This window comes from Achromobacter veterisilvae (assembly GCF_900496975.1).
Lineage (GTDB): Bacteria > Pseudomonadota > Gammaproteobacteria > Burkholderiales > Burkholderiaceae_B > Achromobacter > Achromobacter veterisilvae.
This window is the reverse complement of sequence record NZ_UFQC01000020.1, coordinates 1-54662: the sequence shown is the minus strand read 5'-3', so window position 1 is coordinate 54662 and position 54662 is coordinate 1. Positions and strand designations below refer to the sequence as shown.

Below are 54662 nucleotides of genomic sequence, written 5' to 3'. Positions count from 1 at the left end.
GCCGCCCCGTGCGGCCCGTGGCGAACGCCAGCGGCGCATACACGGTGACCAGCGTCATCGTCATCGCGACCACGGCGAAGCCGATCTCGCGGGATCCGCGCAGGGCGGCTTCCTTGCGCGGCATGCCGTCCTCGATGTGGCGGAAGATGTTCTCCAGCACCACGATGGCGTCGTCCACCACCAGGCCGATGGCCAGCACCATGGCCAGCAGGGTCAGCGTGTTGATCGAAAATCCGAACAGGTACATCAGCGCGCAGGCGCCCACCAGCGATACCGGGATGGTGACGATGGGGATGATGCTGGCGCGCAGGTTGCGCAGGAAGAAGAAGATCACCAGCACCACCAGCACGATGGCCTCGCCGATGGTGTGGAACACGGAGTCGATGGAGCGCTCGATGAACACCGACGAGTCGTACGCGATGTTCAGCTTCATGCCGGCCGGCAGGTTCTCGTTCAGGCGGGCCACCTCTTCCCGCGCCGCCTTGGACAGTTCCAGCGGGTTGGCGGTGGATTGCCGGGTCACGCCGATGTTGATCGCGGGCTTGCCGTTGAAGCGCGACAGCACGCGGTCGTTGGCGGCCCCGATCTCCACCTTGGACACGTCGCGCAGGCGGACCGGGTAGCCCTTCACGTTGGCGACGATCACGTCCTCGAACTGCGCCGGCGTCTGCAGGTCGGTCGAGGACACGACCGAGAACTCGCGCGCGCGGGACTCGATGCGGCCGGCCGGGATCTCCACGTTCTGGCTGCGCAGCGCGGCTTCCACCTCCTGCACGGTCAGGCCGTAGGCGGCCAGCTTGTCGCGGTCCACGTAGATGCGCATGGACGGCAGGCGCTCGCCGAAGACGCGCACTTCCGCCGCCCCGGGCAGCACCGACAGGCGGGTCTTGATGTAGCGGTTGATGTAGTCGGACGTCTGGATGGCGGAATACGTGCCGGACTCCACCGCGATGTAGATGATGGGCTGGGAATCCGCCTCGACCTTGCCGATGATGGGTTCGTCGATCTCGTCGGGCAGGAAGCGCCGGGCGCGCGACACCTTGTCGCGGACTTCGGCCGCGGCCGCGTCGGGGTCGCGGGACAGGTTGAACTTGATGTTGATCAGGCTGCGTTCGGAGCGGCTGCGCGAGGTCATCACGTCCACGCCCTCGATGCCGGCGAGCTGGTCCTCCAGCGGCTTGGTCACCTGGGATTCGATCACCTCGGGCGAAGCGCCCTTGTAGGTGGTGTCCACCGAGACGATGGGCTCGTCGATCTTCGGATATTCGCGCACGGTCAGGCGCGAATACGAAATCAGGCCGATCAGCACGATGATCAGCGACAGGACCGACGCAAACACCGGCCGCTTGATGCAGGTTTCCGAGATACGCATTGCGCTACCGCCAAAAAGGGAAAAGGGGCGGCGTCACGCGCCGTTGCCCAGCACGGTCACGGGCGCGCCGTCCGTCACGCGCTGCAGGCCGGACACCACCAGGTGGTCGCCCGCCGCCACGCCGGTCAGGATTTCCACGCGGCCTTCGCGGCGCTCGCCGATCGTGACCTCGCGCCGCTCGGCCACGCCGTTCTTGACCCGGTAAACGTACTGCGTTTCTCCCGAGGGCGATAGCGCGGCTTCCGGGGCGACCAGGGCCTTGTCCTGGCTGAACAGCAACTGCACCCGGGCGAACATGCCCGGACGCAGCACGGCGTCCTTGTTGGCGACGGTGGCGCGCAGCAGGATGGAACGGCCGCCGGCGTCGACCAGCGGGCTGACGGCGTACACCACGCCCTGCCGCTCCTGGCCCGGCAGCGCGTCCAGGCGCAGGGTCAGTTGCTGGCCCACCCCCACCTTGCTCAGATACATTTCCGGCACGCGGAAGTCCACCTTGAGCGGATCGATCGCCTCGAGCGGAGCCAGGTCCTGGCCCTGGTTCACGTAGTCGCCCACGGACACGCTGCGCAGGCCCACGATGCCGCCGAACGGCGCCGTGATCGTCATTTTGTCCAGCCGCGCCTGCGCCAGCGTCACGGCGGCCTCCTGCACCTTCAGCGTGCTGGCCGCCTCGTCGCGGGCCTGCTGGCTGACGAAGCCCTTGCCCTGCAGTTCCACGGCGCGCCGGTAATGGCTCTGCGCCAGCGTGAGGTTGGCCCGCGCCTGGGCCAGTTCGGCCCGCGGCACGGAATCGTCCAGGCGGAGCAGGACGTCGCCCCGCTTCACCGGCTGGCCTTCCTTGAACTCGATGGACTGGATGCGGCCGGCGACTTCCGGCCGCAGCACGACGGATTCGTCGGAACGCAGACTGCCCACGGCCGACAGGCCGCGCGCGAACGGGATTTCCTTGACCGCGGCCACTTCGACCCGGACAGGCGCGGCGGGCGTCACGGAAGAATTGGCGGCGCCGGAGGCGGCCTGGGTGGGAGTCGCTCCGGGCGCGAGCCAGCGCGGCACAAAAATACCGAGCGCGGCCCCCGCGGCCAACCCTGCCGCTACGGCGGCCAGCAGTACTGCTTTTTTCATGCGCGAATGTCGCGGTATCGCGGCGCGGGCAGAACTAACCCCGCCCGGACGGCCCCGCAGGAACAGGAATGAGGGTTGGCACTTTAGCACCCGAATTTACATACTGGAACAATCCAGAAGCCGGATGAAAGAACTAAATTTGCCCTGAAAGGCGGATTTGAGGGTATATCCCAATGCCGCCGCCGGCCGCCCGGATGGGATCAGGCCCGCCGGGCCACGTCCACGCCCAGGTTCGCCAACTGGTCGGCCCGTTCGTTGCCGGGATCCCCGGCGTGCCCGCGGACCCAGCGCCACGACACGGTATGGCGGCCCACCTGCTCGTCCAGCAACTGCCACAGTTCGGCGTTCTTGACGGGTTTCTTGTCCGCCGTCATCCAGCCGCGCCGTTTCCAGTTGGCCAGCCACTCCGTCATGCCCTTCATCACGTACTGGGAATCCGTGTGGATGGTGACCGCGCACGGGCGCTTGAGCGCCCGCAGGCCCTGGATGACCGCCAGCAGTTCCATGCGGTTGTTGGTGGTCTGGAGTTCGCCCCCATGCAGCGTCTTCTCGTGGCTGCCGGCGCGCATCAGCACGCCCCAGCCGCCCGGGCCGGGGTTGCCCTTGCAGGCGCCGTCCGTCCACATTTCCACTTTCTGCTCGTTCGCTTTGCTGTCCTGCATGGTGCTGCCTGGTTGTCCTTTTCGTGCTGAATCCATTGCGGCCGGCCGCTCAGCGGCGGTCGAGGCCGTCGTCCGCCTGGCGATTGACCACCACCGATGCCGCCCGCGCGCGCTTGGGCTTGGTCTTCCAGGCGGGGCCAATGATACGCATGCCGGCCACGCGCTTGACGGCGGACACCAGATAGACGGCGCCGCCCACGCTCCACCAGCGGGCGCCCGCCGATTCCAGGAAGGCCCAGCGCTGCAGCCACTTTTCGCTGCGGCAGGCCGGCGCGTAGCAGCCGAAATGGCTTTCCTCGACCTCCAGCGACAGCAGCTTGAACCAGTCCTTCAGGCGCGGCAGCGACACCTGGGACGAGGGCGGCTGGGGCAGCCAGGGCTCCATGCCCGGCATGCGCGTGCGCGCCCCCCACATGCTCCAGGGATTGAAACCCGAGATCACGACGCGCCCTTCCGGCACCAGCACGCGCTCGACCTCGCGCAGCACGTTGTGGGGGTCCTGGGTGCATTCGAAGGCGTGCGGCAGGATCAGCAGGTCCACGCTCTGGGATTCGAACGGCAGGGCCTCGGGCTGGGCGATGACCACCCGGGACTGCCAGCCGGCCGCGCCGTCCGCGGACGGAGCCTCAGTGCCCACGTATCCCTTGAACGGCATGCGGTTGGCGCGCAGCAGATTCATGTCGGCCAGGCCGACCTGCCAGGCGTAATATCCGAATACGTCCGCGACAGCCGCGTCGAACTGCGCCCGCTCCCAGGCCAGGACGTATTGTCCTGGCGGCGTCTGGAACCATTCGGCCAGTTCTACAATCGGCGGAGTATCTTCTGCCACGTTCTATTCCTTCGAATCCCATGCAAGCCTTGACCGCCCCTTCAGGCGGCCGCGAGCCCAACGCCGCGGTCTTGCCGCTACCCGCCTTCACCGACAACTACATCTGGGCGATCGTCCGCGACGGCCAGGCCGCCGTGGTGGATCCCGGCGAGGCCGGCCCGGTGCTGCGGCTGCTCGAGCAGCAAGGCTTGAGACTGCGCGCCATTCTACTCACGCACCATCATGGCGACCACGTCGGCGGCGTTTCCGAATTGTCCCGCATCGAGGGCATCACCGTATACGGCCCGGCGCGGGAGCGCCTGCCGCGCTGCGACGTGCCGCTGGCGCAGGGCGACCGCGTGACGATACCGGAACTCGACCTGGACCTGAGCGTGCTGGACGTGCCGGGCCACACGGCCGGCCACATCGCCTACACGGGCCGGGCGGCCGGCCTGGAACCCGTTCTGTTTTGCGGCGACACGCTGTTTGCGGGGGGCTGTGGCCGGCTTTTCGAGGGAACTCCCGCGCAAATGCATGATTCCTTAGAAAAATTTTCCGTTTTACCGCCAGATACACAGGTTTTTTGCGCACACGAGTACACTCTAGCGAACTTGCGCTGGGCGTCGGCAGTCGAACCGGCCAACCGCAACCTGCAGCAATGGCATCAGCGGGCCCGGCAATTACGAGCAGAAGGTCTTCCCACGCTTCCATCGACCATCGGTCAGGAACGCGCGACCAATCCGTTTTTGCGCACGCAGCAAATCGAGGTCGTCCGCGCGGCAGAACGCCGGGCCGGCCACAGCCACGCTACGCCGGTAGAGGTCTTTGCCTCCCTTCGTGAATGGAAGAACGAATTCAAGTGACAGCCCGATGAATCTATCCCGACTCCTTCTGCCGCTCATGCTGGCAGTCCTCGCCGGTTGCGCAGGAACCAAATCCCCCGACAGCAAGAACCTCACCACCAATTCCCAAGGGCGCTACATCGCCCGCGACACCTCCAGGACGGTCGATCTCACCAATCCGCCCGCCGACGCCTGGGACCGCATCCGCCGCGGTTTCGCCATCCCCAACCTGAACACCGACCTCTCGCAGCAGTGGACCGACTATTACGCGTCCCACCCCGAGTCGGTGCAGCGCATGGCGGAACGGGCCGGCAAGTACCTGTACTTCATCGTCGACGAGATCAACCGCCGCGGCCTGCCGACGGAACTGGCGCTGCTGCCCTTCGTCGAAAGCGCCTACAACCCCACCGCGCTGTCGCGCGCGCAGGCCTCGGGCCTGTGGCAGTTCGTGCCGGCCACCGGCCAGCACTTCAACCTGAAGCAGGACTGGTGGCGCGACGAGCGCCGCGATCCCATCGCCTCGACCAACGCGGCCCTGGACTACCTGGAAAAACTGTTCGAGATGCAGGGCGACTGGTATCTGGCCCTGGCTTCCTACAACTGGGGCGAAGGCTCGGTGCAGCGCGCCATGGCCAAGAACGAAGCGGCGGGCCAGGGCACGGACTACCTGTCCCTGAACATGCCCGACGAGACCCGCAACTACGTTCCCAAGCTGCAGGCCATCAAGAACATCATCGCCGACCCGCAGCGCTACGCGGTGGCCCTGCCCCCGGTCGGCAACACGCCCTATTTCGTGACGGTGCAGAAGAACAGCGACATCGACCTGGAAATCGCCGCCAAGCTGGCCGAAATGCCGCTGGACGAATTCAAGGCGCTGAACCCCTCGTTCAACCGCCCCGTCATCCGCGGCGACCACGGCCCCACCCTGCTGCTGCCGGCCGACCGCGTCGAAATTTTCAACGCCAACCTGACCAACTACAAGGGCGACCTCAGCGCCTGGAAGATCTACCACTCGCGCCGCGGCGAATCCTACGCCTCGATCGCCAAGCGCTTCGGCGTGACCGAAGGCCGGCTGCGAGACATCAACGATATCGGCTCGCGCCAGAAATCCGCCTCCGGCCAATCCCTGCTGGTGCCCGGCGAACCCGGCACCGGCGGCGTGCAACTGGCCTCGCTGGCGCCTCCCGTGGGCGCCCTGGATTCGGCGCCGGCCAGCGACAAGGCCGCCGCGCCGCGTGGCCGCGCCGCGCAGGCGCCGGCCGCCCGCGCCGCCAGCGCCCGTCCGAACGTCCGCACCCACAAGGTCCGCCAGGGCGACACGCTGTTCTCGCTGGCCAAGCAGTACGGCACCTCGGTCGACGCCCTGCGCGCCCTGAACAACATCAAGGGCAGCGCCCTGAAGGTGGGCGCCCAGTTGCGGGTGCCGGGCACCAACGCGCGCGGCTGATCGCGCCGGGAACGACAAGAGGGCGCACCCCGCGACGGGCGCGCCCTCTTACTTTTCATCGCGGGGCCGCCAAATTCCTTAAAATAGGCGGTCTCCAGAAGGAAAAAATCAAAGGATAGATATATGGGCTTTCTCGCCGGCAAGCGCATCCTGGTCACCGGGGTGCTTTCCAACCGATCCATCGCCTACGGCATCGCGCGCGCCTGTCACCAGCAAGGCGCCGAACTGGCGTTCACCTACGTGGGCGACCGCTTCAAGGAACGCGTGGCCGAATTCGCCGCCGAATTCGGCAGCAACATCGTGCTGCCCTGCGACGTGGCCGAAGACAGCCAGATCGAAGCGACCTTCGCCGAGCTTGGCACGCACTGGGACGGCCTGGACGGCCTGGTGCATTCCATCGGGTTCGCGCCGCGCGAAGCCATCGCCGGCGACCTGCTGGACGGCTTGTCGCGCGAAGCCTTCCGCATCGCGCACGACATCTCGGCCTACAGCTTTCCCGCCCTGACCAAGGCCGCGCTGCCGCTGATGGAAGGCCGCAACGCCTCCGTGCTGACGCTGACCTACCTGGGCGCCGAACGCGTGGTCCCGCACTACAACACGATGGGCCTGGCCAAGGCCTCGCTGGAAGCCAGCGTGCGCTACCTGGCCGCGGCCCTCGGCCCGCGCGGCATCCGCGCCAACGGCATTTCCGCCGGCCCCATCAAGACGCTGGCCGCCAGCGGCATCAAGGACTTCACGGCCATCCTGAAGTTCGTGGAGGCCCAGTCGCCCCTGCGCCGCAACATCACCATCGAAGACGTGGGCAACGTCGCCGCCTTCATGCTGTCGGACCTGGCCGCCGGCGTGACGGGCGAAATCACCCACGTGGATGGCGGTTTCTCGACCGTCGTCCCGGGCATGGAAGACTGATCGACGGCGCGGGCGGCGCCCGCGCCGCGCCCGGCCGCTCAGGCCGGCCGCACCACCACGGTGGACACCTGCACGTCCACCGCGGTCATCAGCTTGTGGACCGGGCATTTCTCGGCCACCGCCAGCAGTTCGTCGATCTGCGCATCGGACAGCTCGCCGTGCAGCGTCAGCTTGGCCGTCAGCCGGTAGACGCCCTTGCGTTCTTCGCCGGCATCGCGCACCACCTCCACCCCCACCGACTCCAGCGGCAGGCCCTTGCGCTGCGAATAGACCATCAGGGTCATCGCCTTGCAGCCGCCCAGCGCGGTATCGAAGTAATCATGCGGATCGGGGCCTTCGCCCTGCGGCTGCGGCATCGCCAGCGGAAGTTCATGGCCTTCGGCCACGGCGGTGAACTGCAGGGTGTTGGGCGCATTCTGGCGCACGCGGATGCTCATGGATCGGACCTCCTGGGATTGGCTCTGACGGGATGCCGCGGCGGCGGCCCCAGCCCACGTTGTAGCACCTGGCGGCGGGCGATCCCCAGCCGCGTCCGGCGACAACTGACTATAAGCTGAACTTCCCGGCCCGGCGCCGGTCGGATACCCCTGTCCGCAATACCGCACATCTATGGAGGGCCGCATGAGCGCCAGACAACTTCTCGACCAATTGCTGCAGTCCGGGCAAGGCCTGCTGTCCGACACCACCAACCGCGTGCAGGACGCCGCGGGCGGCAAGGGCGCTTCCTTCCTGACCGGCCTGGGCGGCGGCGCGCTCGGCGCGGGCGCGCTCGGGCTGCTGCTGGGCAGCAAGAAGGCCCGCAAGATCGGCGGCAAGGTCGCCATGTACGGCGGCATGGCGGCGCTGGGCGCCCTGGCCTATCGCGCCTACGGCGACTGGCAGCGCGGCCAGGCCGGCGCGCCCGCAGAACCGCCCCGCACGCTGGACCGCCTGCCCGCGCCGGAAGCCGAACAACACAGTACCGCCGTGCTGGCCGCCATGATCGGCGCGGCCAAGGCCGACGGCCACATCGGCCCGGAAGAACGCGCCCTGCTCGAAACCGAACTGGCGAAGCTGTCCTCGGACGCCCAGGACCGCCGCTGGCTCGAAACCGAGCTGTCGCGCCCGCTGGATCCGGCCGCGGTGGCGCAATCGGCCCGCACGCCGGAAATGGCCGCCGAGATGTACCTCGCCAGCCTGCTGGTCGTGGACGAGGAAAGCTACATGGAGCGCGCCTACCTGGACGAACTGGCCCGGCAGCTCAAGCTGGAGCCCGGCCTGAAGGAACAACTGGAACAGCACGCCCGGGCCGCCGCGGCCTGAGCCGCGGCGCGCCCTAGTCCGCGCGCAAGCCCATCGACGCGGTCAGCGCCCCGTAGCGGTCCATGTCCGCCGCTATCATGTCCTGGAAAGCGCGCGGCGTGCTGCTCGCGGGCGTAAAGCCCTGCTCGCGCAATGACGCCTGCACGTCCGAGCGCTGGACGATCTTCGCCACCGCCGCGTTCAGCTTGGCCACCACCGCCGGCGGCGTGGCCGCCGGCGCCAGCAGTCCATGCCACTGGTCCAGCGCATAGCCGGGCACGCCTTGCTCGGCGACCGTCGGCACGGCCGGCATCAGCGGCGAGCGCGCCGGCGACGTGACGGCCAGGGCGCGCAGCTTGCCCGCCGCGATCAGCGGCGCCGCGCTGGACGCGGTGACCGCGCCCATGGCCACCTGCCCGGCCATGACGTCCGTCAGCGCCGGACCGCAGCCCTTGTAGGGCACGTGCTGCAAGGACGCGCCCGCCGCGCGCGCCAGCATCTCGCCCGCCAGGTGCTGCGGCGTGCCGTTGCCGCAGGAGGCGAACGGCAGGGACTTGCCCGCCCTGGCGGCCGCCAGCGCATCGTCCAGGCCGCGCAGGTCCGAGGCGGCCGGCACCACGAAGACCGACGGCACGAAGGCCACGTTGATGACGGCCGTGAAATCCCGCTCGGGCGAAAAACCCGGATTGCGGTAGACCCCGGGATTGATGGCGAATGAGCTGTTCACCATCAGCAGCGTGTAGCCGTCGGGCGGCGACTCCGCCACGACGCGCGCGCCGATGTTGCCGCTGGCGCCGGGGCGGTTTTCCACCACCACGGGCTGGCCCAGTTGCTCCTGCAGGCTGGCCCCGATGCGGCGCGCCAGCAGGTCGGTGCCGCCGCCCGGCGGGAAGGTCACGACGATGGTGACCGGATGGGACGGATAGGCGGCGTCCTTGGGCGCTTCGCCCGACGGCGGATTGCCGCAGGCGGCCAGGGACAGCGCGACCAGCGGAATGACGGTTTGGAACAGGCGTTTCATGTCGCGAACCTGGGGCGGGAAGACTCAGGCGTCCAGGCCGATATCGAGGACCTTGGCGCTATGCGTGATCCAGCCCACCGCGATCTGGTCCACGCCGGTGGCGGCCACGGCCGCCGCGGTGTCGGGCGTGATGCGGCCCGAGGCCTCGGTGATGGCGCGGCCGCGCGCCATCGCGACGGCGCGGCGCAGATCGTCCAGGCTCATGTTGTCGAGCAGCACCACGTCCACGCCCAGCGACAGCGCCGCTTCCAGTTGCTCCAGGGTGTCCACTTCCAGTTCGATCTTGACCATGTGGCCGATGCCGGCGCGAGCCCGCTCGACCGCCGTGGCGACCCCGCCGGCCAGCGCGATGTGGTTGTCCTTGATGAGCACCGCGTCGTCCAGCCCGTGGCGGTGATTGCTGCCGCCGCCCACGCGCACCGCGTACTTCTGCACGGCGCGCAGGCCCGGCATGGTCTTGCGCGTGCAGGTGACCCGGGCGCCGTAGCCCGCGATGACGCGGGCGATGGAGGCCGTGGCGCTGGCCACGCCGCTCAGGTGGCAGAGGAAGTTCAGGGCCACGCGCTCGGCGGTCAGCATGGCGCGGGCGTTGCCGCGCAGGCGCGCGATTTCCGTGCCGGGCCGCAAGTCCGCGCCATCGCGTTGCGAGACGGCGAACTCGATGCCCGGATCCATCGCGCGAAACGCCAGGCGAGCCAGGTCCAGCCCGGCCAGCACGCCGTCCTGGCGCGCCACCAGGCGGGTTTCCGCCACGGCGTCGGCGGGCACGATGGCGTCGGTGGTCAGGTCGCCCGCGCGGCCCAGGTCTTCAAGCAGGGCCGCGCGCACCAGCGGCTCCAGCATGACTTCCGGCAAGGGGGGGACGGCCAGTCGGGCGGCGGTCGAAGGCGCTGCGGCTTTAATGCTCATTTTGAGTATTTAGAGTTTAAAAAAAGGCGCGCAAGCATTGCGCAACATTTATGCTAAGAGCGAGCATAAAGCTTGTCAAGCGTCAAAGCGCGCGGGACAGGGGCAATTTGCTGCCGGCGATGGCGCGTTCGAGCAGCACGTCGCGGCGGAAGCGAAACAGCTTGGCCGGCCGGCCGGCCGTGCCGGTCGCCATTTCGCCCGTCTCTTCGACCAGCGCCTGCTGTTCGATGAGCCGCCGGAAATTCTGCTTGTGCAGGCCGCGCCCGGCCAGCGCCTCCACCGCCAGTTGCAGTTGCAGCAAGGTGAATTGGGCGGGCATCAATTCGAACACCACCGGCCGGTACTTGATCTTGGCCCGCAGGCGCGCGATGCCGGTGGCCAGGATGCGCCGGTGGTCGTGGCGCATGGGCTCGCCCGGCACGGCGGCGCCGCTGCCGCGGCCGCGCCGCGCCGCCTCGGGCACCAGACCGGCCTCGAACAGCAGTTCGTAGCGCTGCAGCACCATGTCCTCGTTCCAGGAGGCCCCTTCCAGCCCGAACGTGATGGCGGCGCGCTGGCGGCGGCGCTGGCGCACGGCGGCGTCGGCGCTTTCCTCGCACCAGGCGGCCAGCCTGGGCACGATCAGTTCCTCGACCAGCGCGGGCGTGCCGGCGCGGCGGTCTTCCCAGGGGAAGTAGCGATACCAGTCCTGCCAGCCGACCTGCGCCACGCCGGTTTCGCCGGCCTCGCGCGTCAGCCCCAGGTAGCTCACCGACATGACGCGCGCGCCCGACTCGTCGGAGCGGTCGCCGTCGGCAAAGGTGTAGAGCTGCTCGACGTAGCCCAGCGGATGGTGGGTCTGCGCCTCGACCCAGGCGCGCAGGCCGGCCTGCAGCGAACGGTGCGAAAGCTCGAAGGGGCCCGCCGGCAAGGCGCGCGCGTCGTCGGTCGTCAGCACGCGCGGTTCGCCGTTGGTGACGGCGACGAGCACGGCGACGAGTTCTGCATGGACGGAGCGTTCGACGGATTCAGTCAAGGTAGGCGTATGGAAAATGTGGAAACCGGGCGCCGTGCCGCAAAGCCGCGAGGTGCCGGAAATTATAAGGTTGGGGTTCTGCAACAGCCCCTTGCAAACGTGACAGACCGGCGCGCCACCGCGGCGCCGCGCCGGCCTAAGATGGAGTCGGCATCAGGCGCGTCGCCATCCCGGGACGCCCGCAAGCGGAGCAATCATCATGTTGAAAACTGCCCCAGACCCCAACGCCGCCAAGGCCGCCGAAGCCGAAAAAAACGTTGCCCCCGATCCGCGCAAAGGCACGGAAGTCATGCCAATGCCCGACCAGAGCAGCAAGCTCGTCGCGGGAATGCCGCGGCGCGGACGCGCCATCGCGGAGCCCGGCGAACCCGGCGTCATCACTCCCGAAGACGACGTGCTGGATACGTCCTACGAACACCGCAAGGGCTGATGGACCCGCGCGTCAAGCGACCTTCGCCACCGCGTCCTGGCGCGTGTCCACCACCGTCAGGATGGCCAGGAAGCCGCTGATGTCGAACACTTCGCGCACATGCGGCTGCAGGGCGCACAGCACCAGCGCGCCGGCGCCCTGCTTCAGGCGCTTGGCCAGCACCAGCACGACGCGCAGGCCCGCGCTCGAGATGTAGTTCAGGTTGGACAGGTCCAGCACGAAGCGGCTTTCGCCCTTTTCCACGTGGGCCAGCAAGTCCGACTCGATGCTCGCCGCGTTGGCGCTGTTGATCTGGCCTTCGGGCGAGACAACCAGGACTTCTCCGATTTTTTCTATTGCGAGATTCATAGCGGTTCCCGAAAAGTGGCCGGCGTCCGGCACCTGCGCAGAAGGACGGCGGCGCAATGGCGAGATGATACGCGAGCCCGCGCACTCTCTCACGCTCTGTTCGCCGGGCATGGCTATCGTGCATACTTGCGCCTGCACGTGCTCCACTGAACGCAAGGCGACTCATGCCCCCTCCGCCCGATACGCTGGACCTCGTTCCCGACCAGAATGCCGTTGCCGCCGCGCTGCAATGGCTCGAAGGAATTGCCGAGCGCGACGCCTGGCCGCCCAAGCTGGGCTTCGGACTGTCGCTGAGCCTGGACGAAGCCTTGACCAACATCGTGGACTACGCCTTCGACGACCCCGCGGCCGCGGGATCGCCCCCCTCGGTGACGCTGCACTGCCGCCAGGACGAGACCGGGATCGCGCTGGAGATCGTGGACAACGGCCGCCCCCACGACCCCACGAAAACGCCTCCGCCCCCCCTGGCCGCCACGCTGGACGAGGCCGAGATCGGCGGCCATGGCTTGCGGCTCATGCGGCACTACCTGCATGACCTGCGCTATGCGCGCAGCGGCGGCAGCAACCGCCTGACGCTGGTCGCGCGCGCCGGATAGGCGCATTGCGCGCGCTATCGAACCAGGCTATCGGTTTTTTTTCCCGATAGGCAGAAAGTACCGAACAAAACGGGCCCGATTGTCACTCATGCATAGACTGCGCGCCGGTTGCGCGACGCCCTTGCACTGATGCCGCCCGTGAACGCCCCTTATCGCCCGGAAGGACTGATCGCCCGCCCCCTGCATGCCCGCATCGACGCGGGCGCCGTGAGCCACAATCTGGCGCGCCTGCGCGCCGCGCTGCCGGCCGGAGCCGGTGGCCCCCGGCTCTGGGCCACGGTGAAGGCGGACGCCTACGGGCACGGCGTGGCGCGGATCCTGCCCGCGCTGCGCGCCGCGGACGGACTGGCGGTGCTGCACCTGAACGAAGCGCGCGCCTGCCGCCGGTTCGGCTGGGACGGCCCCATCCTGGTCTACGGCGGCCTCTATTCCCCGGCGGATGCGCTGCTGCTGGACACGCCCGACCTGCACCTCGTGATCACGCATGCCGCCCAGCTCGAATGGCTGGCGCAGGCTCCGCTGGCCGAGCGCCCGGCCGTCTGGCTGCGCTATGCCGGCGACATCCATCACACGGGTTTCTCGGCGGACGACTACCGCCCCGCGTTCGACGCGGCCAGCGCCCTGGCCCGGCGCGGCGTCATCGGTGAAGTCGGGCACCTGAACCACTACGCCCGCGCCGACGAGCCCGATGGCATCGACGCCGCCGATGCCGCCTTCCGCCACGTGATCGCGGGGCTGCCGGGTCCGGTGTCCACCAGCAATTCGGCCGCGCTGCTGCGCCACGGCGCCCGCGCCGCCGGCACGCAATGGGTGCGCCCCGGCCTGGCGCTGTACGGGGCCAGCCCGATCGCCGACCGCAGCGCCGCGCAACTGGACCTGCGGCCCGCGATGTCGCTGCACTCGCAGGTCGTGGGAATACAGCGCGTGCACGCCGGCGCGGGCGTGGGCTACAGCGGTGCGTTCCTGGCGCCCGCCGCCATGGCGGTGGGCATCGTCACCTGCGGCTACGCGGACGGCTATCCGCGCCATGCGCCCACCGGCACGCCCGTCGTCGTCGACGGCGTGCGCACGCGGCTGCTGGGGCGCGTCTCGATGGACATGATGGCCGTGGATCTCGGCCCCGTTCCGCATGCCTGCATCGGCGCGCCCGTCACGCTCTGGGGCGCGTCGGGCCTGGCGGTGGAAGAAGTGGCGGCCTCGGCGGGCACCATCGCGGCCGAACTGCTCACCGGCCTGAGCGCGCGGGTGCCGGTGCAGTTGGCCGGCCGGGACCCCGGGCCTTGACCGGCGATGCCCGCGCCCGGCGCGGCCCGCCCTCAGGCCGCGCCGTCCCGGGACCGGGCCGGCGCGAACATCAGGAACAGCAGGGTCGCGCACAGGTAGATGATGCCGGTGGCCGCCAGGCCCGCGCCCATGCCCGCGGCCCCGAACATGGCGCCCACCACCAGCGGCCCGGCCATCTGGCCCAGCTTGTCGGCGGCGCGCATGACGCTGGTGGCTCCCGCGGCGCCGTAGCGCTGCACGTCCGGCAGCGCCAGCATATAGGGCGCCTGCGACGCGCCGGCGAAGCAGCTTGCCAGCGCCAGCAGCAGCACGGCCGCCGCCGCGGCCAGCAGGCCGCTGTTGAAGTACAGCCCCAGCATGCCCACGCTGCCGACCAGGCCGCCCAGCACGATCCAGCTTTTCTTGATGCGGCTGCGGTCCACCACGCGGCCCATCAGCGGCCCCACGTAGATCACACAAAGTCCGTAGATCATCAGCACGCGTCCGATGCTCGATGCGGCCACGCCCTCGGCTTCGAGATAGAGCGGCAGCGCGAACGACAGCAGGCCCACCTGCGCGATCGAAAAGGGAATGACGCTGCCCAGCAGCAGCAGGCCGAAGTCGCGGGTCCACAACAGCCGCAAGGTGTCGGACAGGCGCGCGCGCGTCCGCGCGACCGCCTGCGCCGCCTGCCTGCGCCCGCGGTCCATGTACGGCCGCATCAGCACCAGCACGCCGGCCAGCGGCAGCGCCAGCATCGCCGCGCCCACGCCGAACACGGCGCGGAAACCCGTCTGCTCCATCAGCATCGCGCCCACGGCCGCGCCGGACAGATGGCCCGCGAACAGGCCGGCGATCACTCCCGTCATGTTGCGGCCGCGGTACTGCGCGGGGCTGCGCGTGACGATGAAGCCCTGCAACCCCATCCAGGTCAGGCCGTAGCCCAGGCCCACCAGCCCGCGCGCCGCGCTGAACATCAGCAGGTTGCCCGCCGCCGCGCAGGCCAGCATGCCCGCGCACGACACCGCCAGTCCGGCCAGCACGGGAACCTGCCAGCCCTTGCGGTCGGTCAGGCTGCCCGCGAGCAGCGAGGTCAGCAGGCCGCAGCCCATCTCGACGGAAATCGGCAGCGCCAGCAAAAGGTTCGCCGGCAGGTCCAGCCCGTCCGCCGGCAGGCTGCGCGCATACAGCGGCAGGAAGCCCAGCGGCAAGGCCCAGGCGAACAGGAAACCGAACATCACCGGCCGGGCGATACGCCCGATCTCGGACTCGTCATCGGGGCCGATGCGGCTGCCGTCGGGCAAGGTCGCCCGCGCGGCGAAGGCGCGGTTCATCAGCAGCGACAGCAACAACAGCATCTCGATGGCGGCCACCAGCGCCACGGCCACCACGGTCACGGCGTCCAGCGCCCGGCCGCGCACGCCGGCCGCGATCACGTCATCGGACAAGCGCAGCACCAGGTCGCCGTGCGCGCGCGGATCGGGGTTCGTGGCGCCCAGCGGCAGCACCAGGGTCAGGTCGTCGGAACGCGGGCGCGCCGCCGGCAACCCCGCCACGTCCAGCGCGCCTTTCGCGCCGGCGCGGCTCAGCACGCGGCCCTCGCCGTCCACCAGTTCGATCTGCGCCACGGCGGGAAAGGTCGCGGCCAGGCGCGAGAACGGCGCGTCCACGCCGCGCAGGCGATCCAGCGTCAGGCCGTAGCCCAGCACCCGGTTCAGGTCGCGCTGCAGGCCTTCGGCCAGCAGGCCGACGTTATTGCGCGTCACCTCCAGCCAGCCGCTGCGGAACGTGGAGATCGTGTAGGCGGCATAGACGCCCTGGGCCAGCATCAGTGCCAGCAAGGGCACGACGAAGCGCGCCCGGCCGCCGGCCGCGAGCGAGGTCAGGGGCACCAGATACTTGAAGACGGCCGCCAGGCCCAGGCCGACCAGCGCCGTGACGGCCAGCAACACCTGCAGGTTGTCCACGATGAGGCGCCGGCTGGCTTCGCCGTCCTTGGCCGCCGACAGCACCACGGCGCCGGCGACGTTGCCGCCCGCGGCGGCCAGGGGCACGGCCAGGGTCACGGTGCCATCGGACACCGACATGAGCGCGCCGGACGCGCGCCGCGCCGCGCGGCTGTCGCGGGTTGCGCCCGCGTCAAGGGCCTGCGCGAGCGCGACGGCGCCTTCGGGAAGTTCGCCCTGCACGGCCAGCGTCTGGCCGTCGGCGCGCAGCACCGCGGCGCCGAGCAGGTCGCGCGATCCCGACACGCTGTCCTGCAGGCTGTCGCGCAGGCCGAAGTATTGCTCCAGCGGCTTGCCCAGCCGCAATCCGTTTTCGATGTTGCCCGCCGCGCGGCGGGCGATGACTTCCACGCGGTCGGCGGTGGTGTCCACCACCAGCCGGTTCAACGCGGACAGGCTGAGCGCGCCGATCAGCGCTTGCGCCAACAACAGGACGGCCAGGCAGGCCAGCGTGACTTCGAGTACCGGGCGGCGTCTCAGTCCCTCCAGCACGATTTGAATGGGCTCGCTACGCATGAGGCTGACACACCGCAAAGTATTTACACACGGGCACCAATGGTATTTACAATTAATGCAAATTGCATCTTTTTTTACACCCGCACCTTCATCCACCGCCGCCCCCTCCATGCCCGTCCGGTCGCTACGTAGCAAGATTTTTCTTCTGGTCGTAGCGCTTCTCCTCGCGGTGGCCGCGTTCGTGATGCTGACGTCGCAGCGCAACGTCACGCGCACGGTAATGAGCAGCGAACGCCACGCCGTCAGCAACGTGATGGAACTGGTGCTGCGCGATGCCGAGGCCCGCTGGGGCGCGCTGCTGACCGACAAAATCACGACGGTGCGCAGCGGCCGCCGCCAACTGATGCAGACCGGCACGGTAGTGGCGGCGGCGCTGACTTCCTACGCCGACATGGCCGAGCGCGGCCTCATGACGCCCGGCGCGGCGCGCGGCATGGCGCGCGCCTGGATCAACCGCCTGAAGCTGGACGACCGGCGCTATGCCTTCGTCTACGACGCCGATTTCCAGGTGGTGGCCAGCGGCAACCCGGACATGATCGACCGCGACCTGTCGCAGTTGTCCGACTTCAAGAACCGCCCGCTCGCCCAGGCGCTGTACGAAGAAAGCCGCACCTCGGGATACGGCTTCGCGATCTACCGCTGGCCGCCTTCGGCGCAGCGCGGCGACAGCGAAACGCGCTATGCCTACTTCGGCTACTTCCGGCCGTGGAACTGGGTCTTCGTCATCACCGACAGCGCGCAGGACGTCATCGACCAGATCCAGGCGCGCCGCGAACAGATGGAAAACTCGGTGCGGGGCATGCTGTCCAAGCTGACGCTGGCGCAGTCGGGCTTCATCTTCATCGCCGCCGACGACGGCCGGATGGTGGTGCCGCTGCCCGAACGGCAGGCGGGCCTGCTGGACGCCAGCGACAGCAAGGGCGAAACGCTGCGCAGCCTGCTGGCCCGCCAGGATGCGGACGGCAAACTGCAAAGCCTGCGGTTCGACGGCGGCGGCGGCCCCTGGCAGATCGACAGCGCCCGCTTCGCGCCGCTGGGCTGGACCTTGGTGACGGCCGTGCCGGAAAGCGACCTGACTGCGCCGGCGCGCGAACTGCTGAACCGCCAGGCCCTGATCTTCGTGGGCATGATGCTGGTGGCCCTGGTCTGCGCCTGGCTGGTGGCGGCGCGCGTCGTGCGGCCCCTGGAAACGCTGACCCGCTACGCCCGCCAGTTGCCCGAACAGGACCTGACCGCCGCGGCCAGCGTGCCGGCGAACATCGCCGCGCTGCCGGACAAGCACAAGGACGAGGTCGGCCGGCTGGCCGCCTCCTTCCTGTTCATGAACCACAAACTGCGCGAGAACGTCGCCCGCCTGATGCGCGAGACCACCGCGCGCGAACGCTTCGAAAGCGAACTGAACATCGCCCGCGCGATCCAGTTGGGCCTGCTGCCCGTGCCCCTGTCCAGCGCGACGCGCGACCAGATCGACCTGAACGCGGTGATGCTGCCGGCCAAGGAAGTGGGCGGCGACCTCTACGACTACTTCACGCTGCCCGACGGGCGCCTGTGCCTGGCGATCGGCGACGTGTCCGACAAGGGCGTGCCCGCCGCGCTCTTCATGGCGGTGACCCGCACGCTCATCCGCGCCACGGCCGAAGACGAAACGGACCCGGCGCTGATGATGCAGAAGATCAACAACCGCCTGTCCGAAAACAACCCCAACATGATGTTCGTCACGCTGCTGCTGGGCGTGCTGGACCTGACCACCGGCGACCTGCAATGGGCCAACGCGGGCCACCTGCCCCCGGCCGTGATCGGCGCGGACGGCGTGGTGCGCCTGCTGGAAGGACGCAGCGGCCCCGCCTGCGGCGTGCAGGAAGACCTGGAATACCGCGGCCTGTCCACCGTGCTGGCGCCCGGCGAAATGCTGGTCGGCTACACCGACGGCATCACCGAGGCCGTCGACCCGAACGACGCCCAGTACGGCGATCCGCGCCTGCTGGCCGTCCTGTCCAATCCCCCCGTGCCTTCGGCCAAGCTGTCCAAGCGCCTGCTCGAGGACGTGCAGGCTTTCGCCGACGGCGCGGAACAATCCGATGACATCACATTGATCGTGATCCGCCGCCCATGAAGAAATCGCTGCCCACCCTTATGCTGTGCCTGGCCTTGCTGGCGCCCGCGGCAAGCATGGCGCAGACGGCCGCGACGCCCGCCGCCCAAGTGTTCCCGACCAAGCCCGCCGCCAAGCCGGACGGCGGAAAATGGCGCATCGGCTACTTCGAAAGCGGCGACTACAGCGAATACCCGCGCACCTTGCGCGTCACCGTCGAAGGCCTGCAAAAGCTCGGTTGGCTGACCCTGCCCGCCATGCCCGACGGGCTGAACGGGCGGCAGATGTGGGAATTCCTGGCCGACAACGCGCGCAGCGACACGCTGGAGTTCGTGCGCGACGCCTGGTGGCAGCCGGGCAATTTCGACGCAACGCAGCGTCCCGCGGTGCGGGACGCCATCAAGCAGCGCCTTTCCGGCCGCCGCGACATCGACCTCATCATCGCCATGGGCACCTGGGCGGGCCAGGACATGGCCGCCATGGGCACGCCCGTGCCGACCATCGTGGCCTCCACCAGCGACGCGATCGGCGCCCGCATCGCGCGTTCGGCGCAGGACAGCGGACAGGACAACCTGCACGCCCGCGTCCAGCCCGAGCGCTATCAGCGGCAGGTGCGCCTGTTCCACGAGATCGTGCCGTTCAAGCGGCTGGGCCTGGTCTATGAAGACAGCCCCGAGGGCCGCACCTACAGCGCCGTCGAGGCGGTGGAGCAAGTGGCGCGCGAACAGCATTTCGAGGTGCTGTCCTGCAATGCGCCGTCCAACGGCATCCCGGCCGAAGTCGCCACGCGCAACGCGATGGAATGCTATGCCAGGCTGGCGCCGCAAGTGGACGCGGCCTACGTGACGGTGCACCGGGGCGTGACCCCCGCGTCCATCGACACCGTGGCCGAGATCCTGCGCCAGGCGCGCGTGCCCAGTTTTTCGATGCTGGGTTCCGAAGAGGTCAAGCACGGCCTGCTGCTGAGCCTGGCGCAGGCCGACTATTCCTACGTGGGCCTGTTCTACGCGGAAACGATGGCGCGCATCTTCAACGGCGCCAAGCCGCGCGACCTCTCCCAGGTGTGGATCGACCCCGCCAAGATCGCGCTGAACCTGGAGACGGCGCGCGTGATCGGCTTCGATCCGCCGGTGGACATCCTGCTGGCGGCCGACGAAGTCTACGAAGCGCAGTAACCCTGTGTTTCGTACCCGCATGCGCAATGACATAGAATAAGACGCGTGCTCGGCCGTGGAACTAAAGTAGACCTTGGGTTACTCAAGCACAGGGTCGTAGGACCGCCACGGCCACGTATCGGACACGCCGGATTTCTTGGCTGCATGACAATTTCATCGGTTACCCCTTCGTCGCCATTCATTTCCCTGGACGCCTTCGCCAAAGCCGCTGAAGGCGGCCAGGACGTTTACGTCGATATCGCGGGCGGCAGGCTGCAGGTGCTGGGCACGGGTTCCACGCCCGGCGGCCGCAGCGTGGCCTGGGTGGCCCCGGACGTCGACACCGCCGCGATGTTCGCGCAGGCGCTGGCGCATAGCTATGGCCAGGGCATCGCCAGCGCCGTCTCCCGCGAGCTGGGCCTCGAGCCCAACCCCGGCAAGCCCCTGTCGGCCCGGACGGTCGCCGCTGCCATCGACATGGCGGAAACCTCCAGCCATGCCCTGTCCGGCGTGGATTTCATGACGCGGCTGGCCACGTCCGCGGCGGGCGACACCCCGGCCTTCCAGCAAGCCTGCAAGGATGCCGGCGTGGCGCCGTCGGGCCTGGACGCCGGGCGCCGGGCCGCGCTGGACCAGGCCATGGAGGCCCGCTTCGACCAGGCCGCGCGGTCGGGGCAAAGCCCGGTATCCCTCGCGACCGCCGCCGGCTGGATGCGGGACCTGCTCAAGGCCCTCTAGTTTCCGCCTGGCGGAACCTGATCGGCGCCGCTTACTTGTTTTTACATCTGTACCCGGATAAACCCCGATTTTGGATCAATATTTCGATTTTCGAAATATTGTGACGGAGTTAAGCTGCGATAATTCCTTATCGCGGTAGTAACTTGTAGCTTGAGACACGTTTCTTTTCGCCTGCCCCATGACCCACCCCAGCGACAGCACTCCCGCTTCCCTTGAAGCGGACATGCCGCCCATTCGCCCCGACGGCGAAGGGCCGGGCTGGGACCCGGGCGACGAATACCTGCTGCGGGACCTGGTGCGCGAGCACTCCAGCCGCCTGCAACGCTTCATCATCAAGCACATCGGCAACATCAGCGAGGCCGAGGACCTGGCCCAGCAGGCCTTCGTGGAAGCCGCGCGTTCGTACCGCAACTTCCGCGGCGAATCGCAGTTGTCCTCCTGGCTCTATGGCATCGCGCTGAATCTGGTCCGCAACCACCTGTCGCGCGCGCCGGAACGGCGCCACTCCTTCGTCAGCGATAGCGTGCTGGAAGAGCATGCTTCCTCCGACCTCTCTCCCGACCGCGTCCTCGAGCAAAACCAGACCATGGCGCTGCTGCAGGAATCCCTGGACGAACTGCCCGAAAACATGCGCGACATCCTGCTCATGGTCGGTCTGGACGACATTTCCTACGAAGAAGCCGCCGCGCTGCTGACGGTGCCCATCGGCACCGTGCGCAGCCGCCTGTCGCGCGCCCGTTCGGCGCTGCGCGACAAGCTCGCCCAGAAGGGCCTGCGGCTGGACGGCTGAGCCGTCCCCTCCCTTCTACGGCGCTCGGCCGGTGCCCGGCGCGGCCACCGGCTGCACCTGGATGACCGGCCCTTGCGTGGCGTTCGACTTGCCTTCCAGGAGCGGCTCCGCGGCCGGCGACGTCTGCAGCCACTCCGACGCGCGCACCGGTCCGCCGCTGCCGCGCACTTCCACGTTCGGCCCGAACTGCACGCGGGTACGCTGGCTCTGCGCCAGGTCCAGGTACTGGCCCGCCGTCATGGGCTTGTCGCCGCCGTTCCAGGTCGCGTTCAGCATGGGCACCGTGTTCAGCGCGCCGCCGGGCGTGCCCACCACCTCGCCGTTGATGGCGACCACCCTGGGCCGGATCAGGAACAGGCGTTCGCGGCGCTGCACCGTCTTGGACTTGTTGGAGAAGAGGATGCCCAGGCCCGGGATGTCTCCCAGGAACGGCACCTTGTCGACCTGTTCGCTGTTCTGGCTGCTGTTGTAGCCGCCGATCAGCAGCGTCTGGTCGTTGCCCACGACGGCCAGGGTGCTGATGTTGCTCTTGCGCACCGTGGGCAGGTTGTCGATCTGGCGTTCTTCCTGGATGCGGCCGTCTTCGATGTCCACGGTCAGCTCGACGCGCGCGCCATCCCGGGATTCGATGTGCCGCGGCGTGACGCGCAGCGACGTGCCCACCGTGACCGGCGTCACGGTCGCCACCCGTTCGCCGCGCGTCTGGATATAGAACGTATCGGACAGGTCGATCATGGCGCCCAGGTTGTCCGCGGTCAGGATGGACGGCTGCGACAGGATGTTGGCCTGCCCCTTCGTCTGCAGGGCGCGCAGGCGCGCCGCCAGCGTGCTGCCCACGCTGACGCCGATGGTGCCGGGCGAGAGTCCCGCCGCGCTGTCCACCGGCAGGCCGCCGCTGGGCGCAAGCGCCAGGTTGCCGTAGCCGAAGCTGGTCGTTCCCGCGCGGGCGCCCCAGTTGACGCCCAGTTCGTTCACCAGGTCGGAGTTCACGTCGACGATCATCGCCTCGATCTCGACCAGCGTGCTGGGCAGGTCCAGTTGTTCGATCAGGCTGCGGTAGATGGGAATGCGGTCCGGGATGTCCTGCACGATGATCGCGTTCAGGCGCGCATCGGCCTGCACGGTCGGTTCGCGCAACCGCAAGCCGGGCTTGCCGGCCGGGGCCGGAGCCTGCATGCCGGCCGCCGCCACCGTCGGCGCGCTGTCGGCCGCGGGGCCGCCGTTGACCTGGGGAAAGGCGGGCGGATTCTCGCGCAGCGGCGCGGCGATGGCCGCCAGGGATTCATTGTTGTTCCCGCCGCCGCCGCCCGTGATCAGGTTGCGCAGCACGGTGGACAGGCCGGGCGTCACGACCTTCTGGTCGCGGTAGCTGATGGTGCGGTCGTTGACCGAGGCGTGCTTCAGGCGGAACACCGCCACCTGCTGGCCGCCGGCGCCCATCGGCAGGGCGGCGACGGTGCGTTCGACCAGGTCCACGTAGCCGGGGGGGCCGGACACCAGCGCGATGCCCTGGTCGGGGAGTTCGCCCCAGCCGAAGCGCGGATCCAGGATGCCCAACTGCTGCAAGGCCTGGCGCAGGGCGCTGATGGAGCTGCCCATGGCGCTGACCGAGCGCGTCTTCATGTCGTTCGTGCGGCTGACGAAAAGCGTGCCGGCGTAGACGAACCAGTTGAAGCCGTACACCCCGCCCAGCCGGTCCAGGAATTCCGTGGGCGTGTTGGCGTTGAACTTGCCGTTGACGGTGCCCGCGACGTTGGGCCCCATTTGCAGCGACAGGCTGAAACCGCCCGCGAACTCGCGCAGCAGCGTTTGCAGGTTTTCGTCGCGCGCGTAATAGCTGTAGGGCACATTGGGCCAGTTCGGCGCCGCCTGCGCGCCGCCAGCCAGGCCCAGCGACAGCGCGGTCGCCAGAATCATCCGCTTCAACACTCTATCTCCTCGGGTAACAGTCCCGGATATCTTGTTCATGCCAGCCGCCGCAGCGCGCCCGCCCAGAAGGACAAGGCGTTGGCGAAGGCGCCGAAGGCCTCGTCCAGCGCCAGGTCGCTGCTGTCGGGCCTCAATGTCTGTTGCAGCCACAACGCCCTGCCCTGCGGGTCGACGACGCAACCGGCCGCATGGCGGCTCAGCATGCCCGCGGCCAGCCTGCCGGCTTCGCGCGCCAGCGCGTCGCGCGCCGGGCCTTCCTCGGGCAGCGCGCACAGGCGGCACGTGAGCGCCAGCCAGCCCTCGGGCGCCGCGTGCAGGTGGACGCGGTAGGTGCCGTCGATCACGACGGTGAGCCGGCCGTCGGCGCGGGCGGGCGCCGGCAGGCCGTGGCGGCTCGCGTAGGCGGAAATCAGGGGATGCTGGACGGAAGTCATGGTTGCTGTTCCGGATTCGCGGCCATCTTGCGCACCAGCCGCAGCACTTCGGCGACGGGCTCGATGAGCTCGCTGGGGATGTATTGGTCGGCTTGCGCGTCGGCCATCAACGCGCGCGCCAGCGGAATGTTCTGCATCACGGGCACGCCCGCCTCGCGCGCGGCCCGCATCATCTGCTCGGCCAGCGCGCCCTCGCCCTTGGCCAGCACCACCGGCAGGGGAGTTTCGTCGGGCTGGTAGTAGATGGCGATCGCCAGGTGGGTGGGGTTGGTCACCAGCACCGACGCCTTGCGCGCGCTGGAAACCGCGCCCTGCATCACCATTTCCTGGTGCAGGTGCTTGCGCTTGTGCTTGATGTGGGGGTCGCCCTCCATCTCCTTGAATTCCTGCTTGATTTCTTCCTTGCTCATCATCAGCCCCTTGCGGTACTGCATGCGCTGCCAGACGAAGTCGGCCAGCGAGATCACCACATAGGCGAACGCGATGTTCACCACCAGCGTGCGCATCATGCCGCCCACGCCCGCCTCCAGGCCGGCCAGGCCGCTGTGCGGCACCGCCATCAGCTCCGGCAGAGCATCGCGCACGACCAGGGTCACCAATACGGAAAGAAACGCGATCTTGACGATGGACTTCAGCAGTTCGACCAGGTTCTTCTTCGAGAACATGTTCTTCAGGTTGGCCATCACGTCGAGCTTCTTGGCCGAGGGCTTGAGCTTCTCGAAGGCCAGCAGCACGCCCACCTGCAGGAACTCAGAGAACATGCCGACGATCAGCACGATCAGCACGAAGGGCAGCACCAGGGCCACCGCCTCGCGCAGCGCCGCGTCCAGCGCGACGGGCAAGGCCCGCTCGAACGGCATGCCCACCAGCGTGGACGGAAGCAGGACCAGCCGGCCCAGCGATTCGATGATGCCGTGCGCATTGCCCAGCATGTAGCCGAACAGCGCCAGCACCAGGAGCGTCTGGGTGAAGTCCTTGCTGTGGGCGACGTCGCCCTTCTCCCGCGCCTCGCGCAGCTTCTTGCCGGTTGGCTGCTCTGTCTTTTCGCCGCTCATGGCGCCCGCCATTGATTGTCGAGGAACGGCAGGGCCGAACCGATCTGCCCCGTGGCCTCGGCGGCGTATTCGAACAGCGTGCTCATGTACAGCACCAATACCAGCAGCGCCAGCGCGCTCTTGACCGGCATCGCCAGGAAGAACACCTGCAACTGCGGCGCGAAGCGGCTGACCAGGGCCAGGCCCACTTCGGCCAGGAACATGGCCACGATCGCGGGCGCGGCGAACAGCAGCGTCAGGCGCAGGAAGCGGCCCAGTTGGTCCAGCATCAGCGGGACGCTTTCCCTGCGCAGGGTGGGCGCCCAGTCCCACAGGTCCCACAGCCGGAAACTGTCGTACAGCATGGTCAGCATCAGCGTGAAGCCCCCGCCCACCAGGAAGAACACCATGAAGGCCTGGTTGAACAGGATCCCCATGGGCGACGAATCGTTGCCCGTGGCCGGATTGATCGTGGCGCCCAGGCTGGCCCCGCGCTGGTTGTCGACCACGAAGCCCACGGCCTCGAAGATCCAGAACGGAATGGCCACCAGAAAGCCCATGACCATGCCGACGAACACTTCCTTGACCACCAGCAGCGCGATTTCCACCGTGCCCAGGTCCATGACCGCGTAGCGCGGCGCCAGCGCCGGCACCAGCACGATGCCGATGGCCGCGCACAGGGCATAGCGCAGCATGCCCGGCAGCAACTGGCGGTTGAACAGCGGCAGCATCGCGCACAGCGCCAGTATCCGGGGCTGCGTCAATGCCAGCGTGCCCAGGAAGACTTTTGCCTCAGCGTAGGTGATGCCGGAGATCATCTGCGTCAGTGGATTTTGTAGAAGAGGTCGAACACGGAGACCGTGAAGTTGTAAAGTTCGGCGCTGAGCCAGCGCGCCGTGAGCAGGATGGTGGCGAACACGGCGATCAGCTTCACCGCGAACGACAGCGTCTGTTCCTGGATCTGGGTCAGGGCCTGGAACAGCGAGAACAGGGTGCCCACGATGGCCGCCACCGCGATCGGCGGCAGCGACAGCCACAGCACCAGGTACAGCGCCTGGGTCATGTACGAAACGAGATCGACGGTAGCCATGGCGCGCTCAGCCGTAGGACAGGACCAGGCCCTGGATCAGCCGGGTCCAGCCGTCGACCATGACGAACAGGAACAGCTTCAAGGGCATGGAGATGGTTACCGGCGACACCATCATCATGCCCATCGCCAGCAGGATGTTGGACACGATGAGGTCGATGATGACGAAGGGCAGGTACAGCAGGAAGCCGATCTGGAAGGCGGCCGTCAGCTCGGACACGAGGAAAGACGGGATCAGCACCAGCAGGTCGTCTTCCTTCAGGTTGCGCGCGGCCTGCTCGCCCCACAGCCCGCGCGCCGTGCGGACGAAGAAATCCCGCTGCTCGGGCCTGCTGTTCTTCAGCATGAAGCCGCGCATGGGCTCGGCGCCGCGCGCCACCGCGTCCATGATGCCTTCCAGCCGGTCCGGCGCCGGCGCGCCTGGCGCCACGGCGGCCGGCGGCGCCCGCAGTTCGTCGCCGATCTGCATGACCACCGGCCCCATCACATAGGCCGACAGGATCAGCGCCAGGCCATAGAGCGCCATGTTGGGCGGCACCTGCTGCACGCCCAGGGCGTTGCGCACCAGGGTCAACACCACCGCGATCTTCAGGAAGGAAGTGGTCATGACGGCGGCCAGGGGCACCAGCGCCAGCAGCGCCAGGACGACGGCCAGGCTGATCGGATCCGCTGACGCGCTCATGCTCCGGCCTTGCCCAGGCTGCGCAGGGTCACGCCGATCCTGCCGTCGATCTCCACCAGTTCGCCCGTGCCCACCAGCGCGCCGTTGGCGCGCACGATGACGGGGCCGTCCGCGAGCGGACGCTCCAGGTCGAAGGTCTCGCCGGGCTGCAGCAGGCGCAGTTCGCCCAGGGTCAGTTGGCGTTCGCCCAGTTCGAACGTCAGCCGCACGGGTATCGCGTCCATGTCCAACGGGGCGCTGGCGCCGGGCTCGGCGGCGGCCGGCAGTTGAGGCGTCTCGGTCATAAGGGAAGTCCAGCCTTGGGTAACGAGGTATGAGGATTGTTCTCGGCGCACGCGCAGGCCCTGCCCGCCCGCCGCCAGCCATAGTTCGCCTTCCGGCGAGACCAGGTAGTGGTCCAGGAAGATGGTGTCGCGCGCCTGCAGGCCGCGCAGGTCGGCGGCCGGCAGGTCCGTCCAGCCCAGGCGCGCGCCGACGCGCACCGGCACCCCGTCCAGCGCGACGCCGTTGTCGGCGGGCTCGGCCCGGTTGACCAGGCCGGCCAGCAGCATCAGCCCCAGGCCGTCCATGTCCAGGCTGGCGTAGACGGTGTCGCCATTGGCCGGATTGCGCGCGGCGACCGTCCAGGACTGGGGCAGGCCCGCGGACGCGCCCCCCATGCCCACGACCCGCGCGGGACCGCCCGGCGACGCCTCGTTCAAGGCGGCCATCGCCTCGGCCAGCAGCGTTTCGATGGCCGTGGCCGCCAGCGGCGCCGGCACCGCGCCGGGCTCGATGCCCGGCAGGCGCGCGGCGAGCCAGGCGTCGATCGCCGACGGCGGCAGCCCCAGCCGCAGGCGGGCGCCGGCCCATTCCAGGTCGGCCGACAGGGTCGCCGACTGGCGCAGCGCATCCGGCACGCCCAGGGTGAACTCCAGGCGCCAGGTGGCGGGCTGGGCATCCGCGCCGGCCGGCGGCGCGAGCGTGACCCGCAGGTCGGCGCCGTGATGCGCGATCAGCGAACGCGCGCGCGCTTCGTTGCCGCTCAGGCGCGGCAGCGGATAGGAGGACAAGGGATTATGCGTAGGGGCAGTCATGGGTTCAGGGGTTGTCAGCGGACCGGCGCCGCGGCGTCGGTCTCCGCCAAGCAAGGATCTTCGGGGTCGTCTGCGCTGACGCGCACGCGCGCCGGCCTGCCCAGGCTATCGGCCAGTTGGGCCGCCAGTTCGGGCGCCATGGCGCAGAGGCGTTCGCGCGAGCGCTCGTTGACGCAGATGAAATCGGCCACGCAGCGGCCTTCCTCTTCATAGACCGACACGCTGACGCCGGGCAGCACGTCGTCCTTCAATTCCACGCGGACCTGCCGCCGGCCGCCGCTGCCGTCGGCCACCAGCAACTGTTCGGCGGTGTCGCTCAAGGCCCGGGCCAGCGCCTGCGCGTGTGTGCCGGCCTGCGGCGCGGCGGCGGCCGCGCCGAACAGCGAGAACGGCGAAGGCGCGGATGCCGGCTCGGGAGCCGCCTCCGGTTCGCCCTGCGCCATGGCCTGTTCGAAGGCCTGGCGGTCGGCGTCGCTGGCCTGGCGTCCCGCGGCGTGGCCGTCGGAATTCGACAGCGTCCCGGTCCCCTGGGGAATGGCCGTTTCCAGCCCGATGCGTCGGTCCATGCTCATGCGGGTTCGAACTCCTCGTGCTGCTCCCAGTCTTCGCGGTCGCGCGAAACCGAGGCGGCCTCTTCCATTTCGAGGTCTTCCTTCTGCTCCAGCGCCTTCAGGTGCTCGTCCAGGTGGATGCGCGCCAGTTCCACGAACTTGCCCGTCAGCCGCGCGGCCTGCCGGTGCTGCTGGCGGCTGGCCGCGAGCGCCTGGCTTTCCTCTTCCAGGCGGCGCTCGGCGGTCTCCACCGCCTGTTCGCGCTGGCGCTCGCCTTCGCGCAGCCCGGCCACGTCCTGCAGGACGGTCTCGATCTCGCGCACGCGGACCACGCGGCTGCACAGGTCGCTGTACAGCGCCCGCTCGCGCCGGACGGCATCGTCCCGGTACGACGCCAGCGCAGCCTCGGAATCGCGCCGGGCCGCGTCGGCCTCGGCATGGCGCAGGCGCTGGCGCGACACCGCGATCTCGGCCTGGCCTTCGCGAAAGCGCTTGATGGCCAGCAGTTCGTCGAACACGCTCATTGCGCCCCCACGATTTCGGTCATGCGCGCCAGGGCCTCGGGCAGGGTCGCGCGTTCGTCGGTGCGCTGGCGCAGGAAGGTATTGATCGCGCCGATCTTGTCGATGGCCTCGTCGGTGACGGCGTCGCCGCCCCGCTTGTATTCGCCGATCTTCACCAGCAGCTCCACTTCCTGGTACTTGGCCATCAGTTCGCGCAAGCGGCCCGCGGCCCGCTTGTGCTCGGGCGTGATCACCGCGTTCATCACGCGGCTGGCGGAGGCCAGCACGTCGATGGCCGGATAGTGGTTGGCCGCGCCCAGCTTGCGCGACAGCACGATGTGGCCGTCCAGGATCGACCGGGTCTCGTCGGCGATGGGCTCGGTCATGTCGTCGCCCTCCACCAGCACGGTATAGAGCGCCGTGATCGATCCGTGCTCGTTCATGCCCGCGCGCTCCATCAGCTTGGGCAGGGTCGCGAAGACCGACGGCGGATAGCCGCGGCGGGTGGGCGGCTCGCCGGCGGCCAGGCCGATCTCGCGCTGGGCGCGCGCGAAGCGGGTCACGGAATCCATCAGGAACAGCACGCGCTTGCCCTGGTCGCGGAAATACTCGGCGATGGCGGTGGCCACGTACGCCGCCTTGGCGCGCTCCATCGAGGACTTGTCGCTGGTGGCGCACACGATGACGCTCTTGCGCCGGCCTTCGCGGCCCAGTTCGTGCTCCAGGAACTCGCGCACCTCGCGGCCCCGTTCGCCGATCAGCGCCACCACGGTGACGTCCACGTCGGCGCCCTTGACCAGCATGCCCATCAGGGTGGACTTGCCGCCGCCCGCGGCCGCGAAGATGCCCATGCGCTGGCCTTCGCCGCAAGTCAGCACGCCGTCCAGCGCCCGCACGCCCAGTTCCAGCGGGTCGGCGATGATGCGGCGCTTCAGGGGGTCGGGCGCTTCGGCGAACACGGGATAGAACTTGCTGGCTTCCAGCGGGCCGAGTTCCGCCTCGTCCAGCGGGCGGCCCAGGCCGTCCAGCACCCGCCCCAGCAGGCCGGGGCCGACCGGCACCATGTGCGCGCGGCCGGTGGGGATGACTTCGGTGGCGGAGGAGATGCCGTACATGTCGCCGATCGGCGTGAGCAGCGCCGCGTCGCGCGCAAAGCCCACCACCTCGCCCTTCATCTCGAAATCCTCGCCGGGATTGCGCAGGATGCAGACCTCTCCCACTTTCACCGTCGGCACCACGGCCTTGATGATGGTGCCGATCACCTGCGTGACCCGCCCTTTGATGCGCAGGGTCGGCGTGTCCTGGAGCGCCAGCTCCATCATCTCGGCAATGTAGTCGAACTGTCGCACGGCTGGCCTGTCCATCCTAGACCCGGCTGCCCAGCGTGCGCTGGAATGCCTGGCGCAGCGCCTGGATCTGGCCCTCGAGGCTGGCCTCGACCATGCCGATCTCGCTTTCCAGGATGCAGGCGCCGCGCGCCAGCCGGCCGTCGGCCAGGATGTCCAGGTAGCCCACGCCGGGATAGGCCGCCAGCAGGTCGTTGATCTGCTCCCGCACCATATCCACTTCGGCCGGGTTCAGCCGCAGGGTCATCTGCTTCTGGTTGCGCACGACGGCCAGGGCGTTGCGCACCACCACCATCACTTTCTCGCGGTCGTCGAAGCCGTCCACGACCTTGCGCACCGCCGCCATCACCAGTTCCACCATCTCGTTCTCGACGCCGGCGAAGTACTCGACCGTGCGGCCGACGGTCTCTATCATTTTCTCGGCCTGGTCCAACAGCGCCGACTCGCGCCCCTCCTCGTAGCCGCGCCGGCTCTCCTGCTCGTACGCCGCCTGCGCGCCGCCGACGATGGCGTCGGCCTGGGCCCGCGCCTGGGCCAGCAGTTCCTGCGCGCCGGCCCAGGCCGCGCGGTCGGCGGCCCGCAGCACGCGCGCCGCGGGGTCGATGCGGCCGACCGAGGCGTCGCCGGCCGGGTCGCGGGGCGTCAGCGGATCGCGGGGAATGAGGAATGCCATGTGGGATCCGTGTTCTTCAGTATCGACAGGCCAAGCGACAAGGCGTCGGCGGCAGGCAGGGGGGAATCCTGAGCCGGCAGCTCAGGCAGTTTCAGTTCGGCGCGCAGCAGCAGTTCGGGGCCCGCGCCGCTCAACGCGGCGCGCAGCGCGCCCCGGCCCAGCGCGTCGACCGCGGCGGCGGCCTGCTCGGCCGGCCATGCCGCGCTCTCGGCGATGCCGGCATGCAGTCCGGCGGCCGTGCGGCGCGCAAAGTCCATCAGGTCGGCGCCCAGGCCGCCGATCAGCAGCCGCACCTCGTCGCCCGCGATGGCGCGGCGCAGGCGCGGACCACAAAGCACGGCGCCCAGGCGCCGCGCGCACTGCGCCAGGGCGTCCGGCGCCAGGAGCGCCAGGGCCAGTTCGGGCCGGCCGGCGTCCGTCACCGGCCGCTCCAGCAGGCCCAGCCCCCGCAGGATGTCCCGCGACCAGTGGCGATGCCAGGCCGCGGCCAAGGCCGGCGCGCCCGCCATCGCCTCGAGGGCGGCGGCCGGCGCGAAAGCCGCATGGCGGCTGGGATGCAGGGTGCGGCTGGGCAACTGGTTGAACTCAACCAGCCGCCGTCCCAGCGCGCTTGCCGCCGGTTCCATGATCAACGGACCTCGCCCGCGGGCTCGCGGCGCTCGGCCTTGGCGCGCACCGGCGCGCCGTAGCGCCAGAGCAGCCAGCCGACCGCGCCGGCCAGCGCCACCACCAGCAAGGCCAAGGCCACCAGCCAGGCGGTCAGCACGCCCGACGACCCGTCCGCCACCTCGATGCCCAGCACCTGGCGCATGGCGCCGCCCGCCGGCTGGCCGGCTGCCGGCTGCGCCGACACCAGCGCGATCGACACGCGGTCCTCGGTCAGGCCCGGAATCGCGTGGGTGACCAGCTTGCGGATCTGCGGCTGCAGGGCATCCAGGTTGTAGCCGGCCTGATGCTTGATGAACACCGCGGCCGTCGACGGCGTGGTGTTCTCGCCCACCCCGCCGCGCTCCGGCAGCACCACGTGCACGCGGGCCGCCAGCACGCCGTCCATCTGCGACAGCGTGTTGGTCAGTTCCTGCGACAGCGCGTAGATATATCGAGCCCGCTCTTCCAGGGGCGAGGACACCAGGCCTTCCTTGCGGAATATCTGCCCCATGCCGTCGAAGCGTTCGCGCGGCAGCCCGCGCGCGCGCAGGATGTCCAGCGCGCGCGCCACCTGCTGGCCGTCCACCGACACGGCCACGCCGGTCTTGGTGACGGCCTTCTGCGCCGAGATGCCGGCGTCGAGCAGCACCGACAGCACCTCGTTGGCCTCGCTCTCATTCGCGGCCGAGAACAGCTCCACCCGCGAGCCGCAGGCGGCCAGGGCCAGCGTCAGGCCGATGGCCAGCACCCGCAAGGCCGACACGCCCCGCTTCCTGGCCGCGGTAAAAAAGGACAAACCGGAGACGTCCCGCATCACGACATCCTGACCAGCGAATCGATGTTCTGCGTGGTGCGCGATACCGCCTTGCTCACCATTTCATACTGCACCGACACCTGCAGCAGGTCCGCCTGCAGGCGCATCATGTCGGCCACCGAAGGCTGCGAGGAAATGGCGTCCATCCGGCTCGATATGCCTTGCCACTTCTCCGAGTATTCCGTGGTGGTGCTGCGCAGGCTGGCCAGGATCTGGTTGCCCAGGGTCTGCGGCGCGGTGTCCACCGGCGCCGCGAAGGCCGATTGCAGCGCCGACTGCAAGCCCGTCAGGGAGGGCGCCCCGGCTTCGGGCGCACTCATGACGGCGTTGAAGCGTTCGGTGGCCAGTTGCGCGGGCGGCGTTGGCGGCGTGGACAAGATGGGCGGCAAAGCGGCCGAAAGCGCGGCGATTTCCATGTACGCTAACTCCAAAGTCGATGATCACAAGCAGCCGCGGCGCGCATCATGCGTCCTCCTGCGGCAGGCCCAGCAGCGCGCGCGCCAGGCGCGCGCCTTCTCCGTCGCCGCGCGCCACCGCTTCCAGCAGGCGCGCGCTTTCCTGGCTGCGGCCGGCCAACTGCAGCGCAAAGCCGCGCCACGCGTCCAGCAGCGGCCTTTCGGCGGGATCGGCAAGCACGGCGCTCTCCAGCAGGCGCACGGCATCCGGCGCGCGGCCGGCGTTCAGCCAGGCCACGGCCAGGCCGATCGCCGGATACGCCTGGCCGGGCCGCAGGCGCCGCAGCGCGGAAAAAATGGTTTCGGCGCGGGCGGCGTCGCCCGCGCCGGCGGCCAGGAAGCCGACTTCCGCCAGCAGCCTGGCGTCGTCCGCCAGAAGCACAACAGCCGTCTCCATGGAGACGGCTTGAGCCATAGCGGCTTGGGCCACTGCGGGCGCGTGGGGGGTAAGGGCGCTATCGTCCATGTTTCATGTCGCGGCCTCCCGCGCAGACAATTGCAGCAGCGCCTCGGCCCGCGCGCGCACGTCCTCCGGCGTGCCGGGCGTGCGCAGCAGTTCCAGCGTGCGGCGCGCCTGGTCGAGTTGCTGGGCCGCAAGCTGGCATTCGGCGACCCTCAGGGCCGTGTGCCACGAATCCGGATACAGGGTGAGCACCAGCGAATAGATCGTGATGGCCTCCTCGGTCCGGCCCAGCATCTGCAGGCACACGCCCAGCCCCACCAGGTAGTGCTTGCGGGTCGGGCCATACTGCGCCAGGAAGGCGAACACCGGCAGCGCCTGCGCGTACTGCTCCTGCGCGGCATGCGCGTACGCCAGCGCGTACACCACCTCCAGTTGCTCGGGCGTCAGGCGCCCATTGGACGGCAGGCCTTCCAGCCCGCGGTAGAGCGCCTCGCCAAACTCGTCCCGTTGAATTGCGCTATCGGCCATTTCCTTTCCTTGTTGCATTGTCGTGCGGGGCGGGCGTCAGACGGCCATCCGCTTGCCCATGTTCGCGGTGATCTGCGACATGCTGTCGGCGGCGCCGTTGATCATCTGCGACACCATGCGCAGGCCCTCTTCCATCTGCTGGATCACCTTGGTGATCTCTTCCTGGGCTTCTTCCATCTTGGCCTGGAGCTTGCGCGTGGCGGCTTCCATTTCCTTCTTGTCCGCCTGGATGTTCTCGGCCTCGCTCTTGGTCTTGGCGACCGAGATCTTGACCGCGCCCTGCGCTATCTGCGTCATGCCCTGCGTGGCCTGGCCGACGGCCGCCAGCACGCGCGACGCGGTGCTGACCGCGCTGGTGCCGCCCGAGGCGGCGATGGTCACGGCGCCCACCGCGACGGCCGCCACGATGCCAAAGGCCAGGGTCAGGGCCATGGTGGTCTTCTGGTCCGCGCCCGCCAGTTCGGCGATGCCGCCGGCCAGGCCGCCCAACAGGCCCGGCTCGATCATCAGCAGGGCGGGCGACGCCAGCCCCACCACCCCGGCGACCACTTTGCCGATGCGCTGCGCGGTTTCCTCGTCGACGCCGCAGGCCTGCAGGAACTTGCTGGCGACGGTGGTCATGAGGTTGCTCAGGCTGATCTCGGGCCCGCCGCACTCCTTGGATATCTGATCCGCCAGCGCGATGGTCGAGCCGATCAGGCCCATCACCGCCAGGGCCAGCAGCGGCGCGGCCGCGCCCCCGGTGACCACCGACCCCGCCGACAGCGCGACCACGGCGATGGCCGAAAACACCACCGCGGCGATCTTGCCGATCCAGCCGAAGATCTTGCCCAGGACGCCCTTGCTGGCGGCTTCCTCGCATTTCTTCACGTAGTCCTGGATCTTCTGCAACTGCGCCTCGTTGTTCTTCTCCATCTTGGTCCGCGCGGTGGCCAGGTTTTCCTTGGCGCTGGAAATCTGCGCGGCATCCGACTTGGACCGGATGCTGCGCAACAGGTCGATCATGTCGTTGGCGGAGAAAGATTGCACCGGCGGCTCCAGCGTGGGCGCGCCGTTGCCGTTGAAGATGCCGTCGGTGCGGCCCGCTCCCGCGCCCTTGGCGTCCGGCAGCGAACCCGCCATGCTCATGAAGGTATCGAGCAGTTCGCGGACCTTGGCGGTCGCCTGCGCGGCCTGGGCCGCCGACGCGCCGGCGTCGCCCGGCAGGCTGGCGCCCGGCGGCAGCGCCGGGCTACCGATGTTGGGAGAAATGGAATTCATGTGGGGATCTCCTGGCGTCCGCCGGCTCAGATGTTGCGGGCGATGCCGCGGTTCGTTTCCATCCGCGACTGCTCGATGGCCGACAGCTTGTCGCGCACGTCGCGGATCACGTCCATCATCTGCTGCGCCATTTCGCTGGCCTGCTGCATGCCGGATTCATGCACCTTGGCCTGCGCCTCCATCTCGGAACGCTTGGCGTCGTGCTCGGCGGCCTTGCGCTCCTGCGCGGCATTCACCATGGTGCCGATGCCGCTGGCCACGCCGGAGACGCCCGCCCCCTTGTCGGAATAGCTCTTGGCCAGGCTTTCGGAGCCGCCCGCGTTCAGCACGCTGCCCTGCTTGAAGCCCGCCCCCACTTGCGCCAGGCCGCCCGCGATCTGGAAGGCGCCCTGCGTCATGGCGCCGATCATGCGTTCCTGCGCGGCCTTGCGCATCTCGTCCGCGGCGCCCTTGAGGGTGTCGACCTGAGCCTGCAGCTCGTTGGCGCGCACTTCCCGCGCCGACGAGCGCATCGTCTGCGCCAACTGCTGGAACAGCATCATGAAGGCGTAGATGTCGGTCTGCAATTCCTGCTCGCCCAGGCCCGACAGCGCGCCCAGCGTGGCGCCGACGTCGGCGCCGGACCGCCCTTCCGGCGTCTGCAGCGGACCGGTGCCGCCCGCCTGGCCCAGCGTGCCCAGCATTTTCTGCATGAAGGCGTCGTTCTCGGACGCGATCTCCTGGAAGCTGTTCTGCGCAGCCTTGATGACGTCGGGAGACGTGCTCTTGACCAGGTCTTCGAGGTTGGACGGCAGGTTCGCGCCGCCCGCGCCTACGGAATTGATGTTCATGGAATGGCTCCAGTATCTTGGCCGCGCGCCCGTGGCGCCCGGCAGGGTTCAGGCCTGCGGTCCCGCCAGGGCGTCGCGCAGGACCCTCGCCCGCGCCGCCACGGTGGCGTGCTTGTCCTCGCCTTCGCACATCGCGGCGACGGTATCCAGCGCCTCGATGGCTTCGTCGCGGCGTCCCAGTTCGACCAGCGATTCGGCGCTGTAGTACAGCGGCGCCGGATCCAGCGGATCGGCCGCGATGGCCGGCAGGTACTGGCGCAAGGCGTCTTCGTGCCGGCCCAGCATGCGGCTGGCGGCCGCCAGCGCCAGCCCGTAGCGAGGCTGCGTGTGGTCGTAGGTGACCAGCGCCGAGAACACCTTGAACGACTCGCTGTAGCGCTGCTGCTCGTACAGGGCATGGCCCAGCGAGTACATCGCCTCCAGCTCCGCCGGTGCCAGCCCCAGCACGTCGCCGAGCTTGCCGCCCGCGCGTATGTAGCTGGCCAGCCCGCCGGTGGCCTCTTCCATGGCGGCCTCGAGGTTGCGCGCCAGGACGGCGTTCTCTTCCGGGGTCAGACTCATGTCGCTCTCCTAGTTCCGGGGCGGCGCCCGCCTCACACCATGGGACGCATTTTCTTCATGCCGCCGGCGGCCGCCGGCGCGGCGAAGCTCTGGCGGGCCAGTTCCTGCGCCACCTCGTTCTCCACCGCCTCCAGATCCTGGCGGAACAGCGCCTCGGCCTCTTCGCGCTCCTTCGGTCCCAGGCGCTCGGCGCTCACGGCGCGCACCTTGTCCGGGTTCAGGCCCTGGTCCCGGTAGAACTCGTCGGCCCGCTCCAGGGCGCGGCGCGCGTCGTCCAGCGCGCGCTCGGCGTCGGCGTGGATCTGTTCGGGGGTCTTCTTCTGGCTCATGTCGGTCTTCCGGATTCGGGATGGATGGGTGATTCGGTCAACGCATGTTGCCGATGATGGACGAGCGGCTGTCCTGCATCTTCTTGATGAAGTTCGTCATCACGTCGAAGGCCTCGTTGCGCTTGTTGGTCATGCCCTGCAGGCGGGTCATGTCCATCTGCTGGGTGTTCGACAGCGCGTCCACCTTGTTCTTGATGGCCTGGATGGCGGTCTCGATGCTGCCCTTGGTGACGTCGCTGACGCCGCCGTTCACCTTCAACTGGTACTTGTCGGTGTTGAGGTCCATGCCGGCCTCGCCCATGGCCGTCCACATCGCGTCGCGCATCTGGTTGTAGCGGTTGTCGTTTTCCGTTCCGGCCTTGTTCCAGTCGGGAATGCCGCCGTCCTTCATCTTGGTGGCGCCGTCCTTGCCGGACTTGAACAGGCCCGCCAGCGCGTTCAGGCTGTTCATGGCGTCGTTCAGCTTGGCGATCTCGGTATTGCGCTTCTGCACTTCATTGATCTGGTTCTGCAATTGCGCGTCCAGCAGCTTGACGCGCTCGCCCTGCACCATCATGAGGGCGGTCTCCAGATCCATGGTGGACAGGTCGATCTGGCCGATGCTGCCGGCGCCGTTGGCGCCGCCGACTGGGTTGCTCATTGTTCGTTCTCCAAGGGTGGCGCGCTGCCGCGCATCCGGGGCGCCGCACCGGGGTCCGGATCTTCCCGGCCCCGCATACAGCATAAGTAACGGCACGGGGCCGGAAGTTCCACGCCGCGCCAAGGCGGCGCGGCCCGCCGCGTCAACGCATGTTGCCGATGATGCTGGACCGGCTGTCCTGCATCTTCTTGAGGAAATTCGTCATTACGTCGAAGGCTTCGTTGCGCTTGCCGGTCATGCCCTGCAACCGCAGCATTTCCATTTGCTGCGTATTGCCCAGCGCGTCCACCTGGTTCTTCATGGACGCCATTTCGGTCTTGTTGGCCTCGACCGTGGCGGCGTTCTGCTTGATGCTCTCTTCCAGCGCCGCCACCTTGTCGTCGATCTCCTTCTGCCAGCCGGCCACCACCTTCCCCTTGGCGTCCATGGTGCCGTTGCCGTCCACGTCGCGCGGCGCGTCCGCGCCCGTGGGGATGGTCAGGCCGGAAGCCTTGATCTGGTCCAGCGTGGAGTGGGACAGCGCCTTGTCGTCGCCCTGCCCCCAGGACAGCCCGTACCAGCCGTCGGGATTCGGGCATTCGCTGGCCTTCAGCCGCGATTGCAGGTCGCGCAGTTCGGCGATCTGGTTCTGCATGGAGAGGCTGGCCTCGTCCAGCTTGTTGTTCTCGGCCGACTTGGCGGTGATCGAGTCGTTCAGGCCGGCCATTTCGGCATTGCGGGCGTTGACCGAATCGAGCTGCTGGCGCAAGGCGTCCTCCAGCAACTGGGCGCGCTGGTTCTGCACCGCCATCAGCGCGGTCTCCAGGTCCATCGAGCTCAGGTCCAGGCCCGATACGCCGCCGACTCCCGCTCCGGAAACTGTGGACATCTTCTTCTCCTCTTGCGGCGCGCCCGTTGGGCTTGGCGCCTCGCTGATTAAGGGTTAACCCTTGGAATATTCGCGGATATCGGGATCGTCCGATCCCAATCCGCCGCCATGCCGTGTTCGTAACCGCCGCCTCGCCTTGGTTCCATCGGACCGGCATGGAACTTTCCCGCTTCCCCCGTTACTACCACTGACTACGCGCGGCCTGTACCGGCCGCCTGACACGCCCTATGAACCGTATCGAAGCAGGCCTTCCTTCCTCCGCTTTCTCCTCGATGACCTCGCAGGCCGACGTCCAGCATGGGCAGCCGCAGGCCGGCACGATGCTGGGCCAGGCCGCCGTCGCGGTCGACGGCGAGTTCTCCCTGGCCGATTCGGCCGAAGAACTCAGCCTGCACATGGCCGAGAAAACGGAAGACAAGCACCACGCGGAACGCAAGATGCGCGGCGACGCGCCCTTGCAGACGATCAGCACGGAAGCCATCCTGGCCTACCTGGCCGAGGCCCACGACGCCGACGCGCAGGAAAAACTGATCGAGCTGGCCCGCCACCTGCTGGCCGGCAAGGCCGATCCCCGCCAGGCGGCCGGCCAGGCCTTCGGCGACGTGTCGCAGCAGTATCTGGCCCTGCAGTACGCGCTGCGCCAGGGCGAAAGCGAAGGCGCGCCCGAAGAGGTGCTGGACGCGCTGCGCGAAGCGCTGGCCGACCTGGAACTGGAAAGCGGCCCGCAGATCCGCGCCGGCATGAACACCATCGGCGCCGCCTCGGCCTATGCCGGGGACGCCCGGGGCGTGGCGGATTTCCAGCGCACCTACCGCGACGTGGTGCTGGGCGAATCCGGCCTGGCCAAGACCCTCGCCCTGGCCCTGGAACGCTTCGGCGGCCAGGACATCGGCCGCGGGCTGCGGCAGTTGATCCAGGCGCTGGGCCAGGATCTGGCTGCCGCGCGCCCCTCCGCCAGCCCCGACCGGCTGCAGGCCCTGATGCAGGACCTGTACCAGTTGGGCACCGCCGTCACCGTCCTGGAAGGCTGCGCGGAACTGGCGGAAAAAATGGGCCGGGAACATGGCGCCGCGGTTTCGTCGGAACGGCTGATGCAGGACCTGGTCAACGTCAGCAATGAAAAATGGGTCTCCGAATCGCGCTTCTCCAGCCTGGCCGGCACGCATGGCGTGTCCACCGTGGAAGGCCGGATCGCGTTCCTGAGCGGCGTGCGCGCCGTGCTCAAGGATCTCCCGATCTCCGTCTACGCTGACTCGGACACCCGGCAATCCGTCCTGAACGCCGCCCAACTGGCGCTGGACGCCGCCATCGACGAGGAATACGAATGAACAGCCTGGACCAGGCGTTGAGCGCCTTCGGCGAAGACATCGGCATGCCCGGCCTGGCGCTGGGCGCCCGCGGCAACGTGGCGCTGCAACTGGAATCCGGCCGCCGCGTGGCGATCGAGCCCTCGGATGAAGAGGTGCTGGTCTACGTCTCGGACCCCGCCCCCTACGACGCTCCCGAGCGCCTGCTGCAAGCCTGGCGCCGCGCCCATTATTCCCGGCTGGACGGCTGGCCGGTACAGGCGGCGCTGCGCGAGCAGGACGGCGTGCCGCGGCTCCTGGCGGCGACCCGCCTGGCCGCCGCCGACGCCAGCGCGCACAAACTGAAGCAGGCCGTCGACTACCTGTCGCGCTGGCTGGACGCCGCGCGCGACGACTGACCACGGCACACGGAGAACCATCATGTCCGACATGCGCATCAACGGCCTGGCCTTCGACCGGGGCATCGACAGCATTTCCTACGCCAGCCGCGACGCCGGCGGCCAGCACCTGCCCGAGCGCCAGGAACTGGCCCCTCCCGCCGACGGCGTGCGCGCGCAGTTGGCCCAGTTGCTGGACAAGCCCACCGCCGCCCGCTACCTGGACGACAGCCTGCGCCCCCCGCTGGCCAATCGCGACCTGCTGATGCCCGCCAAGTTCCAGCAGGCCCTGCAATCCGCGCTGGACGGCCTGGGCGCCGCCGCCGAGCAATCCCAGAACCAGGACGATGCCCGCGCCCTGAACCGCGCGCTGCGCCTGCTCAAGGACGAAGCGGGCCTGCGCGAACTGGTCACCATGTACCGCAGCGCGCTGTACCAAGGATGAACGCCCGATGCCGCTGAAACACGAGGCCCGCGAGCTGCTCAGCCTGCTGGCGTACATCTACCTCGAAAACAACCGGCCCGAGAAGACGGCCGTCCTGCTCAACGCCCTGCGCGCGCTGGGCCTGGCCGGCCAGCGCGAACTGGCCGCCCTGGCGCTGGCGCAGTTGCGCGCCGGCAAGCCCGAAACCGCGCTGTCGACGCTGGACGCCCTGGCCATGCAGGGCGGCGCCGGCGCGCCGTTCCACCTGATCCGCTCGCAGACCCTGCTGGCGCTGGAGCGCCGGGAAGAGGCCGCCGCCGCGATGCGCGCGTACGTCGCCTCGCGGCCCGCGGCAAGCGCCGCGCCCACTGAGACAGAAACGACTTGAGCCGCGCCATGCAAGCCCTTAACCGCGTCGTCGCCGCCGCCACCAGCCGCAACGATATCGTCCTGGCGGTCCTGATCGTCTCGATCATCTTCATGATGATCCTTCCGCTGCCGACGGCGCTCGTCGACGTACTGATCGGCACCAACATGACGCTGTCGGCCATCCTGCTGATGGTCGCCATGTACCTGCCGTCGCCGCTGGCGTTCTCGTCGTTCCCGTCCGTGCTGCTGGTGACGACGCTGTTCCGCCTGGGCATTTCCATCGCCACCACGCGCCTGATCCTGCTGCAGGGCGACGCGGGGCACATCATCGAGACCTTCGGCAATTTCGTCGTGGGCGGCAACCTTATCGTGGGCCTGGTGGTCTTCCTGATCCTGACCATCGTGCAGTTCGTCGTGATCACCAAGGGCGCGGAGCGGGTGGCCGAAGTGGCCGCGCGCTTTTCGCTGGACGCCATGCCCGGCAAGCAGATGTCGATCGACGCCGACCTGCGCGCCGGCACCATCGACATGGACGAGGCCCGCAAGCGCCGCTCCGTCGTCGAAAAAGAAAGCCAGCTATACGGCGCCATGGACGGCGCCATGAAGTTCGTCAAGGGCGACGCCATCGCGGGGCTGATCATCGTGGCGGTGAACCTGCTGGGCGGCATCCTCATCGGCACCATGCAGCGCAACCTCACCGCCGGCGAAGCGGTGCAGATCTATTCCATCCTGACCATCGGCGACGGCCTCATCGCGCAGATTCCCGCGCTTTTCATCGCCATCTGCGCCGGCATCATCGTGACGCGGGTGCAGACCGGCGACGGCCCGTCCAACGTGGGCAAGGACATCGGCGCGCAGGTGCTGGCCCAGCCGCGCGCGCTGCTGATCGCCGCCGCCATCGCCGTGGGCATGGGCCTGATCCCGGGCATGCCCACCCTGACCTTCCTCGCGCTGGCCGCGGTGGTGGGCACCGTCGGCTTCGTGCTGCTGCGCGGCACGCGCAAGGTGGTCGACGAAAAGACGGGCGAGATCACCGAAATCCCCGCGCTGGCGGCCGACGGCCAGAAGCCGGCGGCCAAGCCGCGCACCGACGGCAGCGCCGAGTTCGCGCCCACCCTGCCGCTGATGATCGACGTCGCCGCGCATTTGCAGCGCAGTTTCGACGCCGACGAACTGAACGACGAACTGCTCAAGATCCGCCGCGCCCTGTACTTCGACCTGGGCGTGCCCTTCCCCGGCATCCAGCTACGTTTCAACGACGCGCTGCCGCAGGACACCTACAACATCCTGCTGTCCGAAGTGCCGGTGTCGCAAGGCAGGCTGCGGCCCGGGGCGGTGCTGGTGCGCGACACCGAACAGAACCTGCAGGCGTTGCAGGTTCCCTACGAAACCGACAAGCGCTTCCTGCCCAACATCCCGACCATCTGGGTCGGCGCCGAGCTAGCGCCCACGCTGTCGGCCGCCGGGATTCCCTACCTGGATCCCCACCAGGTGCTGACCTGGCACCTGGCCTTCGTGCTGAAGAAATACTCGTCCGACTTCATCGGCATCCAGGAAACGCGCTTCCTGCTGACCGCCATGGAAGACCGCTTCCCCGACCTGGTGAAAGAGGCGCTGCGCGTGATGCCGGTGCAGAAGATCGCCGAGATCATGCAGCGCCTGGTGTCCGAGGACATCTCGGTGCGCAATCTGCGCGCGGTGCTGGAAGCGCTGATCGAATGGGGCCAGAAGGAAAAGGATTCGGTGCTGCTGACCGAATACGTGCGGGTCTCGCTGAAACGCCACATCAGCTACAAGTACTCCAGCGGCCAGAACATCCTGCCGGCCTACCTGCTGGCGCCGAACGTGGAAGAGACCGTGCGCGGCGCGATCCGCCAGACCTCGGCGGGCAGCTACCTGGCGCTGGATCCGAACGCCTCGAAAAAGCTGGTGGACAACATCAAGCGCGCGACCGGCGACCTGAACGCCACCGCGCAGAAGCCGGTGCTGCTGACCTCGATGGACATCCGCCGCTACCTGCGCAAGATGATCGAGCAGGACCTCTACGAACTGCCGGTGCTGTCCTACCAGGAGCTGACACAGGAAATCAACGTGCAGCCGCTGGCGCGGGTGGATCTATGAACGCGCCGCGCAACGGAGCCGCGCCATGAGCGAAGCGCTGGAACTGCGCGTCCTGAGCGGCTTGCACCGCGACGCGCGCTGCCTGGTGGAAGACGGCGCGGCGCTGGGCGCCGATCCGGCCTGCGACGTCGTGCTGGCCGACGAAGGCATGGGTCCGCGCGCCGCGCAGGTGCGCATCGGCGCCGAGGGCTGGGACCTGGCGCTCGGCGACGCCGCGCCGGACGCGCCACCCGGCACGCCGTTCAACCGCCCGGTCCCGCTGGGCCCGGTCTGGATCACCGTGGCGCGCCGCGGCGACCCGTGGCCCCGGCTTCCCGAATCCGGCCCCACGGCGCCGGCCAAGGCCGCCCCGCCGGAGCCGGAGACGCCCCCGCCCCCCGCGGCGCCCGCCAGCGCCGCGCCGGTGTCCGCCGCCGAGGAAGACAGCCAACTGGAACGCCGGCTGCCGCTGCCGCCCGCGCCCGGCCGGCGCCGCAAGCGCGATTCCTGGCCGATGGCGCTGGGGCTCGGCGCCGTGGCCCTGACGATCATCGTGGCCATCGCGCTGGCGCTGATCCCGCCGTCGACCGCCAAGCGCGCGCCCACGCCCGACCCGCGCCTGGCCGCCGCCGAGAAATCGGTGGGCCAGATCTCCGCAGTGTTCGAGCGCATGGGGCTGGCCTCGCGGCTGCACGTGTCCCTGTCGCGCGACGGCACGGTCACCGTATCCGGCTGGGTCCGCAACGCGGCCGAGCAGGACGCCGTCGCGGCGGCCCTGTCGCAGATCTGGCCCATGCCGGCCATGCGCATCAGCAACGAGGACGAAACCGTGCGCACCGCGCGCGCCGCGCTGCGCGCGTTCAACGTCAAGTACGAGCCGCAGTACCAGGGCGACGGCCGCCTCAACGTCGCCGGCATCGCCAGCAGCGCGCGCGAGCGCGCCTCGGCCCTGGACGCCCTGCGCGCGCAGTTGCCGGGCATGACGGTGCTGGGCAACGACATCAAGCTGACGCAGCAGCTCAGCGACACCTTCTCGAGCCAGTTGGTCGACGAGGGCCTGTCGGGCGTCACCCTGGCCTGGAAGGCGGACCACCTGGACATTTCCCCCGGGGCGCTGGACGACGACCAGATGCAGCGCCTGCAGGCGCTGGTGGCGGACTTCAACAAGACCCACCTGGACGTGGCCCGGGTGGCGGCCGCCAGCGCGGCCGCGCCGGCCGACAGCGTGCCCTTCACGATACGCAGCGTGGTCGGCGGATCGCAGCCGTTCATCGTGCTGGAAGACGGCAGCAAGCTGCTGGTGGGAGGAATCTACCGCAAGTACCGGCTCGTCGCCGTGGAGAACACCCGCATCATTTTCGAGGGGCCGCGCAACGCCATCGTGACGCGCTGACCGCGCCGCCCATCCATCCGCCATCCAATCCGCCCATGAACGCACCGATCACACTGACCGAACTCGAAGAACGCCTGGCCGCCCCCGGCGGCGCGGCGTTGCGCGCATCGCTTTCCGAGCGCCTCGGCGCGCTGGAGGCGTCCACGCGCGCGCAACTGGAAGCCGGCCTGGCGCCGGCCGCGTTCCAGAACTGCCGGGCCCTGGCGGATGCCGCCCGGGCCGCCCAGGAAGTGCTTGCGGCAAGCCCTCAGCCTTCCCTTCCCGACGCCGGCGCCGCCAGGCCGCCGCTACCCTTCAACCCCCTGTCCCGCTAAGGAGACGCACCATGGCACTCAATGGCCTTACCGGCTCGTCCGGCCTGAGCTTCAATTCCATCAACAACTCGATCTACGACAGCATCCGCACGCAGGAATCCAACCTGCAGACGACCCTGTCCAATATGGGCAGCAATGCGGACGGCAGCGTCTCGCAGGCGCAGATGCTGCAAATGCAGCAGCAGATCCAGCAGTGGACGATGATGATCGACATCCAGAGCACCATCACCAAGCAGATCGCGGATTCGCTCAAGGGCGTGATCCAGAAGTCCAGCTAGGCGGGTCTCGCGGGCGGGGCGGGCTGATGGCCCGCCTACACCGACTGCATCATGAAGGCGGGATTGCGCCGCAGCGCATCGACGTCGGGTTCGGCGCGCGCGCAGCGCTTTTCCCAGGCTTCGGCCTGGTTCAGCAAGGCGTCGATCGCGGCCATGAGGTTGTCCGCGCGGCAATCCGCGCGCGCCACGCCAAGCTGCAGGTGCATGCGTCCGTCCGGCGCCGCGCAGGCGACGACGCCGCCGCCGGCCTGCATGAAGTTCGCCTGCGCCGCCAGCAGCGCCTGCGCGCCGTCCATCTTGCCGCCCACCGCGCACGACAGCAGGATCTGGGCGCGCGCGCCGTGTTCCACGATCTGCACCAGATGCCGGCCGTCGAACGCCAACTGGCACAGGCCGCCCTCGGACGGAGCCAGCGCGGGAATGCCCAGCGTCTGGCCGAGTTCGGAAAGTATCCGGGCGAAGAAGGGATCTGACACGGTAGGCAGCGGGCCTTGCCAGGCGCCGCGAAATACCGGCGGCCTGGATGCCGAAGAGATGGACGAGCCGCTCATCTTACCTTCGTTCCCCCCATCTCCCAAGCCCCGCGGCGCGGGCGGATCAAAGGGGGATGACGGCCCGGGCCCGGCATACCGCGCCCAGCCGATCGGGGTCGTCCTCGCGCTCGCGCCATAGCCGCAGCAGCCTGTCCGCGCCGGTGCTGCGGGTATCGACGGCATACCTGGCATAGTCCAGCCAGTGGCGTTCACCGTCGGCCAGCCCGCCCTCGGCGACCGCCAGCGTGTCGCGCGCCAGGGCCCATACCGCGTCGTGATCCAGGGCATGCCGCATCGCCTCGGCCCGCAAGTCGCGCAAGCGCAGCCAGCCCCATTCGCGCAGCAGCGCTTCGGCCTCGCCCAGGTTGCGCATCAGCCCCAGTTGCAGGGCCGAGGGCGCCATCACGATGGTGGCCGCCACGGCCCTGCCGGCCTCTTCGACCAGTTGCGCGTCGGCAAAGCCCGCGCCCGGCGCGCGCCCTTCGATGTAGCCGGCCGCGCCCAGCCGCAGGTACAGATCCTCGATGCCGCCCGGCCGCTGCCAGGCGGCGCGCAGCTCGTCCAGCGCGGGCGGCTCCGCCAGCCGATAGCGCCAACGCGCATCCAGGAAATGCGCGAACTGCGAATACTCGAAGTGCCCGCCCCGCGGCACGATCGTCACCTGGCCGCCCGTGTCCGTGCGCAGGCCGGGCCAGCCGTCGGAAGCCAGGAACCGCGACAGCGAGGGCCCGCCCTGCAAATACACCCCCACCGCCGACTTGTAGCCGTCCTCGGCGGCCAGGGGCAGGCAGCGGCTGGCGGTGCCCGGGCCGAACATCCAGCGGAAATAGTCCCCCAGGTCCGCGAAAGGACGTTCCGGCAGACGCTGCAGGCGGTGGTCGCCGGCATAGCGCGAATAGCGGAACATGCGGTCCCAGACAGTCAGCCGGTTCTCCTTGAAACCCGTCACGCGGCCGCTTTCCAGCGGGCTGTTGGCGAACAGCGCGACGCTGGCCGGCGCCAGGCCCAGCACCACGTTCAACGCGCGCGCCGCCTGCCGCACGTCCACCGACGTGCAGGGGCTGTTCTGCGCCTTCGCGTCGATGCCCACGCGGTGCAGCCATTCGCGATGCCCGACCAGCTCGCGGTAGATGGGCCGCGGCACCTGCACCCGGGCGTACCAGCCGGGGTCCAGCGTGCAGGCAGGATGCTCCGAGACGTTCAGCACGGTGGCGCCCTCGGCCTCCAGCGCCAGTTGCGCGTCCTCGAGTTCCCGCCTGGCGCGGCGGGCCAGTTCGGCCAGGCCGCCCTCGGCGGCGGCGACCGGCGCGAACGCGGTCTCCAGCAGGTTGAAGCCGTTGTCCAGCCCGCTCTCGCCGGCCGCCACCGACAGGCCCACGTCGCGGCCGTCGATGCGCGCCATGTCCGGCGCTTCGCCGCGGCCCGCCTTGATCCGCGCCAGCCTGGCGAAATAGCCGTCCACGGGATGGCTGGCGCCATCGTCGCGGCGCGCCACCGCCATCTCCATCTCCAGCCCCAGCGTCTGGCCCGCCGGGGCGCTCATCGGCCCGCCCCGGGGCGGCGGATGGCGCGGCGGAAAAAGAAACGGGCGCGGGCGGCGGACATGGCGGGCTCTTTCGTAAAACACGGTCGTGCCAGCTTAGTAACGCGAACGGCATCCGCGTTCCCGCCCCGCGGTCAGCCCGGGCCGGGCAGCGCCTGGAACCGCTGCGCCAGGATCTCCACGAACGCCTCGGTCACCGTCGATGGCGCGGTCTGCGCGGGATAGGCCATGCGCACCCGGATCGGCAGGCGCGGCGTGAACGGCCGTATCGCCAGGCGGTCCGCGAAGACCGCGGCGATGTAGGGATTGACGATGCCCATGCCGTCGCCCGCGGCCGCCAGCGCGCAGATCGTCGACGAATAGGTCGTCTCGATCTCGGACGCCGGCAGCACCCGGTGCGCCTGCATCGCGCCGCGCAGTTGCAGGTAAACGTCGTCGTCCGCATTCAGCACCAGCAGCCTGCGCTCGTTCAGGTCCAGGATGTCGATGGACGGCAGCGCGGCCAGGGGATGGTCCGGCCGCAGCACGCAGACCGCCTCGCTTTCGTGCAGGTCGTGCAGGTCCAGCAACGCGCCGTCCAGCGGCGCCGCCGTCACCACCACGTCGTAGGTGCCATGCAACAGCCCCTCGCGCAGGTACTGGCTGCCCATCGTCTGCATGTTGATGTGGACGTCGGGATAGCGTTGCGCGAACGCCTCGACCGCGCCGGGCAGCACGCCCAGGCCCAGCGCCGGCGTGCAGGCCAGCCGCAGCACGCCGCTGCCGCTGCGCCGCATGGCCGCCAGGCGGTCCTCGATGCGCTCCAGTCCGACGAAGTGGCGCTTGACCGTATCGAACAGATCCTTGGCCTCTCGCGTGGGCCGCAGCCGCCCGCGCTCCATGTCGAACAGCTTCAGCCCGCTGGCCTGCTGCACCTGCCCCAGCAGGCGGCTGATGGAAGGCTGCGTGGTGCGCAGCATCTGCGCCGCGCCGGTGGTGGTGCCCGCCAGCATGACCGCATGGAAGGCTTCGATCTGGCGGAAATTCAACGGTCGGCTCATGGCATCGCAGGGTATTGCAAATGTGCATAGCCTATGCCGAAAAAAGAATTTTTCCAAATACATACCGACTCCTACACTGGATTCTCCAGGGCGCCGCCAGATGCGCCCGCGACAAACCCAACCTTCCAGGGGAAGCCACATGAATCCACGCCGTTCCTGGCGCAACATCCTGCAAACGCTGTGCCTGGCCGCCGCCGGCGCCGCGCTGCCCATCGCCGCCCACGCGCAGGCCAACTACCCCGACCGTCCGGTGCGCATCATCGTCCCGTTCACGGCGGGCGGCAGCTCCGACATCCAGGGCCGCCTGCTGGCCGAACACCTGGGCAAGCTGTACGGCCAGTCCGTGGTCGTGGAAAACCGCCCCGGCGCGGGCGGGCACATCGGCGGGAAGTTCGTCGCGGACTCCGGTCCGGACGGCTACACGCTGCTGCTCGGCTCCATCGGCCTGCACGCCACCTATGGCGTCTACAAGAGCCTCAACTACCAGCCCGCGCAAGACCTGAAGCTCATCACCGTCGTGGCCGAGATGCCGCACGTGGTCGTGGCCAATCCGGCGCTGGAAGCCAATACCCTGGCCGAACTGACCGCGCTGGCCAAGGCCAGGCCGGACACGCTGCATTTCGGATCGGCGGGCGTGGGCTCTTCGGTGCACATGGTCGGCGAGCTCTACAAAATGGCCGCGCAGGCGCCCATCGTGCACATCCCGTACCGCGGAAGCTCCGCCGCCACCAACGACCTGCTGGGCGGCCAGATCCAGTTGCTCTTCGAGAACGTGCCCACCACCATCGGCTACATCGAAGCCAAGAAGCTGAAGGCGCTGGCCATCACCGGCGCGGTCCGCTCGCCCGCCCTGCCCGGCGTGCCCACCGCCGCCGAGGCCGGGTTGCCCGGCCTGACCGTCACGTCATGGACGACGCTGGCGGCCGGCAAGGACGTGCCCGACGCCCTGATCGAGAAGATCAGCGCCGATCTGCGCCGCGTCTACGCCGACCCGGCATTCCGCGCCGGCCTCGAACGCCTGGGCATGACGCCCGTGGGCAACAGCCCGGCCGAGGCGCGCGAATTCGTCGAACGCGAGCGCGCCCGCTGGAACAAAGTCATCGAAACCGAACACATCACCGCGGGCTGACCGCGCGCTCCTTATCCATGAACCGCATGCTTGCCACGTCCATCGCCTGCCGCCGCCTGGGCGCCACGCCCCATCACCATTTCTTCGGCTACTACAACAAGACCGTCTGGCACCGCGACGGCCGCTACCTGCTGGCCAACCGCACGCCCTTCAAGGACGCTCGCCTCACGCCGGGCCTGGCCGCCGAAGTGGGGTATTTCGACCTGCGCGACGGCGACCGCTACCATGCCGTCGGCGGCACCACGGCCTGGAACTGGCAGATGGGCTGCCAGTTGCAATGGCTGGACGGCCTGGCCGAACCGCAGATGATCTACAACTGCCGCAGCGACGACGCCAGCGGCGTCTACCCCGGATTCCGCTCGGCCATCCACAACATCGCCACCGGCCGGACGCGCATCCTGCCGCTGCCCATCTACGTGGCGGCGCCCGACAGCCGCTACGCGCTGTGCGTGGACTACCGCCGTCTCTACATCACGCACCAGACCATCGGCTACAGCGAACACGCGCCCGGCCCCGTCGCCAACGCGCCCGCCGACGACGGCATCCGGCGGCTCGACCTGGACAGCGGCGAACATCGCCTGCTGGTCAGCTATGCGGACCTGCGCAATTTCCACCCGCGCGGCTCGATGGAGCGCGCCATCCATTGGGTCAGCCATATCGAGGTCAACCCGTCGTCCACCCGCATCCTGTTCCTGCACCGCTGGACCGAACGCGTGGAGGACGAGACCTGCTTCCTGCATCGCCTGATCACCATGAACGCCGACGGCGGCGACATGCGCCTGCTGGAATGCTCCGACCATCCCCTGCCGCAACTGGCGGACGATTTCGATCCGGACGCGGTCGGCACCTTCGACTACGAGAAATCCGAATACCAGATCTCGCACCCGCTGTGGCGCGACGACCGTTCGATCATCGTGTGGGGACCGCATGCCGGCAGCATCCACTATCACCTGTACGAAGACGCGCCCGGCGGCAGCGTGCAGGTGGTGGGCGACGGCGTGCTGACCGAGAACGGCCACATGACGTTCTCGCCCGTGAACCCGCGCTGGCTGCTGAGCGACACCTATCCGGACGCCCGCACGCACGAGCGCGTGCTGTTCCTCTACGACATGCGGACCGGCGAACGCCACGCGCTGGGCAGCTTCTACGCCGACCCCGCGCTGTCCAAGGAAAACCGCTGCGACCTGCATCCCCGGTGGAGCCGGGACGGCACCCAGGTCTGCATCGATTCCGTGCACGAAGGCGAGCGCCAGATGTACGTGCTCGACGTGGCGCCGATCGTGGGCTGAACCGCGCGTCACGCCCCGCTTCCGCAGGGAAAGTCCCGGCGGCCCCGGCACTTCGCGCGGCCGGGGCCGCCCATTACCATGTCGGTCAAGACAGTGGAATTCACGCGATCGTCACCCCGGTGTCATGCACAGCTTCTAACCTCGCTGCCGCTTTCCTGACAAATAACTGAGCGGATCGCTCGCCATTCTATGAGGTTGGAATGTCCTACTTGACTGACAAATTGCGCGCCCCCTATCGCGAAGCCCAGGGTGAACTGACGGTTCCGGGCCAGATGCTGGAAGACATCGTCGCCGCGAATCCGCAACGCCGCAGCTTGCTGAAGAACAGCTTCGGCCTGTCGATGCTGTCGGTGTTCGGCGCCTCGACGCTGCTGACGGCCTGTGGCGGCGATGACGATGACGACGACGCGCCCGCCACCGGCGGCGACGGCTCGACGGGCCCGGCCGGCCCCGACTACTCCGTCACGTTCAAGCCGCTGGACGACAAGCTCGTCGCGGACACCGTCACGGTCCCCGAGGGCTATGTGGCCGAAGTGCTGTATTCGGCCGGCGACAAGTGCGCGATCGGCTCGGCCGGCTACGCGGGCATTCCGCAGTCCTACCCCGCCACCGAAACCCAGGCGGGCGGCCAGCACGACGGCATGCACTTCTATCCGCTGGCGGGCGTGGATCCGAACCAGGGCGGCCTGCTGGTGCTGAACCACGAGGCGCTGGACAACGCCACGCTGGACCAGGGCGTCGAGGGCCTGAGGACGCGCCTGTCGAACGTCGGCGTCTCGGTCGTGGAAATCGCGCGCGGCGGCGACGGCGCCTGGTCGGTCAAGGCGGACTCGCGCTACAACAAGCGCTACACGGGCAACACCGTCTACAACGTCAGCGGCCCCGCCGAACCGCTGGTCGGCGCGACCGTCGTCGGCACCCTGAACAACTGCTCCAGCGGCAATACGCCCTGGGGCACGTACCTGACCTGCGAAGAAACGCTGAACAACTACCACTACCAGGTGGGCGATGTCGGCAAGCCGGCCGACGAAGGGTACGGCTGGGTGGTGGAGATCGATCCGCAGGACCCGGACTCGACCGCCGTCAAGCGCACCGCGATGGGCCGCTTCAGCCATGAGAACACGGCCTACATGCTGGACGCGAACAACCGCGTCGCCTTCTACATGGGCGACGACACCACGCCCGGCTGCATCTACAAGTTCGTGCCGAGCAAACCCTACAATCCGGCCAACCGCGCCAGCAACATGGGGCTGCTGGACGAGGGCACGCTGTATGCCGCCCGCTTCAATGACGACGGCAGCGGCAACTGGGTCGAACTGACCGTAGGCAAGAACAACCTCACCGCCGGCGCCACCGATCCGGGCAACTTCACGCAGCTCGCCACCGGCACGGTCATCACCGGCACGATCGTCAATTTCAATACGCAGGCCGACGTGCTGGTCAACACTCAGGCCGCCGCGCGCGTCGCGGGCGCCACGCTGATGGACCGTCCCGAATGGATCACGGTCGGCGTGGACAAGACCTTGTACTGCACGCTGACCAACAACGGCGGCCGCCAGCGCACCAGCGCCGCCAACCCGCGCGCCAACAACTCGCACGGCCACATCATCCGCTGGCACGAGCGCGGCGATTCCCCGCTGGCGACGATCTTCGAATGGGACCTGCTGCTGCTGGCCGGCCGCGACGCCGCCGACGGCGTGGCGCCGAATCTGACCGGCAACGTGAACGGCGACACCTTCTCCAGCCCCGACGGCATCCGCGTCGATCCCAAGGGCCGCCTGTGGGTGCAGACCGACGCCGGCACCGGCACGTCCACCACGGACTTCTTCGGCAACAACTCGATGTACTACATCGACCAGAAGACCGGCGAATCCAAGCGCTTCCTGGTGGGTCCGCTGGGCTGCGAAATCACCGGCATCGCCTACACGCCCGACCTGACGACGTTCTTCATCAACATCCAGCATCCCGACACGGACTGGAACACGCTGCGCGCGGGCGGCGGCGACGCCCGTTCCGCGACGGTGGTCGTGCGGCGCACCGACGGCAAGCCCGTCGGCGCGTAAACGCCGCGGCCCGCGCGCTGCCCGGCCATCGCGGCCGGGCAGCGCGCGGGCCGGCGGGCGGGGGATTCAGGTCTTCGCGCTCGGGCCGTCCGAGGCCGCGGCGATGCCGGTTTCGTAGGCGAACCGGAACAGGTCGGCGTCCCGCTCTATTCCCAGCTTGCGCATGGCGCTCGTCTTCTGCGTGCTGATGGTCTGCTTGGAGCGGTTCAACTGTTCCGCGATCTCGTTGATGGAAGCGCCCGACACATAGAGCCGGACCACTTCCAATTCGCGCTTGCTCAGGGCATGATTCGCGCTGCCCGCCCCTGGGGCGGACGTCCGTCCGGCGCTGCCGGCTTCGGACGGGAAATAGCGCGCGCCCGCGTAGACCGCATGGATGGCGGAGACGAGAAGCTTGATTTCCGCCGTCTTGCCCACGACGGATTCCACGCCCAGCCTGGCCAGTTCCTGGACGATCGCCGGCGTATCCAGCATCGTGAACACAACGATCTTCAACGCGGGGAAATTGCGCCGCAGGTACGAAACGAAGGCCAGGCCGTCGCCATGCGTGCCGCCGGGCATGGCGTAGTCCGTAACCAGCACATCGCAGGACGACTGGTTCAGCAGATCGATGAGTTCGCCGGAGTTCTTCGCGGTGCCGACGATTTCCAGCGTCGGAAGGGCGCTCAGGTCGTGCTTGAGGCCCGACAGCAGGGCCGGATGGTCGTCGGCCAGCAGGATGCGTATTTTCATGATCGCCGGGTACGTTCGCGAGCGGGGCCGGCGGCGCGGCCTCTATAGTGGAATTTACCGGAAAGCGGCGCCATCGAACAGCGGCGCTCGGGCTCGCTCGGCGCAAAAGGGGAATTCCCTAGCTTCTCTTTTGCAGGGGCGGGCCATAATCTGTCGGCAGCATTTATCCCGAGGCGACCGGCAGGCGGCGCGAACCGGCGCCTGCCGCCCCATCCTATGACGACCACCAGGCAGGACGGCGTGCTGGCACGCCTGCGGCGCTACCAGCATCTCCTGATCATCGGAGGCGGCGCGGCCATCACGGCGCTGGCGCTCGCCGCGAGCCTGCTGGAAATCGCCGCGTCGGTCAGCTCCTATCTCTCCCGCATGAAAGACGAAATCTCCATCGACGCCCGCCGGTCGATGGAGTTCAGCGCGCGCGCCACCTCCACGCTGCGCAACAGCGTGCAGAACCTCGAATTGGCCTGGGCGGCCGCGGGCCCCGCTGCCGCCGGCCACGTGGAGAAGCTCCTGCAAGCCGGCCTGCTCAGGATCCAGCCGTCGCCAGACGTCCCGCCCTTGCTGACGCTCTCGGCCCCTGGCGCGGACGACGCGGAGTCCGCCGCGCGCTACCTGCGCCTGGCCGAACAGATAGCGGCGCCCACGGCGGCCACCTCCGCGCGCAATGCCGGCGAACTCACCGCCTATCTGTATAGCCCCGACCGGAAATTTCTCGTCCTGTCCGTCATCCCCTGGCAGGGAGAAGCGTGGCAGGAACGGATCGCCGCCGATCGCGAACGCCTGTTCCCGGCCCTGACTTTGAACGACAGCAAGCCGCTGCTGGCGCCGGACGCGGCCTGGCGCGACCCCGCCACGGGCCGGCCGGTGTTCCAGTGGCTGGCCGCCTACGACAGCCCGCTGACGGGCAAGCGCGCCGTGCGCGTGGCGACCGGGCTGACGGGCCGGGACGGACAGCCTTTCGGCGTCCTGGTGTTCGAGCTGCCGCTGTCCACGCTGGCGGAAACCCTGCCCGCGACCACCTACCGGGGCCCCTGCCTGGTGCTGGGCCCCGGCGGCGAACTGGTGCTGTCCTGCCAGGACACGCCCGATCCGGCAATGCTGCCGCTGGCCCGCTCGGCGTTGGCGCAAGGGTTGGGCGAGACCGCTCCCACCCTGTTCCTGGGCGGGCACGAATGGGCCGCCTGGCCCCTGGGCACGACGCGGTGGATGCTGGTCTTCGGTCAGTCGTGGCGCGACATCGCCGCGGGCGTCCGCACGCAGATCCTGGCGTCCCTGCTGACGGCGGCGCTGATCATCCTGACCACGTGGGGATTGCTGTTGCTGGTCAGATGGCGCGTGCTGGCGCCGGCCGTGGCGCAATCGCAGCGGGTCTTCGACAGCGAGCGCCTGAGCCGGACCCTGGTCGAGACCGCGCCGGTGGGGCTGGGCCTGATCGCCCTCGACGAGGGGCAATCCCTGCTGCGCAGTCCGACCATGGCCGATACCGCCGAGCGCGTCGTCGTGCCCCCGGGCCAGAGCCTGTCCACGGAACTGTCCCGGCACTATCGCCGGCTCGACGGCCGCGTCGATGCGGACCGGCCCGACGCCGTGGTGCACAAGGACCTCGCCTTTCCCACTCGCGACGGCGAACGCCTGGACCTGTCGGTGAGCATGGCGCGCGCGCGCTACCAGGGCCAGGATGTGCTGGTGACGGCGTTTGTGGACGTCACGGCGAAAAAGCGCGTGGAGCAGCAGTTGCGCAAGGCGCGCCAGGCGGCCGATTCGGCCAACGCGGCCAAGTCGGCGTTCCTGGCGGC

The 54662-nt window shown here is 68.9% G+C and carries 58 protein-coding genes and 1 pseudogene (1 of these 59 running past the window's edge); 23 read left to right on the top strand and 36 right to left on the bottom strand.

Annotated elements, in window-relative coordinates:
• The 4 genes from AVE30378_RS18915 to AVE30378_RS18900 all read right to left on the bottom strand — a co-directional run.
• Positions 1–1372, bottom strand: the 5' portion of a protein-coding gene (locus AVE30378_RS18915) for an efflux RND transporter permease subunit (protein ID WP_129242397.1). Its footprint begins 1745 nt before the window's first position; 1372 of the gene's 3117 nt are visible here — the first part of the coding sequence; its start codon is at positions 1370–1372; the stop codon falls past the left edge of the window.
• 33 nt (positions 1373–1405) lie between these two features.
• The gene (locus AVE30378_RS18910) at positions 1406–2497 is read right to left on the bottom strand and encodes an efflux RND transporter periplasmic adaptor subunit (RefSeq protein WP_129242396.1); all 1092 of its coding nucleotides are present in this window, start codon (positions 2495–2497) and stop codon (positions 1406–1408) included.
• Between the two features lie 200 nt (positions 2498–2697).
• Positions 2698–3159 carry a ribonuclease HI gene (rnhA, locus tag AVE30378_RS18905; RefSeq protein WP_129242395.1) on the bottom strand — a complete coding sequence of 154 codons (462 nt, stop codon included), beginning with the start codon at positions 3157–3159 and terminating at the stop codon, positions 2698–2700.
• A 49-nt stretch (positions 3160–3208) separates the two neighbouring features.
• Entirely contained in the window at positions 3209–3988 is a 780-nt protein-coding gene (locus tag AVE30378_RS18900; RefSeq protein ID WP_129242394.1) for a class I SAM-dependent methyltransferase, read from the bottom strand.
• Positions 3989–4008: 20 nt separating this feature from the next.
• Here AVE30378_RS18900 and gloB point away from each other — a divergent pair, with 20 nt between their 5' ends.
• The 3 genes from gloB (at position 4009) to fabI (ending at position 7165) form a co-directional block, all read left to right on the top strand.
• Positions 4009–4830 (top strand): hydroxyacylglutathione hydrolase, encoded by an 822-nt coding sequence (gloB, locus tag AVE30378_RS18895; RefSeq protein WP_129242393.1) that lies wholly within the window; start codon positions 4009–4011, stop codon positions 4828–4830.
• A gap of 7 nt (positions 4831–4837) precedes the next feature.
• Positions 4838–6256, top strand: a complete 1419-nt coding sequence (locus AVE30378_RS18890; protein WP_129242392.1) for a transglycosylase SLT domain-containing protein — start codon at positions 4838–4840, stop codon at positions 6254–6256.
• 123 nt (positions 6257–6379) lie between these two features.
• Entirely contained in the window at positions 6380–7165 is a 786-nt protein-coding gene (fabI, locus tag AVE30378_RS18885; protein ID WP_129242391.1) for an enoyl-ACP reductase FabI, read from the top strand.
• 38 nt (positions 7166–7203) lie between these two features.
• Here fabI and AVE30378_RS18880 read toward each other — a convergent pair whose 3' ends face one another.
• Positions 7204–7602 carry an OsmC family protein gene (locus AVE30378_RS18880; protein WP_129242390.1) on the bottom strand — a complete coding sequence of 133 codons (399 nt, stop codon included), beginning with the start codon at positions 7600–7602 and terminating at the stop codon, positions 7204–7206.
• Positions 7603–7786: 184 nt separating this feature from the next.
• Here AVE30378_RS18880 and AVE30378_RS18875 point away from each other — a divergent pair, with 184 nt between their 5' ends.
• Positions 7787–8467 (top strand): tellurite resistance TerB family protein, encoded by a 681-nt coding sequence (locus tag AVE30378_RS18875; protein WP_129242389.1) that lies wholly within the window; start codon positions 7787–7789, stop codon positions 8465–8467.
• Between the two features lie 13 nt (positions 8468–8480).
• On the opposite strand, the gene AVE30378_RS18870 is transcribed toward AVE30378_RS18875, so the two are convergent.
• From AVE30378_RS18870 to AVE30378_RS18860, 3 genes are all read right to left on the bottom strand, one after another.
• The gene (locus tag AVE30378_RS18870) at positions 8481–9467 is read right to left on the bottom strand and encodes a tripartite tricarboxylate transporter substrate binding protein (RefSeq protein ID WP_129242388.1); all 987 of its coding nucleotides are present in this window, start codon (positions 9465–9467) and stop codon (positions 8481–8483) included.
• Between the two features lie 24 nt (positions 9468–9491).
• On the bottom strand, positions 9492–10376 hold the full coding sequence (nadC, locus tag AVE30378_RS18865) for a carboxylating nicotinate-nucleotide diphosphorylase (protein ID WP_129242387.1): 885 nt from the start codon (positions 10374–10376) through the stop codon (positions 9492–9494).
• An 82-nt stretch (positions 10377–10458) separates the two neighbouring features.
• Entirely contained in the window at positions 10459–11391 is a 933-nt protein-coding gene (locus AVE30378_RS18860) for an NUDIX hydrolase (RefSeq protein WP_165360238.1), read from the bottom strand.
• Between the two features lie 199 nt (positions 11392–11590).
• Here AVE30378_RS18860 and AVE30378_RS18855 point away from each other — a divergent pair, with 199 nt between their 5' ends.
• Positions 11591–11821, top strand: coding sequence for a hypothetical protein (locus tag AVE30378_RS18855; protein ID WP_129242386.1), 231 nt, complete (start codon positions 11591–11593; stop codon positions 11819–11821).
• A gap of 12 nt (positions 11822–11833) precedes the next feature.
• Here AVE30378_RS18855 and AVE30378_RS18850 read toward each other — a convergent pair whose 3' ends face one another.
• Entirely contained in the window at positions 11834–12169 is a 336-nt protein-coding gene (locus tag AVE30378_RS18850; protein ID WP_129242385.1) for an STAS domain-containing protein, read from the bottom strand.
• 164 nt (positions 12170–12333) lie between these two features.
• On the opposite strand from AVE30378_RS18850, the gene AVE30378_RS18845 reads away from it, so the two are divergent.
• Both AVE30378_RS18845 and alr read left to right on the top strand, forming a co-directional pair.
• Positions 12334–12765: an ATP-binding protein gene (locus AVE30378_RS18845; protein ID WP_129242384.1), complete on the top strand. Its 432-nt coding sequence runs from the start codon at positions 12334–12336 to the stop codon at positions 12763–12765.
• 129 nt (positions 12766–12894) lie between these two features.
• Positions 12895–14049, top strand: coding sequence for an alanine racemase (alr, locus tag AVE30378_RS18840; protein ID WP_129242383.1), 1155 nt, complete (start codon positions 12895–12897; stop codon positions 14047–14049).
• A gap of 32 nt (positions 14050–14081) precedes the next feature.
• Here alr and AVE30378_RS18835 read toward each other — a convergent pair whose 3' ends face one another.
• Positions 14082–16550: an MFS transporter gene (locus AVE30378_RS18835; protein WP_129242382.1), complete on the bottom strand. Its 2469-nt coding sequence runs from the start codon at positions 16548–16550 to the stop codon at positions 14082–14084.
• Positions 16551–16659: 109 nt separating this feature from the next.
• On the opposite strand from AVE30378_RS18835, the gene AVE30378_RS18830 reads away from it, so the two are divergent.
• The 4 genes from AVE30378_RS18830 (at position 16660) to AVE30378_RS18815 (ending at position 21324) form a co-directional block, all read left to right on the top strand.
• The gene (locus AVE30378_RS18830) at positions 16660–18663 is read left to right on the top strand and encodes a SpoIIE family protein phosphatase (protein WP_129242381.1); all 2004 of its coding nucleotides are present in this window, start codon (positions 16660–16662) and stop codon (positions 18661–18663) included.
• A complete protein-coding gene (locus AVE30378_RS18825; protein ID WP_129242380.1) occupies positions 18660–19817 on the top strand; it encodes an ABC transporter substrate-binding protein in 1158 nt (385 codons plus the stop codon). The genes AVE30378_RS18830 and AVE30378_RS18825 overlap by 4 nt, the downstream gene beginning before the upstream one ends.
• A gap of 144 nt (positions 19818–19961) precedes the next feature.
• Positions 19962–20534, top strand: coding sequence for a BspR family type III secretion system anti-sigma factor (locus AVE30378_RS18820; RefSeq protein WP_129242379.1), 573 nt, complete (start codon positions 19962–19964; stop codon positions 20532–20534).
• A gap of 223 nt (positions 20535–20757) precedes the next feature.
• Positions 20758–21324, top strand: a complete 567-nt coding sequence (locus AVE30378_RS18815; RefSeq protein ID WP_165360237.1) for an RNA polymerase sigma factor — start codon at positions 20758–20760, stop codon at positions 21322–21324.
• Positions 21325–21339: 15 nt separating this feature from the next.
• On the opposite strand, the gene sctC is transcribed toward AVE30378_RS18815, so the two are convergent.
• From sctC to AVE30378_RS18705, 22 genes are all read right to left on the bottom strand, one after another.
• Positions 21340–23241 (bottom strand): type III secretion system outer membrane ring subunit SctC, encoded by a 1902-nt coding sequence (sctC, locus tag AVE30378_RS18810; protein WP_129242446.1) that lies wholly within the window; start codon positions 23239–23241, stop codon positions 21340–21342.
• Positions 23242–23288: 47 nt separating this feature from the next.
• On the bottom strand, positions 23289–23687 hold the full coding sequence (locus AVE30378_RS18805) for a CesT family type III secretion system chaperone (RefSeq protein ID WP_129242377.1): 399 nt from the start codon (positions 23685–23687) through the stop codon (positions 23289–23291).
• Positions 23684–24742 (bottom strand): type III secretion system export apparatus subunit SctU, encoded by a 1059-nt coding sequence (gene sctU / locus AVE30378_RS18800; protein WP_165360236.1) that lies wholly within the window; start codon positions 24740–24742, stop codon positions 23684–23686. The genes AVE30378_RS18805 and sctU overlap by 4 nt, the downstream gene beginning before the upstream one ends.
• Complete coding sequence (gene sctT, locus AVE30378_RS18795) at positions 24739–25539, bottom strand: type III secretion system export apparatus subunit SctT (protein WP_129242375.1); 801 nt, start codon at positions 25537–25539, stop codon at positions 24739–24741. The genes sctU and sctT overlap by 4 nt, the downstream gene beginning before the upstream one ends.
• 5 nt (positions 25540–25544) lie before the next feature.
• A complete protein-coding gene (gene sctS, locus AVE30378_RS18790; RefSeq protein ID WP_043544872.1) occupies positions 25545–25811 on the bottom strand; it encodes a type III secretion system export apparatus subunit SctS in 267 nt (88 codons plus the stop codon).
• A 7-nt stretch (positions 25812–25818) separates the two neighbouring features.
• Positions 25819–26490, bottom strand: coding sequence for a type III secretion system export apparatus subunit SctR (gene sctR, locus AVE30378_RS18785; RefSeq protein WP_129242374.1), 672 nt, complete (start codon positions 26488–26490; stop codon positions 25819–25821).
• A complete protein-coding gene (sctQ, locus tag AVE30378_RS18780; RefSeq protein ID WP_244235097.1) occupies positions 26487–27542 on the bottom strand; it encodes a type III secretion system cytoplasmic ring protein SctQ in 1056 nt (351 codons plus the stop codon). Before sctQ ends, sctR begins: the two co-directional genes overlap by 4 nt.
• A 38-nt stretch (positions 27543–27580) precedes the next feature.
• Entirely contained in the window at positions 27581–28138 is a 558-nt protein-coding gene (locus AVE30378_RS18775) for a hypothetical protein (protein WP_129242372.1), read from the bottom strand.
• A complete protein-coding gene (locus tag AVE30378_RS18770; RefSeq protein ID WP_129242371.1) occupies positions 28135–28641 on the bottom strand; it encodes a type III secretion protein in 507 nt (168 codons plus the stop codon). Before AVE30378_RS18770 ends, AVE30378_RS18775 begins: the two co-directional genes overlap by 4 nt.
• Positions 28638–29969 (bottom strand): type III secretion system ATPase SctN, encoded by a 1332-nt coding sequence (gene sctN, locus AVE30378_RS18765; protein WP_129242370.1) that lies wholly within the window; start codon positions 29967–29969, stop codon positions 28638–28640. The genes AVE30378_RS18770 and sctN overlap by 4 nt, the downstream gene beginning before the upstream one ends.
• 16 nt (positions 29970–29985) lie before the next feature.
• Positions 29986–30639: an HrpE/YscL family type III secretion apparatus protein gene (locus AVE30378_RS18760; protein ID WP_129242369.1), complete on the bottom strand. Its 654-nt coding sequence runs from the start codon at positions 30637–30639 to the stop codon at positions 29986–29988.
• Positions 30609–31265 (bottom strand): SctK family type III secretion system sorting platform protein, encoded by a 657-nt coding sequence (locus AVE30378_RS18755; RefSeq protein WP_129242368.1) that lies wholly within the window; start codon positions 31263–31265, stop codon positions 30609–30611. Before AVE30378_RS18755 ends, AVE30378_RS18760 begins: the two co-directional genes overlap by 31 nt.
• A gap of 2 nt (positions 31266–31267) precedes the next feature.
• On the bottom strand, positions 31268–32101 hold the full coding sequence (gene sctJ, locus AVE30378_RS18750; protein WP_129242367.1) for a type III secretion system inner membrane ring lipoprotein SctJ: 834 nt from the start codon (positions 32099–32101) through the stop codon (positions 31268–31270).
• Positions 32101–32517, bottom strand: coding sequence for a type III secretion system inner rod subunit SctI (gene sctI / locus AVE30378_RS18745; protein WP_129242366.1), 417 nt, complete (start codon positions 32515–32517; stop codon positions 32101–32103). Before sctI ends, sctJ begins: the two co-directional genes overlap by 1 nt.
• A gap of 46 nt (positions 32518–32563) precedes the next feature.
• Entirely contained in the window at positions 32564–32953 is a 390-nt protein-coding gene (locus AVE30378_RS33020; RefSeq protein WP_279636202.1) for a tetratricopeptide repeat protein, read from the bottom strand.
• A 72-nt stretch (positions 32954–33025) separates the two neighbouring features.
• Positions 33026–33487 carry a tetratricopeptide repeat protein gene (locus AVE30378_RS18735; protein ID WP_129242364.1) on the bottom strand — a complete coding sequence of 154 codons (462 nt, stop codon included), beginning with the start codon at positions 33485–33487 and terminating at the stop codon, positions 33026–33028.
• 36 nt (positions 33488–33523) lie between these two features.
• Positions 33524–34747 (bottom strand): type III secretion system translocon subunit SseC family protein, encoded by a 1224-nt coding sequence (gene sctE, locus AVE30378_RS18730; RefSeq protein ID WP_129242363.1) that lies wholly within the window; start codon positions 34745–34747, stop codon positions 33524–33526.
• Between the two features lie 26 nt (positions 34748–34773).
• Complete coding sequence (gene sctB, locus AVE30378_RS18725) at positions 34774–35577, bottom strand: type III secretion system translocon subunit SctB (protein WP_129242362.1); 804 nt, start codon at positions 35575–35577, stop codon at positions 34774–34776.
• A gap of 48 nt (positions 35578–35625) precedes the next feature.
• A complete protein-coding gene (locus AVE30378_RS18720) occupies positions 35626–36138 on the bottom strand; it encodes a SycD/LcrH family type III secretion system chaperone (protein ID WP_129242361.1) in 513 nt (170 codons plus the stop codon).
• Positions 36139–36170: 32 nt separating this feature from the next.
• Entirely contained in the window at positions 36171–36467 is a 297-nt protein-coding gene (gene btc22, locus AVE30378_RS18715; protein ID WP_129242360.1) for a Btc22 family type III secretion system chaperone, read from the bottom strand.
• Positions 36468–36504: 37 nt separating this feature from the next.
• On the bottom strand, positions 36505–37107 hold the full coding sequence (locus tag AVE30378_RS18710) for a hypothetical protein (RefSeq protein WP_129242359.1): 603 nt from the start codon (positions 37105–37107) through the stop codon (positions 36505–36507).
• 142 nt (positions 37108–37249) lie between these two features.
• Complete coding sequence (locus AVE30378_RS18705) at positions 37250–37975, bottom strand: hypothetical protein (protein ID WP_129242358.1); 726 nt, start codon at positions 37973–37975, stop codon at positions 37250–37252.
• A gap of 227 nt (positions 37976–38202) precedes the next feature.
• Between AVE30378_RS18705 and sctW the strand changes: the two genes are divergently transcribed.
• The 8 genes from sctW to AVE30378_RS18665 are packed head-to-tail and all read left to right on the top strand — an operon-like array spanning position 38203 to position 44537.
• Complete coding sequence (gene sctW, locus AVE30378_RS18700) at positions 38203–39303, top strand: type III secretion system gatekeeper subunit SctW (RefSeq protein ID WP_129242357.1); 1101 nt, start codon at positions 38203–38205, stop codon at positions 39301–39303.
• The gene (locus AVE30378_RS18695) at positions 39300–39680 is read left to right on the top strand and encodes a type III secretion system chaperone family protein (protein WP_129242356.1); all 381 of its coding nucleotides are present in this window, start codon (positions 39300–39302) and stop codon (positions 39678–39680) included. The genes sctW and AVE30378_RS18695 overlap by 4 nt, the downstream gene beginning before the upstream one ends.
• Before the next feature lie 22 nt (positions 39681–39702).
• Positions 39703–40104, top strand: coding sequence for a type III secretion apparatus assembly protein SctX (gene sctX / locus AVE30378_RS18690; protein WP_129242355.1), 402 nt, complete (start codon positions 39703–39705; stop codon positions 40102–40104).
• 7 nt (positions 40105–40111) lie between these two features.
• Positions 40112–40471 (top strand): type III secretion apparatus assembly chaperone SctY, encoded by a 360-nt coding sequence (gene sctY, locus AVE30378_RS18685; RefSeq protein ID WP_129242354.1) that lies wholly within the window; start codon positions 40112–40114, stop codon positions 40469–40471.
• An 8-nt stretch (positions 40472–40479) separates the two neighbouring features.
• Positions 40480–42573 (top strand): type III secretion system export apparatus subunit SctV, encoded by a 2094-nt coding sequence (sctV, locus tag AVE30378_RS18680; protein ID WP_129242353.1) that lies wholly within the window; start codon positions 40480–40482, stop codon positions 42571–42573.
• Positions 42574–42598: 25 nt separating this feature from the next.
• On the top strand, positions 42599–43945 hold the full coding sequence (sctD, locus tag AVE30378_RS18675; protein WP_129242352.1) for a type III secretion system inner membrane ring subunit SctD: 1347 nt from the start codon (positions 42599–42601) through the stop codon (positions 43943–43945).
• Between the two features lie 35 nt (positions 43946–43980).
• Positions 43981–44259, top strand: a complete 279-nt coding sequence (locus AVE30378_RS18670; protein WP_129242351.1) for an EscE/YscE/SsaE family type III secretion system needle protein co-chaperone — start codon at positions 43981–43983, stop codon at positions 44257–44259.
• An 11-nt stretch (positions 44260–44270) separates the two neighbouring features.
• Entirely contained in the window at positions 44271–44537 is a 267-nt protein-coding gene (locus AVE30378_RS18665; protein ID WP_129242350.1) for an EscF/YscF/HrpA family type III secretion system needle major subunit, read from the top strand.
• A 35-nt stretch (positions 44538–44572) separates the two neighbouring features.
• Here the strand turns inward: AVE30378_RS18665 and AVE30378_RS18660 are convergent, their stop codons facing one another.
• The 3 genes from AVE30378_RS18660 to AVE30378_RS18650 form a co-directional block, all read right to left on the bottom strand.
• Positions 44573–45013, bottom strand: coding sequence for a CesT family type III secretion system chaperone (locus AVE30378_RS18660; protein ID WP_244235096.1), 441 nt, complete (start codon positions 45011–45013; stop codon positions 44573–44575).
• A gap of 121 nt (positions 45014–45134) precedes the next feature.
• Positions 45135–46613 carry a glutamate-cysteine ligase family protein gene (locus AVE30378_RS18655; protein ID WP_129242349.1) on the bottom strand — a complete coding sequence of 493 codons (1479 nt, stop codon included), beginning with the start codon at positions 46611–46613 and terminating at the stop codon, positions 45135–45137.
• A 134-nt stretch (positions 46614–46747) separates the two neighbouring features.
• Positions 46748–47653 carry a LysR substrate-binding domain-containing protein gene (locus tag AVE30378_RS18650; protein WP_129242348.1) on the bottom strand — a complete coding sequence of 302 codons (906 nt, stop codon included), beginning with the start codon at positions 47651–47653 and terminating at the stop codon, positions 46748–46750.
• 139 nt (positions 47654–47792) lie between these two features.
• Here AVE30378_RS18650 and AVE30378_RS18645 point away from each other — a divergent pair, with 139 nt between their 5' ends.
• The 3 genes from AVE30378_RS18645 (at position 47793) to AVE30378_RS18635 (ending at position 52134) form a co-directional block, all read left to right on the top strand.
• The gene (locus AVE30378_RS18645) at positions 47793–48782 is read left to right on the top strand and encodes a Bug family tripartite tricarboxylate transporter substrate binding protein (protein WP_129242347.1); all 990 of its coding nucleotides are present in this window, start codon (positions 47793–47795) and stop codon (positions 48780–48782) included.
• 17 nt (positions 48783–48799) lie between these two features.
• Complete coding sequence (locus AVE30378_RS18640) at positions 48800–50071, top strand: TolB-like translocation protein (RefSeq protein WP_129242346.1); 1272 nt, start codon at positions 48800–48802, stop codon at positions 50069–50071.
• 200 nt (positions 50072–50271) lie between these two features.
• Positions 50272–52134, top strand: a complete 1863-nt coding sequence (locus AVE30378_RS18635; protein ID WP_129242345.1) for a PhoX family protein — start codon at positions 50272–50274, stop codon at positions 52132–52134.
• 66 nt (positions 52135–52200) lie between these two features.
• Here the strand turns inward: AVE30378_RS18635 and AVE30378_RS18630 are convergent, their stop codons facing one another.
• Positions 52201–52866, bottom strand: coding sequence for a response regulator (locus tag AVE30378_RS18630; protein WP_129242344.1), 666 nt, complete (start codon positions 52864–52866; stop codon positions 52201–52203).
• Between the two features lie 216 nt (positions 52867–53082).
• On the opposite strand from AVE30378_RS18630, the pseudogene AVE30378_RS18625 reads away from it, so the two are divergent.
• A pseudogene (locus AVE30378_RS18625) lies at positions 53083–54662 on the top strand (hypothetical protein); the annotation flags it as partial.

Excerpts from the sequence above, each read along its gene's own strand:
- AVE30378_RS18720 (WP_129242361.1), bottom strand. The coding sequence starts at position 36,138 with ATGAGTCTGACCCCGGAAGAGAACGCCGTCCTGGCGCGCAACCTCGAG.
- sctW (WP_129242357.1), top strand. The coding sequence starts at position 38,203 with ATGAACCGTATCGAAGCAGGCCTTCCTTCCTCCGCTTTCTCCTCGATG.
- AVE30378_RS18735 (WP_129242364.1), bottom strand. The coding sequence starts at position 33,487 with ATGGCCGATAGCGCAATTCAACGGGACGAGTTTGGCGAGGCGCTCTAC.
- AVE30378_RS18760 (WP_129242369.1), bottom strand. The coding sequence starts at position 30,639 with ATGGCATTCCTCATTCCCCGCGATCCGCTGACGCCCCGCGACCCGGCC.
- sctT (WP_129242375.1), bottom strand. The coding sequence starts at position 25,539 with ATGATCTCCGGCATCACCTACGCTGAGGCAAAAGTCTTCCTGGGCACG.
- sctD (WP_129242352.1), top strand. The coding sequence starts at position 42,599 with ATGAGCGAAGCGCTGGAACTGCGCGTCCTGAGCGGCTTGCACCGCGAC.
- AVE30378_RS18815 (WP_165360237.1), top strand. The coding sequence starts at position 20,758 with ATGCCGCCCATTCGCCCCGACGGCGAAGGGCCGGGCTGGGACCCGGGC.
- AVE30378_RS18630 (WP_129242344.1), bottom strand. The coding sequence starts at position 52,866 with ATGAAAATACGCATCCTGCTGGCCGACGACCATCCGGCCCTGCTGTCG.
- AVE30378_RS18755 (WP_129242368.1), bottom strand. The coding sequence starts at position 31,265 with ATGGAACCGGCGGCAAGCGCGCTGGGACGGCGGCTGGTTGAGTTCAAC.
- AVE30378_RS18880 (WP_129242390.1), bottom strand. The coding sequence starts at position 7,602 with ATGAGCATCCGCGTGCGCCAGAATGCGCCCAACACCCTGCAGTTCACC.
- AVE30378_RS18710 (WP_129242359.1), bottom strand. The coding sequence starts at position 37,107 with ATGAGCAACCCAGTCGGCGGCGCCAACGGCGCCGGCAGCATCGGCCAG.
- AVE30378_RS18645 (WP_129242347.1), top strand. The coding sequence starts at position 47,793 with ATGAATCCACGCCGTTCCTGGCGCAACATCCTGCAAACGCTGTGCCTG.
- AVE30378_RS18850 (WP_129242385.1), bottom strand. The coding sequence starts at position 12,169 with ATGAATCTCGCAATAGAAAAAATCGGAGAAGTCCTGGTTGTCTCGCCC.
- gloB (WP_129242393.1), top strand. The coding sequence starts at position 4,009 with ATGCAAGCCTTGACCGCCCCTTCAGGCGGCCGCGAGCCCAACGCCGCG.
- sctI (WP_129242366.1), bottom strand. The coding sequence starts at position 32,517 with ATGGAAATCGCCGCGCTTTCGGCCGCTTTGCCGCCCATCTTGTCCACG.
- AVE30378_RS18855 (WP_129242386.1), top strand. The coding sequence starts at position 11,591 with ATGTTGAAAACTGCCCCAGACCCCAACGCCGCCAAGGCCGCCGAAGCC.
- AVE30378_RS18670 (WP_129242351.1), top strand. The coding sequence starts at position 43,981 with ATGAACGCACCGATCACACTGACCGAACTCGAAGAACGCCTGGCCGCC.
- AVE30378_RS18845 (WP_129242384.1), top strand. The coding sequence starts at position 12,334 with ATGCCCCCTCCGCCCGATACGCTGGACCTCGTTCCCGACCAGAATGCC.
- sctR (WP_129242374.1), bottom strand. The coding sequence starts at position 26,490 with ATGAGCGCGTCAGCGGATCCGATCAGCCTGGCCGTCGTCCTGGCGCTG.
- sctU (WP_165360236.1), bottom strand. The coding sequence starts at position 24,742 with ATGAGCGGCGAAAAGACAGAGCAGCCAACCGGCAAGAAGCTGCGCGAG.
- fabI (WP_129242391.1), top strand. The coding sequence starts at position 6,380 with ATGGGCTTTCTCGCCGGCAAGCGCATCCTGGTCACCGGGGTGCTTTCC.
- sctX (WP_129242355.1), top strand. The coding sequence starts at position 39,703 with ATGTCCGACATGCGCATCAACGGCCTGGCCTTCGACCGGGGCATCGAC.
- AVE30378_RS18830 (WP_129242381.1), top strand. The coding sequence starts at position 16,660 with ATGCCCGTCCGGTCGCTACGTAGCAAGATTTTTCTTCTGGTCGTAGCG.
- sctS (WP_043544872.1), bottom strand. The coding sequence starts at position 25,811 with ATGGCTACCGTCGATCTCGTTTCGTACATGACCCAGGCGCTGTACCTG.
- AVE30378_RS18825 (WP_129242380.1), top strand. The coding sequence starts at position 18,660 with ATGAAGAAATCGCTGCCCACCCTTATGCTGTGCCTGGCCTTGCTGGCG.
- AVE30378_RS18875 (WP_129242389.1), top strand. The coding sequence starts at position 7,787 with ATGAGCGCCAGACAACTTCTCGACCAATTGCTGCAGTCCGGGCAAGGC.
- AVE30378_RS33020 (WP_279636202.1), bottom strand. The coding sequence starts at position 32,953 with ATGGAGACGGCTGTTGTGCTTCTGGCGGACGACGCCAGGCTGCTGGCG.
- sctB (WP_129242362.1), bottom strand. The coding sequence starts at position 35,577 with ATGAACATCAATTCCGTAGGCGCGGGCGGCGCGAACCTGCCGTCCAAC.
- sctY (WP_129242354.1), top strand. The coding sequence starts at position 40,112 with ATGCCGCTGAAACACGAGGCCCGCGAGCTGCTCAGCCTGCTGGCGTAC.
- sctJ (WP_129242367.1), bottom strand. The coding sequence starts at position 32,101 with ATGCGGGACGTCTCCGGTTTGTCCTTTTTTACCGCGGCCAGGAAGCGG.
- sctE (WP_129242363.1), bottom strand. The coding sequence starts at position 34,747 with ATGAATTCCATTTCTCCCAACATCGGTAGCCCGGCGCTGCCGCCGGGC.
- AVE30378_RS18655 (WP_129242349.1), bottom strand. The coding sequence starts at position 46,613 with ATGAGCGCCCCGGCGGGCCAGACGCTGGGGCTGGAGATGGAGATGGCG.
- AVE30378_RS18770 (WP_129242371.1), bottom strand. The coding sequence starts at position 28,641 with ATGAGCGTGTTCGACGAACTGCTGGCCATCAAGCGCTTTCGCGAAGGC.
- AVE30378_RS18650 (WP_129242348.1), bottom strand. The coding sequence starts at position 47,653 with ATGAGCCGACCGTTGAATTTCCGCCAGATCGAAGCCTTCCATGCGGTC.
- AVE30378_RS18635 (WP_129242345.1), top strand. The coding sequence starts at position 50,272 with ATGTCCTACTTGACTGACAAATTGCGCGCCCCCTATCGCGAAGCCCAG.
- alr (WP_129242383.1), top strand. The coding sequence starts at position 12,895 with ATGCCGCCCGTGAACGCCCCTTATCGCCCGGAAGGACTGATCGCCCGC.
- sctV (WP_129242353.1), top strand. The coding sequence starts at position 40,480 with ATGCAAGCCCTTAACCGCGTCGTCGCCGCCGCCACCAGCCGCAACGAT.
- AVE30378_RS18890 (WP_129242392.1), top strand. The coding sequence starts at position 4,838 with ATGAATCTATCCCGACTCCTTCTGCCGCTCATGCTGGCAGTCCTCGCC.
- AVE30378_RS18820 (WP_129242379.1), top strand. The coding sequence starts at position 19,962 with ATGACAATTTCATCGGTTACCCCTTCGTCGCCATTCATTTCCCTGGAC.
- AVE30378_RS18665 (WP_129242350.1), top strand. The coding sequence starts at position 44,271 with ATGGCACTCAATGGCCTTACCGGCTCGTCCGGCCTGAGCTTCAATTCC.
- AVE30378_RS18775 (WP_129242372.1), bottom strand. The coding sequence starts at position 28,138 with ATGAGCATGGACCGACGCATCGGGCTGGAAACGGCCATTCCCCAGGGG.
- nadC (WP_129242387.1), bottom strand. The coding sequence starts at position 10,376 with ATGAGCATTAAAGCCGCAGCGCCTTCGACCGCCGCCCGACTGGCCGTC.
- AVE30378_RS18640 (WP_129242346.1), top strand. The coding sequence starts at position 48,800 with ATGAACCGCATGCTTGCCACGTCCATCGCCTGCCGCCGCCTGGGCGCC.
- AVE30378_RS18910 (WP_129242396.1), bottom strand. The coding sequence starts at position 2,497 with ATGAAAAAAGCAGTACTGCTGGCCGCCGTAGCGGCAGGGTTGGCCGCG.
- rnhA (WP_129242395.1), bottom strand. The coding sequence starts at position 3,159 with ATGCAGGACAGCAAAGCGAACGAGCAGAAAGTGGAAATGTGGACGGAC.
- btc22 (WP_129242360.1), bottom strand. The coding sequence starts at position 36,467 with ATGAGCCAGAAGAAGACCCCCGAACAGATCCACGCCGACGCCGAGCGC.
- AVE30378_RS18835 (WP_129242382.1), bottom strand. The coding sequence starts at position 16,550 with ATGCGTAGCGAGCCCATTCAAATCGTGCTGGAGGGACTGAGACGCCGC.
- sctC (WP_129242446.1), bottom strand. The coding sequence starts at position 23,241 with ATGATTCTGGCGACCGCGCTGTCGCTGGGCCTGGCTGGCGGCGCGCAG.
- AVE30378_RS18705 (WP_129242358.1), bottom strand. The coding sequence starts at position 37,975 with ATGTCCACAGTTTCCGGAGCGGGAGTCGGCGGCGTATCGGGCCTGGAC.
- AVE30378_RS18695 (WP_129242356.1), top strand. The coding sequence starts at position 39,300 with ATGAACAGCCTGGACCAGGCGTTGAGCGCCTTCGGCGAAGACATCGGC.
- AVE30378_RS18870 (WP_129242388.1), bottom strand. The coding sequence starts at position 9,467 with ATGAAACGCCTGTTCCAAACCGTCATTCCGCTGGTCGCGCTGTCCCTG.
- AVE30378_RS18805 (WP_129242377.1), bottom strand. The coding sequence starts at position 23,687 with ATGACTTCCGTCCAGCATCCCCTGATTTCCGCCTACGCGAGCCGCCAC.